Genomic DNA, 55,881 nt, shown 5'->3' with positions numbered 1-55,881 from the left:
CGGCCCCCGGCTCCCGCCGCCTTCCGCGCCGCTGCCGCCTCGAAGGCGTGGGGATCGAATTTTGGTATTCCGAACGCCGAAGGGTCGAGCTTCGACGGATCGAATTTGGGGAAACGGAACATGGGGCGGATCCTTGTGCGATGGCGTCCGGGCGCGGGGGTCGCGCCGGGGGGTCAGGTCGTGCGGTCGGCGAGCGCCGCCTTGACGGCGGCGCTGGCCTGGAAGGCGCCCAGCACCTCCACGGAGGCGATGGCGGCCCGGGCCAGTTCGGGCGTGACGTCGGCGGCGATCGTGGCGAGGCCCAGGACCTGGATGTGCAGCGGCGCACCGGCATCCCGGGCCGCCTCCAGCTCGGCGCGCGAATAGTGCGAGAGGCCCAGGCGGAGCTGGCGCCGCGCCACCGAATGCCGGACCGCCTCCTCCTGGCGGTCGAGCTGGTTGCGCACGGCGGTGCGGATGAAGTCGGCCCGGTTGGCGTAGAAGCCGTCGCGGACCATCAGGTCGATGCGCCCCAGATCGACGAAGCCGAGATTGACCGTGATCTTCTCGCTGTCGGGCAGCTTCGGCCGGGGCTCGCGTCCAGTGTCGTTCATCGCGTCGCCATCTCTAGACCATCCGGTTGGATGGTCTAGAGATGGCGATGGGGCGGCGAGGCGCAAGGGCAACCCAGTCCGAAAAGGCGGGGTTTCGAAAGGGCGAGCCCTTTCGCGGGTGCAGGGCGGAGCCCTGCTGGGTTCGGGCGAAGCCCAATATCAGGGCTCCGCCCCGACACCACGCCAAAGGGCTCGGCCCTTTGGGATCCCTAATTCTTGCCGATGCCGCGGTCCTTCAGGCTCTCGCCGATCTCGTCGAGGGCGGTGGCGTCGTCGATCGTGGCGGGCATCGTCCAGGGCTCGTGGTCGGCGATGCGCTTCATGGTGGCGCGCAGGATCTTGCCGGACCGGGTTTTCGGCAGCCGCGGCACGGTGAGCGCCAGCTTGAACGCCGCCACCGGGCCGATCTCGTCGCGCACCTTGGCGACGAATTCTCGCTCGATCTCGGCGGTCGGCCGGTCGACGCCGGCCTTCAGCACCACGAAGCCGCAGGGGACCTCCCCCTTCAGGGCATCGCGGATGCCGATCACCGCGCATTCGGCGACGTCCGGATGGCCGGCCAGCACCGCCTCCATGCCGCCGGTCGAGAGCCGATGGCCCGCCACGTTGATGATGTCGTCGGTCCGCCCCAGGACCGTGATGTAGCCGTCCGCGTCGATCACCCCGGCATCCGAGGTGTCGTAGTAGCCCGGGAAGGTGGCGAGGTAGCTCGACCGCATGCGGTCGTCCGAGCCCCAGAGGGTCGGCAGGCAGCCGGGGGGCAGCGGCAGTCGGATCGCGATCGTGCCCATCGTGCCGGCGGGGACGGGCTTGCCGCCCTCGTCCAGAACCTCGACCCGGTAGCCCGGCATCGGCACGCAGGTGCTGCCGTGCTTCACCGGCAGCAGGCCGAGCCCCAGCGGGTTGCCGGCGATCGGCCAGCCGGTCTCGGTCTGCCACCAATGGTCAATCACCGGCCGGTCCAGCACACGCTCGGCCCAGGCGACCGAATCCGGATCCGCCCGCTCGCCGGCCAGGAACAGGCTGCGGAAGGCCGAGAGGTCGTAGTCGGCGATCCGGGCGCCTTTGGAATCCTCTTTCTTGATGGCGCGCAGCGCCGTCGGGGCCGTGAACAGGCACGCGACGCCGTATTCGGAGACCACCCGCCAGAAGGCGCCGGCATCGGGGGTGCCGACCGGCTTGCCCTCGTACAGCACCGTGGTGCAGCCGTGCAGCAGCGGCGCGTAGACGATGTAGGAATGCCCGACGACCCAGCCGATGTCGGAGGCGCAGAAATAGGTCTCGCCAGGCTGGACCCCGTAAAGGTTGGGCATCGACCACGCGAGCGCCACGAGGTAGCCGCCGGTGTCGCGGACCACGCCCTTGGGCTTTCCGGTCGTTCCGGAGGTGTAGAGGATGTAGAGCGGGTCGGTGGCGGCGACCGGCACGCACGGCGTGCGCTCTCCGGCCGCCGCGGCGTCCGCCACGGCCTCGGCCCAGTCGCGGTCCCGCCCGGGCACGAGCGTCGCCGGGCCTTGCGGGCGCTGGAGGATCAGGCAGGCCTCGGGCTTGTGGCGCGCGGTGTCGAGCGCCGCATCGAGGAGCGGCTTGTAGGCGACCACCCGGTTCGGCTCGATCCCGCAGGAGGCGGCCAGCACCACCTTGGGCGCCGCGTCCTCGATCCGCACCGCCAGTTCGTTCGCCGCGAAGCCGCCGAACACCACGGAATGGACCGCGCCGAGCCGCGCGCAGGCCAGCATGCCGAACAAGGCCTCGGGCACCATCGGCATGTAGAGGATCACCCGGTCGCCCTTGCCGACCCCGAGCCCGGCGAGCACGGCGGCCAGCGTCGAGACTTCCTCGCGCAAGTCCCGGTAGGTGATGCTGCGCTTCGTGCCGGTGACGGGGGAATCGTAGCGGATCGCCACCTGATCCGCGCGCTTCCCGTCGGCGTGGCGGTCCACCGTGTTGTGGCAGGCGTTGAGCGACCCGTCCGGGAACCAGCGGCCGTAGGGACCGGATTCCGCCGCGAAGGCCCGGTTCGGCGCCTGCGCCCAGTCGATCGCCCGGGCCGCGTCGAGCCAGAACGCCTCCGGATCGCGGCGGGCCGAGTCGTAGATCTGCGGATAGCGGCCCGGAAGGCTGGTGGTCGTCATCGGTCGGCGTTCCCCGTGCCGCTCTCCGGCGGCGGGGGCAGATTAGCGCATTCTCGTGCGGGAGCGAGGCGGGTGCGCGCCCGTAACGGGGACCGGGACAATGGTGCCGCTGTCGCGGCGCTTTATGTGCTGGATCTCGGGTCGCATTCCGCTGGCGCTGCATGCGCCCGGGAAAGGGCCGCGCACTTCATTGTCCATCTCACCCTTTCCTGGACAGGTGGAGCGTTAGCGGAACCTGATCCGGGAACCAGCACAGGAACACGCCGCGAAGCGGCCCCGCATAAATCAAAACAACCGCCGCACCGGGGCTCCCGACGCGGCGGCCTTCAGTCGTGCTAGGTCTGTTACCGGGAGAGTTCGATCAGCGGGTCAGTGCAGGGTGTCGCCGTTCCCCCGGAGCCGGTTCATCTCGTCCTTGAGGAGGAGTTTCCGTCGCTTCAGTTCGGCGATGTGGAGGTCGTTCGCCGAAGGCCTGTGGATCGCTTCCTGAATCTCGCGCTCGAGGGCTTCGTGCTTCCGGGCGAGTTGGCTCAGATGCGTCTGCAGCGACATGAGTCGAATCTCCTGTCATCGTTTCGACATGCCGAGACTGACACAGGATGCCGCACCTGTTGAAGCGTTTTCTCCGGCTAAGCTTGGTGAAGGCTTGCCGGGCCGGCTTGTCCCGTGGATGGGCGTGACGCATGCTCTTGGGCGATGAGCGAATTTTTGGCCCGCAGGTGACGATGGCGGACGAGTCGGGTGAGAGCGCGCAGTCGGAACTCCAGGCCGAGCTGGCCCGGTTGCGCGAGGAGCACCGGGATCTCGACGGCGCCATCGAGGCGCTGGAGCGCAGCGTCGCCGGCGATCAACTGCAGATCCAGCGCCTGAAGAAGCGCAAGCTTACCCTGCGCGACCGCATCTTCCACATCGAGGACGCGCTGACGCCGGACATCATCGCCTGATACCGGTGGACGCCCCCGGACCCCGCCTTGCCGCAGGGCCGCCGCGCCTGTAAGCGCCCTCTTTTGCCGGGATCAACGATGGCGTCGCCTCCGGTCGCGATCATCATGGGCAGCCAGTCCGACTGGGCAACCATGCGGCACGCCGCCGAGACGCTCGACGCGCTGGCCGTGCCCTACGATGCCCGGATCGTCTCGGCCCACCGCACCCCCGACCGTCTCGTGGCCTTCGCCAAGGGGGCGGTCGCGTCCGGCCTCAAGGTCGTGATCGCGGGGGCGGGCGGCGCCGCGCATTTGCCCGGCATGGCGGCTTCCATGACCCGCCTGCCGGTCTTCGGCGTTCCGGTGGAGTCGAAGGCGCTCTCGGGCCAGGACAGCCTGCTCTCCATCGTGCAGATGCCGGCCGGGATCCCCGTGGGCACCCTGGCGATCGGCCGGGCCGGGGCGGTCAACGCGGCGCTGCTGGCCGCATCGGTGCTGGCGCTCTCCGACCCCGGCTTGGCGGAGCGTCTCGAATCGTGGCGCGCGGCTCAGACCGCGTCGGTGGCCGAGCGGCCGGAGACGGAAGCGTCATCGTGACGGACAGGAATCTCGGCCCCGGCTCCACCCTCGGCATCGTCGGCGGCGGGCAGCTCGGGCGCATGATCGCACTCGCGGCGGCGAATTACGGCCTCAAGGTGCACGTCTACGCCCCCGACCGCGACAGCCCCGCCTTCGACGTCGCGGCCCGCACCACCTGCGCGGCCTACGACGATGCGGAGGCGCTGGCGGACTTCGCGCGCAGCGTCGACGTCGTCACCTACGAGTTCGAGAACATCCCCCACGCCACCGCCGACATCCTGGCGGCGCACGCCCCGCTGCACCCGAACGCGCGGGCGCTCTCGACCACCCAGGACCGCCTGACCGAGAAGGCATTCGTCAACGGGCTGGGTATCCCCACCGCGCTGTTCCAGGCGGTCGATACGCCGGACGATCTCGACCGGGCCGTCGCCGCGATCGGCCTGCCGGCGGTGCTCAAGACCCGCCGGTTCGGCTATGACGGCAAGGGCCAGCGCATCCTGCGCGAGCGGGCCGAGGGCGACCGCAACGCCCTGTTCGCCGAGTTCGGCGGCGCGCCGCTGATCCTGGAGGGTTTCGTGCCGTTCGAGCGCGAGGTCTCGGTGGTGGGCGCCCGAGCCCGGGACGGCAGCTTCGCGGCCTTCGACCTGTGCGAGAATGAGCACCAAGACCATATCCTGGCGCTGACCCGGGTGCCTGCCCCCGGGCTTACGGCCGAGACGGGCCGCGCCGCCCTCGACATCGCCAAGCGCATCGCCGACGCGCTCGATTATGTCGGCGTGCTCGCCGTGGAGATGTTCCTGGTGCGGGAGGACGGGGCGGAGCGGCTCGTGGTCAACGAGATCGCGCCGCGGGTCCACAATTCCGGCCACTGGACCATCGAGGGCGCGCTGACCTCGCAATTCGCCCAGCACGTCCGGGCGGTCTGCGGCTGGCCGCTCGGCGATCCGGCCCGGGTCGGCGGACTGCCGGTGGAGATGCGCAACCTGATCGGCGCCCAGGCCGACGACTGGCACGCGCTGCTGGCCGAGCCCGGCGCGCAACTCCACCTCTACGGTAAGGGCGCGGCCCGGGCCGGCCGGAAGATGGGGCACGTCACCCGGTTGGGCTCCCGGCCAGCCGGTTTCTGAGGCTTCGGGGGCACACCCGAGCGGTCGCGTATCGGCTTGAGCCCTCGAAGCGCCGCCGTACCGCGCGCGGGCCATACCTTCGCCACATCCCGCCGCTTCCACCACGGCGTGGTCGGTGCCGAATGCCGCCGGTCGATTCTCCAGCGCCGTCCTGCCGGACGAGCGGCGGGTCGGATCGCGCAGGGGCGCTTCTTAAGCCGGCCTTCACCGTGCTGCGCGACGGTGCCCCGGATCGGGTGTGCCCGGCGCGCGGCGCGGGCTCTGGAACGGCGAGGGGCGGGGCGGGCGCGCAGGATGCGGGCCGGTCCCCGGGGAGAGTGGGGCGATGATCGTACGCAACGGGCTGGCACACAAGACGGCGCTGATCGGCGCGGCCCTGGTCTCGGCCGCGGCGCTCGCGGGCTGCGAGACCGTCGGCAGTGCCGCCGGACCGCGCCAATACGCGGTGCTGGAGACGGACACCACGGGCGCCACCACGGTCAACATCGCCTCGCTGACCGAGGTGATCCAGCGCAACCCGAACGACGCGGCGGCCTACACCACCCGCGGCGCCGCCTATGCCCGCGCCGGCCAGTTCAACGACGCCAGCGCGGATTTCACCAAGGCGATCCAGCTCGATCCGAACTCGGCCTCCGCCTACAACAACCGGGCGCTGGCCAGCCGCCAGATCGGGCGCGACGCGGCCGCGCTGCAGGACTTCAGCAAGGCGATCACCGTCGATCCGAATTACGGGCCGGCCTATATCGGCCGCGCCAATGTCGAGCGCGCCCAGGGCAACCTCGATGCGGCGCTGAACGACCTCAACATCGCGATCCGGCTGAGCCCCGAATCGGCCGAGGCGTACCACGCCCGCGGCCTCGTGCGGCAGAAGCAGGGTCAGGAGACCCAGGCGATCGCCGATTTCGACGCCGCCATCGACCGCAACCCCTTCGTGGCCGCCCCCTACGCGGCCCGGGGCCAGAGCCTGATCGCCACCAACCAGTACGGGAAGGCGATCGAGGACTACAACGCGGCGCTCAACGTCAACAACAAGGACGCCACCTCCTGGGCGTATCGCGGCCTGGCCTACGAGAAGCAGGGCCAGCGCAAGGAGGCGCTCGACAATTACCAGCGCGCCGCGACGATCGAGCCGAACAACGCCGTCGCGCGCGCCGGCCTCGGCCGGGTGCAGGGCGGGGTCGGCTCGCTGTTCAACTGATCGCGCGACGATCCGAAAAGGGGATCCTAAAGGACGAGTCCTTTGGCGGGTGCAGGGCAGAGCCCTGCTGTACGGATCCTGGCCCCCAGAAGGGGGTCAGGATCCGTATGCCGGGGTTTCACCCCGACACCCCACCAAAGGGCTCGCGCTTTGGAAACCCTTATTCGCCTGGATCACGCCGCCAGCAGGCCGTTCTCGTCCTGCGTGATCCGGCGCAGGTGGTGGGCGGTGTCGCCGAGCTGGTACTCAATCATGGCGAGCCGCTTGAAGTGGTGGGCGCCGATATATTCGAGCGTCATGCCGATGCCGCCGTGGAGCTGCACCGCCTCCTGGCCGACGTACCGGCAGGCCTTGTTGATCTGCACCTTCACGGCTGAGAGGGCGGCCGCCCGCGCTTTGGCGTCGGCCGTGTCCACCATCATGGCGGCGTAGAGCGCCATCGAGCGGGCCTGCTCCAACTGGATCAGCATGTCCACGGCCCGGTGCTGCAGCGCCTGGAACGAGCCGACGCTGACGCCGAACTGCTTGCGGGTCTTGAGATACTCGACGGTCAGCTTGTGGAGCGCGTCCATGGAGCCCACCGCGTCGGCGGCGAGCGCCGCGATGCCGTGCTCCACCACCCGCTCGAGGAGCGGCAGGCCGCCCTCCGGATCGCCGAGCGCCGCGTCGGCCGGGAGCGTCACGTCCGAGAAGGAGACCTCGGCGGCCCGGCCGCCATCCTGGGTCGGATAGGTCTCGATGGCCACGCCCGCGGCATCGCCGGGGAGCAGGAACAGGCCGATCCCCTGCGGGTCCCGCCGCTCCCCCGAGACCCGGGCCGAGACCACCATCAGGCCCGCGGCATCGGCGTTCGGCACGACGCTCTTGGCGCCGCTCAGGACGAAACCGTCGCCGCTGCGCCGGGCCGTGGTGGCCACGTCGGCGAGATCGTAGCGGGACTGGCGCTCGGTGTGGGCGAGGGTCAACCGCAGGTCGCCGGCCACGATGCCTGGGACGAGACGGTCCTTCTGCGCCGCGCTGCCGCCGAGCCGCAGGGCGGTCGAACCCAGAACGAGGCTCGCCAGCAGCGGCTCGACCACGAGGTTACGGCCCACCGCCTCCATGACCAGCAGGGTCTCGACCGGGCCGCCGCCGAACCCGCCCTCCTCCTCCGAGAAGGGCAGGCCGGTGACGCCGAGTTCGGAAAACGCCGCCCAGCCCTCGGCCGGGAAGCCCAGCGGCGCCTTCAGCCGCGCCTGCCGGCTCTCCAGGGACGGGTAGAGATCGGCGCAGAGCCGCTCGACGCTGTCGCGCAGCAGCGACTGGTCCTCGTTCAGGTCGAAATCCATGGTGGTGTCCCCTCGCGGAAGGTCGCGACGGCGGCGTTCATCCCACCCACACCCTCATCCTGAGGTGCCGCAGCGGAGCGGAGGCCTCGAAGGAGCCCTCCAGGGATCGCGCGGCCGGCTGGAGGCTTCCTTCGAGGCCCGCTGACGCGGGCACCTCAGGATCAGGGTGTGGATGGGATGGGCCGGCCGCTCACAACCCCAGAATGCCCTTGGCGATGACGTTGTGCTGGATCTCGTTCGAGCCGCCGTAGATCGAGACCTTGCGGTTGTTGAAGTAGCTCGGGGCCGCCGCATCGACCCAGTCGAAGCCGCCCGGCAGGTTGTTGGCCCCGGCCCCGCGCGCGGGCGCGGCCAGCGCGAACGGTCCGGCCAATTCCAACAGCAACTCGGTCGCCGCCTGCTGGAGCTGCGAGCCGCGGATCTTGAGCAGCGAGGAGGCCGGGTCGGGCTCGACCGAATCCGCCCGGCCCTGCTTGGCCGCCACCCGCATCTGGGTGATCTCCAGCGCCTTCAGCTCGACCTCGACCTCCGCGACGCGGGTGCGGAAGGCGGGATCGTCCCACATCGTCCCCGGTCCGGCCGGCATCTCGCGGGCCAGACGCTTGATCCGGGCGATCCGCTCCTTGGTCAGCCCGATCCGGGCGATGCCGGTGCGCTCGTTGGCGAGCAGGAATTTCGCGTAGTCCCAGCCCTTGTTCTCCTCGCCGACGAGGTTCTCGACGGGCACCCGGACGGCGTCGAAGAAGACCTCGTTGACCTCGTGCCGCCCCTCCAGGGTCAGGATCGGGCGCACGGTGATGCCGGGGCTCTTCATGTCGATCAGCAGGAAGGAGATGCCCCGCTGCTTCTTGGCCTCGAAGTCGGTGCGGACGAGGCAGAAGATCCAGTCGGCGTGCTGGCCGAGCGTCGTCCAGGTCTTCTGGCCGTCGACGACGTAGTGGTCGCCGTCGCGCACCGCCTTGGTCTTGAGCGAGGCGAGGTCGGAGCCGGCGCCGGGCTCGGAAAAACCCTGGCACCACCAATCGTCGAGGTTGGCCGCCCGGGGGAGGAAGCGCGCCTTCTGATCCTCCCGGCCGAAGGTCGCCAGCACCGGGCCGAACATGTAGCAGTTGAACTGCTGCGGCAGCGGCACCGCCGCCTGGAACAGTTCTTCCGTATAGATGTAGCGCTGGATCGAGGTCCAATCCCGGCCGCCCCATTCCCTGGGCCAGTGCGGCACCGCCCAGCCCTTGGCGTTGAGGATCCGCTGGCTGGTGACGTAATCGTCCTTCGAGAGGCTGCGCCCCTCCGAGACCTTTTTCCGGATTTCAGCTGGTATCTCCGTCCGGCAGAAGCTCCGGACCTCGTCGCGGAACGCGATTTCCTCTTCGGTGAAGCGCAGGTCCATCGGCTCAGCTCCGGGCGATCTCGAACAGGCCGGCGCAGCCTTGGCCGCCGGCGACGCACATGGTCACGACGGCGTAGCGCGCCCCGCGGCGGCGGCCCTCCAGCAGGGCGTGGCCGACGAGCCGCGCCCCCGACATGCCGAACGGGTGGCCGACCGCGATGGCCCCGCCGTTGACGTTGACCTTGTCGGGGTCGATCCCGAGTGTGTCGCGGCAATAGACCGACTGCGACGCGAAGGCCTCGTTCAGCTCCCACAGGTCGATGTCGGAGACCCGCAGGCCCTGCCGCTCCAGCAGCCGCGGCACCGCGAAGACCGGGCCGATGCCCATCTCGTCCGGCCCGCAGCCCGCCGAGGCGAAGCCCCGGAAGGTGCCGAGCGGCGTGAGGCCCCGCCGGGCCGCCTCGTCGGCCGACATCAGCACGCTGGCCGAGGCCCCGTCGGAGAGCTGGCTGGCATTGCCCGCCGTGATGAAGGCACCCTCCCCGCGCACGGGCTTGAGCTTCGCCAGACCCTCCAGGGTTGTGTCGGGCCGATTGCCCTCGTCCTTGGCGAGCCGCGTCTCGACCTCCCGGGTCTCGCCGGTGGCCTTGTCGGTCACCGCCATCACGGCGCTCATCGGGACGATCTCGTCGTCGAACAGGCCCCGCTCCTGGGCTGCCGCCGTGCGGCGCTGGCTCTCAAGCGCAAAAGAATCCTGCGCCTCCCGGGAGATACCGTAGCGCTCCGCCACGATATCGGCGGTCTCGATCATCGGCATGTAGATCGCCGGCAGGTGGGCCTCCAGCCACGCGTTGCGGGTCAACTCCCGCTGGACCTTCGGCTGCACGAGGCTGATCGACTCGACGCCGCCCGCCACCGCGACGGGTACGCCGTCGAGGATGATCCTGCGGGCCGCGCTTGCGATCGCCTCCAGGCCCGAGGCGCAGAAGCGCGAGATGGTGACGCCGGCCGAGTCCACCGAGATCCCCGCCACCAGGGCGGCATGCCGGGCGATGTTGCCGCCCGTGGCGTTCTCCGGATAGCCGCAGCCGAGCACCACCTCCTCGACCGCCTCCGGCTCTAGGCGCGCCCGGTCCAGGGCGCCGCGGATCGCGTGGGCGGCGAGGTCGGCGCCGCGGGTCAGGTTGAGCGCGCCGCGATGCGCCTTGCCGATGGGGGTGCGGGCGGTCGCGACGATCACCGCGTCGGTCATGCCGAAATCCTCAATGTCATCAGAATGTTGCGACCGGACCGTGCGGCCGGGTTCGCAGCCATGAGCGTGTGAGCCGGACCCCTTTCCGGGACACCTGGAACGCAGTGGAAGGTGATCCGGGATCCAGCACGCAAAGTGCCGCGCAGCGGCTCGAATCGATGCCGTTGGCCGCTTCGCGAAGTCTTGTGCTGGGTCCCGGGTCGCATTCCGCTTCCGCTCCATGCGCCCGGGAGAGGGTTGGCACACGAAGGGCTGCGTCCTGACACCTGTTCGCGCTGGTGCAGCCTCATACCTGCGCCTTCCAGTCGGCGAAGCGGCCGCCCGCGTCGGCGAGCGTCTTGAGAAGCGGCGCCGGCTCCTGGCTGTCGTCGCCGGTCTCGGCCGCGAAGCGGGACAGCGCCTCGGCGACGGTCTTCAGCCCGACCGTGTCGGCCCAGTGCATCGGGCCGCCGCGCCACGCGGGCCAGTTGTAGCCGTTGATCCAGATCGTATCGATGTCGCTCGGACGGGCCGCGATGCCCTCCGCGAGGATCCGCGCGCCCTCGTTGACCATCGGGTACATCAGCCGCGCCACGATGTCGTCCGAACTGAAGCTGCGGCGCGCGATGCCGTGCTCGGCGGCGACCCGCGCGATCAGCGCCTCCACCTCCGGATCGCGGGTGCCGGTGCGGGCGCCCTCCGGGTAGAGGTAGAAGCCGCGGCCGGTCTTCTGGCCGAAGCGGCCCATCTCGGCGAGGGAATCCGCGACCGGGGCCCGGCCACCGAAATCCTTGCGCGAGCGCCAGCCGATATCGAGCCCCGCGAGGTCGCCCATGGCGAAGGGTCCCATCCGGAAGCCGAAACCCGTCACCGCCGCATCGACCTCGTGCGGCAGCGCCCCTTCGAGCAGCAGCCGCTCGCCCGCCCGGCTGCGGCGCTCCAGCATCCGGTTGCCGACGAAGCCGAAGCAGACGCCGACCGTTACCGGCAGCTTGTTGAGGCGCTTGCCCAGCTCCAGGGCGGTGGCCAGCACGTCCGGCGCGGTCTTGCCGGCCCGGACCACCTCGACGAGGCGCATCACGTTGGCCGGGCTGAAGAAGTGCAGGCCGAGCACGTCCTGCGGGCGCTTCGTCACCGCCGCGATGGCGTTCACGTCGAGGTAGGAGGTGTTGGTGGCCAGGATCGCGCCCGGCTTGGCGATCTGATCGAGCCGCGAAAAGATCTCGCGCTTGACGCCCATATCCTCGAAGGCCGCCTCGATGACGATATCGGCCTCCCCGGCGTGCTCCAGGCCGATCGCGCCCGTGATCCGGCCGATCCGCGCGTCGCGCTGGGCCTCGGTGATCGAGCCGCGCTTGGCCGAGCCGGCATAGAGGCCCTTCACCCGGTCGAGGCCGCGGGTCAGGGCGCCCTCCTCCGTCTCGATCATCGTCACGGGAATGCCGGCATTGGCGAAGCACATGGCGATGCCACCGCCCATCGTGCCGGCGCCGATCACCGCGGCCGTTTGGATGGGGCGCCGGGGCGTGTCCTTCGCCAGGCCCGGAACCCGGGCCGCCTCCCGCTCGGCGAAGAAGGCGTAGCGCAGGGCCTTCGAGCGCGGATCCTCCACCAGGGTGCGGAACTCGGCCCGCTCGGCCGCCACGGCGGCCTCGAAATTCTCCGGGTCCAGGCCGGCGCGCACGGCCCGCACAAGGGCATGGACGTTGGTGGCGCCGGGGTCGCGCTTCACCGCTTCGGCGGCCAGAGCCTCGAACGTGTCGCGCGCCTCCGGCGTGAGCTTGTCCACCCGGTCGCGCACCCGCGGGAGCTGCCCCGAATCGGCGATCTCCAGGGCGCGCGTGCGGGCTGCCGCCACGAGGTCGCCCAGCACCACGGCATCGACGATCCCGAGCGCTGCCGCCCTTTCGGCCGGAACCGGCTCGCCGGTGAGCATCATCGGGAAGGCCGCGTCCGGCCCGATCAGGCGGGGCAGGCGCTGCGTGCCCCCCGCCCCCGGGATGATCCCGAGCTTGATCTCCGGCAGGCCGAGCTTGGCGGCGGGCGCCGCGACCCGGCCGTGGCAGGCCATCGCCAGTTCGAGGCCGCCGCCCAGAGCCGCGCCGCCGATCGCCGCCACCACGGGCTTCGGGCTCGCGTCGAGGCGATCCAGGATGTCGGACAGGCTCGGGGATTGCGGCGGCTTGCCGAACTCGGTGATGTCGGCGCCGCCCACGAACACCCGGCCCTCGGCGGCCAGCACGATGGCGCGGACCGAATCGTCCGCGATGGCCTGGTCCAGGGCCCCGGCGAGGGCCGCCCGCAGCGCCGCGCCGAGCGCGTTGACCGGCGGGTTGGCGAGCGTGAGCACGGCCACGCCGCCATCGACCTCCTGACGAACCACCCGGCACTCCCTCTTGTATTCCACCATGCAGAACTATGGTCTGCTTGTCGGCGCGATGTTGGTCCGGGGCATCCCCGCCGTCAAGATCGAGCGATGATCACAGACGTCGCTCGACAAATCGTTCTGCAATGCAGAACATGTTGCGGGTACCGGTTTGACCATGGCCCCGGCGCCATGCCATCAAACCACGTTGCAGAACCACGTTGAACAAGCCTCGGAACAAGACCCGCTTGCGTGCGCCGGCGGACGATCTGGGCCGGGCTCTCGGAATCCAGGGAGAAGCACGGTGCGCGGCATCGAACGGAGCGTGAGCGTCTGTCAGGCTCAGGCGGGGAGCGGGCGGTGAGCGACGGTCCCGAGCAGCTCCCTGAGCAGCCTGCCAGCGGGCGCCTGCCCGAAATCCTGCGCGGCCGGCTCGCCCTGCCGGTGATCTGCGCGCCGATGTTCATCGTCTCCGGGCCGGAGCTGGTGATCGCCCAGTGCCTGTCCGGCGTGGTCGGCTCCTTCCCGGCCCTGAACGCGCGGCCGGCCGAGCTGCTGGACGAGTGGCTCACGCGGATCACCCGCACCCTCGCCGAGGCCCGGGCGGCGGACCCCGCGAAGCGGATCGCGCCCTTCGCGGTCAACCAGATCGTCCACGCCTCGAACGACCGGCTGGCGCAGGATGTCGAGGCCTGCGTCCGGCACCGGGTGCCGATCATCATCACCTCGCTCCGGGCGCCGGACGCGGTGATCCGCCCGGTCCATGCCTATGGCGGCGTGGTGTTCCACGACGTCACCACCGTGCGCCACGCCGAGAAGGCGCTGGAGGCGGGGGTCGACGGGCTGATCCTGGTCTGCGCCGGGGCCGGGGGCCACGCGGGGACGCTCAGCCCCTTCGCCCTGGTGGGCGAGATCCGGCGGTTCTACGACGGGCCGCTGATCCTGTCGGGGGCGATCACCTCGGGCGCGGCGATCCTGGCGGCCCAGGCCATGGGTGCCGACCTCGCCTATATGGGCACCCGCTTCATCGCCACCCGGGAGGCGAACGCGGTCCCGGCCTACAAGGACATGATCGCCGGCAGCGCCGCGGCGGACATCCTCTACACCCCCTACTTCACGGGCGTGCCGGGCAATTACCTCACGCCGAGCATCCGCGCCTCCGGGCTGGATCCCGAGGCGCTGCCCGTGCGCGACAAGACCGCGATGAATTTCGGTAGCGGCAGCGTGAAGGCGTGGCGGGACGTCTGGGGGGCAGGCCAGGGCGTCGGCACCATCGCGGACGCGCCGGCCACGGCCGACCTGGTCGGGCGGCTGGTCCGGGACTACGCGGCGGCGCGAGCCCGGATGGCCGGGGTGTCGGCGGATTATGTGGGGGAGGCCGTCCCATGAGCGTCCGCCTCACAGATCCGGAGCCCGGGATCCGGCTGGTCACCATCGACCGGCCGGAGCGGCGCAACGCCCTCGATCGCGCCGCCTACGCGGGACTGACCGAAGCCTTCCGGGCGGTGGCCGGGGACGCGGGCGTCGCGGCCGTGGTGCTCACCGGCGCGGGCGGCTGCTTCACGGCCGGCAACGACCTCAAGGATTTTCAGGACGTCGAGACCGGGGGCGCCAGCCCCGGCCTGACCTTCCTCGGCGCCCTGCGCGCCTGCCCGAAGCCGGTCGTGGCGGCGGTGGAGGGGCACGCGGTCGGCATCGGCACGACGCTGCTGCTTCATTGCGATCTCGCCTATGCCGGGGCCGGCGCCCGGTTCCGCCTGCCGTTCACGGCGTTGGGCCTCAGCCCCGAGGGCGGATCGAGCTACCTGCTTCCCCTGATCGCGGGCTCGAAGCGCGCCGCCGAGCTGCTGCTGCTCGGTGAGCCGTTCACGGCCGCGGACGCGGCGGCGGCCGGGCTCGTCAACGCCGCCGTGCCGGAGGGGACGGCGCTGGAACAGGCCCTCGCCCGGGCACGGTCGCTCGCCGCCCTGCCCCGGGTCTCGATCGCCGCCACCAAGCGGGCCCTCCGCCGGGGCCAGGACGAGCCCGTCGCCCGCGCCCTCGCCGAGGAGGCCGAGGTGTTCCACGCGCTGCGGCGCGGTCCGGAGGCGCAGGCGGCCTTCGCGGCCTTCCTGCGCCGATGACGGCCGGAGAAGCCCTGCTGGCCGAGCCGGACGCCGCCGGGGCCGGCGCCAAGGAGGACCGTCACTTCGTCACGGCGCTGGCCCGGGGGCTTTCGGTGCTCGCCTGCTTCGGCCCGGGCCGGACGAGCCTCGCCAACCACGATATCGCCGAGGCCTGTGGCCTGCCGCGCTCCACCGTGTCGCGGCTCACCTACACGCTGACCAAGCTCGGCTACCTCCAGCACGAGATCGAGCTTGGCCGCTACCGGCTCGGCACCGCGACCATCGCGCTGAGTTCCGCGGCCCTCGGCGGGCTCGACGTGCGCGCCATCGCCCGGCCGGTGCTGCGGGCGGTGGCGGAGGCGGCCAACGCCTCAGTGGGGCTCGGCGTGCGCGACCGGCTCAGCATGCGCTACGTCGAGTGCCAGAGAGGGCCCGCGGCGATCTCGCTCAACCTCGATACCGGCTCGCGCATCTCGCTCGCCCGCAGCGCCATGGGCCGCGCCTACGTGGCGGTCTGTCCCGACCGGGAGCGTGCGAGCCTCTACGAGGATCTGGAGGCGCTTGACCCGGTGGCTTGGCCTGCCCTGCGGGCCAGCCTCGACCGGGCGGTGGACGAGCACCGGGAGATCGGCTGCTGCACGTCCTTCGGAGAGTGGCAGGAGACGGTCTGCGCCATCGCGGTCGGCTTCCATCCCGGCGGCGGGCTGCCGCCCATGTCGGTCAATTGCGGCGCCCCCACCGTCATCACCGACGCACGCTTCCTCATGGATGTGGCGCGCCCGAAGCTGATCGAGGCCGTGCGCAGCCTCGATGGCGTGATGGGCGCGTGAGCCGTGACGACGGGGATCCCAAAGGGCGAGCCCTTTGGCGGGGTGTCGGGGTGGAACCCCGACGTTGGGTTTCGCCCGACGATCGGGCCAGGCCCGACGATCGGGCCAGGCCCGACAGCAGGGTTCCACCCTGCACCCGCAAAAGGTCGCAGACCTTTTGAAACCAGAACTTTCTTGAGCCAAGACCCCCGTACCGAGGACTTCTCCGATGGATGCTGATCCGGCTCACGATCTGCCGCTCGCCGGGATCCGGGTGCTTGACCTGTCCCGGGTCCTGGCAGGGCCCTGGTGCGCGCAGGTGCTGGGCGACCTCGGCGCCGACGTGATCAAGGTCGAGCACCCGGAGCGCGGCGACGACACCCGCGACTGGGGCGTGCCGACAAGTCCGGGCAACACCTCGTATTTCGACAGCGTGAACCGCAACAAGCGCTCGATCGGCGTCGATCTCGCCACACCGGAGGGGCTGGCGATCGTGAAGGCGCTCGCCCGCGAGAGCGACGTGCTGGTCCAGAACTTCAAGACCGGCGGGGCCGAGAAGCTCGGCCTCGGCTACGCGGCGCTGTCGGCGGAGAATTCCGGGCTGATCTACTGTTCCATCGCCGGCTATGCTTCCGATGGCTCGGAGGCCGGCCGGCCCGGCTACGACCTCGTGGTGCAGGGCGAATCCGGCGTGATGGCGCTCAATGGCGAGGCCGGCGGGCCGCCCCTGAAGTTCGGCGTCGCGGCGGTGGACCTGTTCACCGGGCAGTTCGCCGCCCAGGCCGTGCTGGCAGCACTCTACCAGCGCGAGCGGACCGGGCGCGGCAAGGCGATCGACCTCGCCCTGTTCGATTGCGGCGTGGCGCTGACCTCCTATTACGGGCTGGAGGCGCTGGCCCGGGGCATCGATCCGCCCCGCTACGGCAACGCCCATCCCTCGATCGTGCCCTATGGGGTATTCGAGGCCGCGGACGGGCCCGTGGTGATCACGGTCGGCAACAACGGCCAGTACCGGCGCTTCTGCGAGCAGGTGCTGGAGCGGCCGGATCTCGTCGCGGACCCACGGTTCGCCACCAATCTCGACCGCTCGAAGAACCGCGCCGCCTTCATTCCGGTGCTGGAGGCCGCGCTGGCGCAATGGCCGCGCGGCCCGCTGATCGCCAAGCTGCGGGCGGCCGGCATTCCCTGCGGCGAGGTGATGGGCCTGGGCGAGGCGCTGACCTGCGACCGCGCCCGGGAGGCCGGGCTCGTGGTCGGCGGGTCCGACGACGCCCGGGGGAACACGCACGTGATCGCCCCGCCCTACCGGCTCGACGGGCGCAGGCTGCCGGTGCGCCGGATGCCGCCCGGGCTCGGGGATTCGAGCGCGGAGATCCTGGCGGAGGCGCTGGAGTATCCGGCGGAGGCGCAGGCGGCGCTGCGGGCGAAGGGGGTGGTGCGGTAACGGCGGCGCCGACCCCGCCTCACCCGCCGCCCGCGCCCGCGGCCGCCAGCCGCGCCCGCGCATCGTCCAGAACCCGGTTCAGGGCATCATCCCAGGCGACCCGCGGCCGCCAGCCGGTCATGGCGCGCAGCAACCCGGCATCGCCGGCCGCCATCGGGATCTCGGCGGGGCGCACCCGCCCGAGGGCGACCCGGATCTCGAACGGTACCCGCGCCCCGGCGCGCAGGCCCTCAAGCACGCTGGCGATCGTGCGCGGCGCGCCGGAACTGATGTTGAACACGCTGCCATCCGCCAGGGACTCGGACTGGCCGATCAGGTCGGCATAGGCCTGCGCCACGTCGGCCACGTCCAGGAAATCGCGGTGCGAAGAGAGGTTGCCGACCTCCAGGACAGGCGGCACCAGCCCGGCCTCGATCCGGGCGATCTGACCCGCGAAGGAGGCCACCACGAAGCGCTCGTCCTGGCCCGGGCCGATATGGTTGAACGGCCGCAGCACAACGAGCTTCACGCCGATCCGGGGCAGGAGGTCGCGCAGGAGCTGCTCGCCGACCCATTTCGACCGAGCATAGGTGTTGCGCGGCAGCGGCTCGGCCGCCTCGGTCAGCGCGTGGCCGGACAGGAAGGCGCCGCCGTACACCTCGCCGGTGCTGACGAAGAAGAACGTGCAGCCCGGCACGGCCTCCGCGGCGGCCACGAGGTTCATCAGGCCGTTGACGTTCACCCGCCAGGTCTGCCCGGGCCCGCTGGCGGAGTCGGCCACCGAGGCGAGGCCCGCCAGATGCAGGATCTCGGTCGGCCGGAAGCGGGCCACGAAGCCGCCGAGCGCGGCCTCGTCGAGGAGGTCGATGGTCTCGTAGACCACGCCCTCCGGCAGCCGGGACGCGCGCCCCCGGCCGATCCCCGCCACGCGGTCGCCCGCTGCCGTCAGGAGCGGCAGGACGTGCCCGCCGACGAAGCCGGCGGCGCCGGTGACGAGGATGCGCCTCACGCTCGGGCTCCGCTGATGGGATCCCAAAGGGCTTGAGCCCTTTGGTGGGGTGCCAGGGCGAAATCCTGGCGAATCGTGCAACGCTCGACGGCTGGGCGCCGCCCTGCACCCGCAAAAGCTCTTGGACCTTTTGAAACCCAGACGTCCAGTGGTGTGCCGTCACATCGGCACGGCATCCCGTCGAACGCCGTCGATCGCGCGTGCTAGCTCGGCTTCCGGGTGCCCCAGCGTACCCCCATGCCGCCCTGACGGCCGCCCGGGGAACTGCCGGCATCGGCGCCGATCGCCGGGCCGGAGGCGGTCTGAGGCCGGTGCTGGGAGGTGGCCGCCAGGGGCTGCGGCGCCAGCGTGTCGGGCACTTCGGACAGGTTCTCCTGGTCCCGCTCGGTGGCGAACTGACCGGCCTTCCGGTAGGTCCAGAGGTAGCCCGGCACCACCGCCTCGGCGGCGGTCGGGATGATCCCCATCCCCTCGAAGGTCCGGCCCTCGGCCTTGGCGGCCTCCGAGACGACGTTGTCGTTCTGGAGCAGGATCACCTGATCGCGGGTCAGCTTCAATGTGTCGGGGAGGAGGCCGAAGGTCAGGGTGTCGGCGATCTCGAGCAGCCGGGCCTGGAGTTTGGCCGCCGGCAGGGGCAGGTCGACCACGAGGCGGTTGCGCCGGATGGTCTTCAGCATGTAGCGCACGAAGTGCTCCAGCGTGCCCACCTCCGGGCCCCCGAGTTCGTAGACCTTGCCGCGCGTGAGCGTTCCGTCGACCGCGCGGGCGATCGCCTCCGCGACGTCGCCCACGAAGGCCGGCTGGAAGCGCGACTGGCCGCCGGCCAGCGGCAGGACCGGGAGCGCCCGGGCGAGCCCCGCGAACCGGTTGAAGAAGCCGTCGCCCGGCCCGAAGATCAGCGACGGCCGGAACACCACCGCGTCCGGGCAGGCGGCGAAGATCCGCGCCTCGCCCTCGGCCTTGGTGCGGGCGTAGAGCGACGGTGAGGCCGGATCCGCCCCGATCGCCGAGACGTGGATCACCCGGGCGCCCTGCCGGGCGGCCGCGCGGGCGATGGTCTCGGCCCCATCGACCTGCAGCCGGGCGAAGCTCTGCGAGCCGGTCTCCTGCAGGATGCCGACGAGGTTGATCAGCACGTCCGCACGCTCGGCGGCGCGGTTCACCGAGTCGGGGTAGCGGAGATTGGCCTGGACGGCCACGATCTGGTTGACCTGCCCCAGGGGTTGCAGGAACAGCGCGAGATCCGGCCGGCGCACCGCGACGCGGATCCGGTAGCCGCGCTTGGCCAATGCCCGCACCACGTGCCGGCCCAGGAAGCCGGAGCCGCCGTAGATCGTCACCAGCTGGTCCTGCGGCCGCAGGGGGCCCGGGGCGACGACGGGGGCTGGCCCGCTGTCCCGAGAGGTGTTCGCCGTGGTGTTCGCGGTCGTGGTGTCTGGGCCGGTCATCGCCGTGGTCTCGGGCTCCGCGCGCGCCCCGGGGCGCCGTAACGGGGCCTACTTAGAGCGGCGCTGGAGGGCGTGGCAATCAGGTGTATGCGCAGGTGCGGTGCGACCATCGCGGTTTGCAGCGCTTCCTGACGCCGGAAGGCCCGCTTTCGCCCGCACGCCTCCGATAGCGGCACGGAACGGCTGCCGATCCCGCGCATTTCCCGGTCTTCCGCACCGCATCGGACGGCGGGGGCGCGGTTCACCGGAGTGTGTGCGATGATTGTCGGGATGCTCGTCTCAGCGGCGATCGCCGTCTTCGGGCTGCTCGTCGCCCTCGGCCAGATCGGCCACCCGATCGATGATCAGCTCGTCAGCAACTACGGCTGGAGCATCCTGACCATCGGCATCGCCCTGTTCGTGCTGTTCGGGTTCGGCCGCTTCAACCGGGCCCGCAAGGCGCGTTCCTCGGCCCGCTCCCTGGGCCGTTCGGCCTGATCAGGCGACCCGGACCCGGCGGCGCACCTCGCGCGCCACGGTGGGACGGCCGCTCGACCGGCGGCTCACGGTCCGCGGTGCGCCGACCGTGATGCTCTGGGATTCGCGGGCGATGAAGGCGGTCGGCATCTCGGCCTGAAGATCGGCCTCCATGTCGCGCAAGGCCGTGTCGGAATGGGCCGGATGCAGGTGGATGATGGCCAGCGCCTTGACGCCCGCGACCTGCGCCAGCTCGACGCCCTTCTGCCACGTGGAATGGCCCCAGCCCCGGCAGGTCGGATACTCGCCGTCGGTGAACATGCCGTCGTAGACCATCAGGTCAACCCCGGCGACGAAGTCGGCCAGCGCCGGGTCCGGCCAGGGATCGCTGTGCTCGATGTCGCTGATCAGGCACAGCCGTCGGCCGCCATGCTCGAACCGGTAGCCCACCGAGCCCTGGGGATGGTTCAGCGCGATCGTGTCGACCCGCGTCCCGTCCGGGAAGGTCAGCGTCTGCCCCGCCTCGAAGCCGCGATGCTTGAAGGTGCAGCAGAGCTTGTCGAGCGTAACCGGGAAGAGCGGCGGCGCGAACAGCCGGTCGAGGGTGGGGCCGGCCGATTCGCCGCCGAGATTGCCGCAATAGGTGTTGATCACCCGGTCGCAGTCGAGCACCGCGGGCTTGAAGAAGGGGAGCCCCGCCGTGTGGTCGAGATGCAGGTGGCTGAACAGCAGGTCGACTTCCCGCGGCAGGTCGGTCCGGTGGCCCTGGCCGAGGTTGTAGATCCCTGAGCCCGCGTCCACGATGAACAGGCGCTGGCCGCAGCGGACCTCCAGGCAGGGCGTGTTACCGCCGAACTCGGCGTATTGCGGGCCGCTGACCGGGGTCGAGCCGCGGACGCCCCAGAAGCGGAGTACGAGGTCCTGATTGGCCGCCGGGAGGGTCGGCCTACTGGTGTTGGACATGGCGATCACGAATCTGCGGACGTCGATCCCGATCCGTTACGATCGAAACCCCGTCGCCGTTCCGGGAAGAGTGCAAGGATTACGGCAGGCCGACGGTGGGAGAGTACCGCACGTCCCCTGCCGTACCATGAATTGGTGTGCCGCACGCCGCCGTGATGTGCGTCTGCGCACACGAATGGGACCGGGCCCCGGGCGCCCTCAGACCTCACGGGGTCTCGGCCGAGGCCAGTAGGCCAGACATCGAACCGGACGGATGCGCGTGGCCGAGGGTGAGTCCACCGAGGCCCACGGTCAGCCAGGAGGGCAGTCCGTCGCCGTAGCGGGCCGGGATCGGGCCGGCGAGCGCCCCGAACGGATCCGCGGCGCGCGCGTAGACCGGCACGAAGCCGGCCATCCGCCGGAGCGACAGGGTGGAATCCGCGCTCGCCCAGGCGCTCCAGACCGATTCCGGTACCGGGCGCGCGGCGCGGTGGCCCGGCACGACCACCACCTCCTGCCCCGCGAAGGCCAGGGCTTCGGGACGGCTGATGTCGCCGACCACCCCGCCCCGGGCCGTGTAGGCCGCCCAGAAGGCGTTCTGCCCGCCGTCGGAGTAGGTGGTCCGCACGGCCGGCTCCCCCGCCTCGGCGAGTGCGGCGATCCGGGCCTCCTCGACGGCCTGGCGGGTCGCCACCGCCGCCTCGACGGTGGGGCTCCTGGATGGCGCGAAGGCGTAGCGGCCGGCGACCACCGAGACCTGAAGCTCCTCGCGGCTCGCCTCGAACCGGTCGGAGCCGGCCTTGAGCTCGCGCCAGAAGGCGATGTTCGGGTCGGTCCGGTGGCGCGCCATGGCCTCGGCGGTCATCCGGAACGGGTAGGATTGAAATTGGAACGCCGCCTGCCCGCCCTTCAGGGCCTCCCGGGCGATGGCGTAGATCTCGCCGACCGTGCCGTTGGTCATGGCGAAGCAGCCCATCGACGAGCAGATGCCGTGGACCATCACGGCCGAGCCGGTGCCGCCATGCGCCCGGTCGTAGGCATTGGGATAGCCGACATCGAACGACAGGTAGTAGTGCGAGTTCGGGTTCATCTGGCGCCGGGGCACCGTGTAGAACCCCTCCGGGGTCTGCCGGTCGCCGTTCCTGCGCTTGGGGCCGAGCTGGCCGGACCAGCGGCAGATCGGGAAGGCTTTTATGAACACGTAGCCGGTCGGGCCCTTCTTCCAGACCTCGATCTCCGATTCCTTCTTGTAGGCCCGGAACAGCACCGGGGCGGCGGCCGTGACGCCCTTCTGGGCCATCAGCGCGAGGGTCGCGGCCGGGATTGGCGCCTCGGCCTTGCCGGCCTGCGCGGCGGCGGGGCCGGACATTGCCAGCAGGGCGGCGCCCGACACGACCAGGAGGGCGAGGCCGGCGGCGAGGGGGATCGAGGGCGTTCGAGGCATGAACCGTCCGCACTGGATCGGCCGGGATGGCGCCGGACGGGCACGGCGATCCGACGTGACGGGTTATTGCGGCGGTGATGAGGCTGTGTGTCGGGGCCGGCCGAATGGTGCCCCGTCGATGTACGCTGGCCGAGCCGGGCCCGAAATGCTCGACCGTGGATTCCGATCGATGCCCGGGGAATGGGTCGCATCCGCCGCGCCGAAGCCCGCCCTAGCTCACCGGCATGGATCGCGCCTTTCCCATGACCCGCGACGCCGGGCTCGACCGGCTGTCCGCTTTCCTCGGACGGGCGGGCCTCGCGTATGCCGGCTCCCGCAACACCGACCGGGGACCGGACGCGGAGCCGACGACATCGGCGCTGTCGCCCTACCTACGCCGAAGGCTGATCACCGAGGCCGAGGTGGCGACCGCGGCCGACAGGGCGTTCGGCGACGGGGGCAGCGAAACGTTCGTCTCCGAGGTGTTCTGGCGGACCTACTTCAAGGGTCACCTCGAGACCCACCCGGACGCCTGGACCCAGTTCCTGGCGCTGGCCGCGACGGACCGTGCGCGGCTGGATGCCGAGCCGGGGCTGCGCCGCACATACGAGGCCGCCGTCGAGGGCCGTGCCGGCATCGACGGGTTCGACGATTGGGCCCGCGAGCTCGTCGAGACGGGGTGGCTGCACAACCACGCCCGGATGTGGTTCGCCTCGATCTGGATCTTCACCCTGCGCCTGCCCTGGGCGCTCGGGGCCGAATTCTTCATGCGTCACCTGATCGACGGCGATCCAGCGAGCAACACCCTGTCGTGGCGCTGGGTGGCCGGCCTGCACACGCGCGGCAAACATCATGTCGCCCGGGCCGAGAACATCCGGCGATACACCGACGGTCGCTTCGATCCGGTCGGCCTCGATGCGTTTCCGGACCCGCTGGACGAGGCCATGCCGCCGCGGGAGGTCCCGGTGCCGCGGGCCGACGCGGCACCGGGAGGCGACATCGCGCTGCTCCTGCATCTCGATGACCTGAACCCGGAGAGCCTTCCGCTCGGCGAAGCCAGAATCGTCCGGGTCGGCGGCCTCGTCGTCCATGCGCCGGGGGCCTCCGACCGGGTACGGGAGGCCGATCGGGCTGCGATGGCCGATGCGCTGACGCGGGCCGCGGCGCATTTCGACTGTCAGGCGGCGCTGGTCCCGGCGGGCTGGGACGCGGGTTGCCCGATGGTGACGGCCTGGGCGCCTGTCGGGCCCTCCGCCGATGCGTTGCCGGCCGGCTGCCTGCGGGTTCGCCGGGACTGGGATGAGGCTGCCTGGCCGTTGGCCACACGCGGCTACGGACGCCTGCGGAAGGCCATCCCGCGGCTCATGCCGTGCTGACCCTCGAACGGCCAGCCGCGTATGGGCCCGCATTCGCCCTGGCCCGGCGCCGTGACGGCGGAGCGCATCGTCGCGGCCGCCCTTCGATCGCGTCGGATCCCTATCCGCACGCCTGGGTGATCGTCCCGTAGAGATCCTTCAGGCCGGACAGATCGAGATCTTCGGTGATGGCTTCGTGCCACCTGTCGAGGATGCGGATCTGGAAGCGGTGGCCGTTCAGGATGTCCTTCAGCGCGTCGCCGTCGAGGGCGATGATGCCTTCGTCCTGCATGTCGCGCGACGGGATCGCCGGCGTCGACGCGGATTTGTCGTCGATCCTGTATTGAAAATTGAAGATCGAGTTTTTCGGCAGTCCCGTGACCACGAGCCTGTCCTTGAACACCTGGATGCGTGATGGGGTCTTCGGCGCCAGGAGGCAGGGCCCCTCCTGCGTCGAGCCGCTCGCCGATCTTCGGAGCTCCCAATTTCCCGCGTTGGACAGGATCGCGCCGCCCGTCTGAGCAACGGCGGCCGACGTGGTCAACGCGGCCAGGACGGTGAGCAACAACACGCGCATTCGGATCCCCTCACCCGCTCGACCGCAGGTGCGGAGGGCGGACAGACCTAACGCACAGCCGCCCCATGCGCGCCATCGAGCCTTCGCAGGGAAGTATCGTCGCTCAGAAAGCCTCCGGATGGCCTTCGTCATAGGATCAAGTTCTGCATGCTGGGTCTCGGCCTGGGGGCGGACGATCGCTCGACCTGCCCGGCTCGGGCGGTGATCCTTCACGCCACCGGGGCCAGCTCCGCCTCCGCGCGCACCGGCTCGGGTGCCACCACCGCGCTGTTCTCCACCGCGATCACCGCATCGAACGGTGCGGCCCCGTCCAGCGCGCCGGCGCCGGGCAGACAGACGATCAACCCGCGCCCGGCCCGCATCTGCCGTAAGCCGGCGAGGCGGTCGCGCAGGCCCGTCTTGCGCTCGTCGGCGGCGATCGCGACGACCAGGATATCCGGATCCCGGGCGAGGCAGCGCACCAGCTCGATCGCCATCCGCTCCCGGGCGTTGATCGCGCCGTCCGCCAGCGCGCCCGTGCTCGGCTGGATCTCAACCTTGCTGTCGAGGCCGAGTTCGTAGACCGCGGCCTCCAGGCCCTCGTCGGCGAGCACGCGCCGCACCAGCGCCCGCACCCGCGGCTCGGCATTGGCCTCGCCCAGGCTGATCCGGCCGAACAGCAGGTTCTCCTCCAGGCTGGCGGCCGGGTTCACGCGGCCGGGATCGTGGAACTCGACGGCGCCGCCGAGATGGGGCGGCAGCATCCGCGCGAAGGAGCGCCGAGCCTGGACCAGCCGGTCCTCGAAGGCGGCGTCGATCAGGCCGAAGCGGTGGCGCGATTCGCTGTAGCGGAGGGCCAATCCGATCAGCCGCATCCGGTCGCGCTGGCCCGCCGGCCCCCGGCGCAGCCCCCCGGCATCGGGCAGCCGCACCACGAGGTCCTCGAAATAGCCCCGCTCCGCCGCCTGGAACAGCGAGTAGGCGTCGAACAGGGGGTGGTCGTTGGGCAGGTCGGCGAAGATCTCCACGGTGCTGCGGGCGACCGACAGGCCGATCTCGGTCAGCGGCCGCACCAGCCCCTCGGCCTCCAGCACCGCCCGCAGGTAGGGATGGCGGGCGAAGCGCAGCGGCGCGAAGGCGCCCCCCACCGGCTCGCCGAACAGGATGTTTTCGCCGATGCTGGCCTGATGGTTGTAGCGGTCGGGGTCGAACGGCTCGACGAGGCGCTCGGCCCCCTCGGCGGCGAGCGCCTGCCGCATGGTCCGGCGGGCCGCGACGATCGCTGCCGCGAGCCGCGGCCGGGCCGCGGGATCGAGCCGCCCGGTTAGGCCGCGGGCGTACACGAAGCCGTCGAGACCGGTCAGCCGGCAGAACCCGACGAGGGCGATGTCGTCGGGGCTGCTGCCCGGGTCGGTGCCGTAGAGCAGGTTCTGGCGGAGCGAGCCCGCCATCAGGATCGCCTCGCCGGCCGCGAAGGCGATGCGGCGGGCGCGCTCGGCGGGGTCGAAGCCGCGCAGGTCCGTGCCCGCGTAGGTGACGGTGCCGGCGGTCGGCTCGACCTGCCCGGCGAGCACCGCCGCCAGCGCCCGGGCGCCGCTGCCGCGGCTGCCGGTGATCGCCACGTGGCCCGGCATGGACACCGCGACGTCTACGCCGGTCAGCCGCTCGCCGGTGACCGGGTCGAAGGCGCCGACGCCCCGGGTCGCCAGCCGGCCCGAGCGGGGCAGTGGCACCGGGGCGCCGGTCCGCGCCCGGCGGCCTTCGAGGGACGCGACGATGCGGGCGAGGTCGCGCAGGCGCGGGCGCACGGTCCGGCGGACCGTCCAGAGCCGCGCGCAGATGGCGGCGAGCCAGCCCGCGAGGCCGAAGGCCCCCACCGCCGCCACCAGGGCCGCGGGATCCACCGGCGGCGCCGGAGGCGTCCCCGGACGCGTCGTGCGCCACAGGGCCGTGCCGATCGCGATCGCCGGCAGGATCACCGCCAGGGCCAGCGCCGGCGCCCGGGCATAGGCCAGCCGCGCCTCGGCGCGCGCCACGGTTCCGCGCATCGCGACCACCCGGGCCGCGATACGCCGCCGCTCCAGGGCGGCCGCCCCGTGGTTGCGCACGGCCGGCAGGCGGCGCACGAGGTCGTTCAGATTCTCCTCGGCCCGCGCGCTCGAGCGCAGGCGCAGATCCTGCCGGTCGCGGGCGCGCTCCAGCACCAGCCCGTAGGCGAGGCCGACCGCCCCGAGGCCCACCACCGCGGCCGGGATCAGCCGGGGCGCCGCCAGGGCGGCGAAACCCAAGGCCAGGATCAGCGCGGCCAGCGTCATCGCCGGCAGCACGATGCCGGCGGCGAGCAGCCGGTCGGCCCGCGCCAGCACCTCGCCGACGAGGCGGGCGAGGCCGCGCGCCTCGTCGCGGGCGCCCGCCGGGGCGTCGAGGATCGCCCGCAGGACGCCCTCCCGGACCGTATCGGCGGCGCGGGCCTGGGCCTTGAAGCACAGGCGCGCCACGAACCAGCCGAGCCCGGCCAGGATCAGCGCGCAGGCGGCGATGCACAGGAACGCCGCGAGTTCGAGCCCGGCGGCCCGCATCGGCAGGCCGGGTGCCAGGACGAGTTCGCGGCCCTGCAAGGGCACGGCGAGGCGCAGGAAGGTGAGCACCGGCGCCTCGTCGCGGGGCAGGACCGCGACGAGGTCGCGCAGGCACAGGATGGCGAGCGCACAGAGCGGGGCGCCGATCCCGACCGCGAGGATAACGGCGGCGACGTGCAGGCGCCGCGCGGCACGCCAGGTCAGCAGGAGGGGATCGGAGTCCATGCGTTTCCGTACTGGGTTCGGGCGGTTCCGATGCGGCCCGGGGGCATAGGCCAGCACGTTCAGGGTGTCGAGCCGCGTCCGCCAGAGGGGTTCGTTCCTGTGCAGCCGCTTTCCCGGGCGCATGGAGCGTCAGCGGAATGCGACCCGGGGATCCAGCGCGAGACTACGCGAAGCGTCGACCGGACTCAGATTGTGCCGCTGGCGCGGCGCTTCTCGTGCGGATTCCGGATCACCGTCCACGGCGGTCCAGGCGTCCGGGACAGGGTGCTTCATGAGCCCGTGCGACATGTCGGCCCGCCTGATCCAAGTTCTAGCCCCGATCTGGAAGCGCTCTAGGTTATAGGATGTGGTGCAGTGCGGCGCGCGACCCGATTGCGACCGGAAGACGAGGGTGGGGCGAGGCGTGCGGCGACGGCTTGAGCAGTGCGAGCGCGAGATCCAGGCCGCCCTCCGGCGCGAGCGCGCCTGATGGCGCAGCTCTTCACGCCCGGCGCGGACGCGCTCTACCGCCTTGCCCTGATGACCGGCGTCGCCTGCCTCGTCGGGCTGCCGGTGCTGGCCGCCGGGATCGTGCGCTCGAACTACGTCACGGGCGTCGGCGTGGCCCCGGCCCAGCCCCTGCCGTTCAGCCACAAGCACCATGCCGGCGAACTCGGCGTCGATTGCCGCTACTGCCACACCACGGTCGAGAAGGAGGCCACCGCCGGCATCCCGCCGACCCACACCTGCATGACCTGCCATTCGCAGATCTGGACCGGCTCGGACATGCTCAAGCCGGTGCGCGACAGCTACGCGCAGGACAAGCCGCTCGAATGGAAGCGGCTGAACAAGCTGCCGCAATACGTCTACTACAACCACTCCGTCCACGTGACGAAGGGGATCGGCTGCTCGACCTGCCACGGCGACGTGACGTCGATGCAGATGACCTACCGGGCGAACGCGTTCGAGATGCAGTTCTGCCTCGATTGCCACCGGGCGCCTGAGAAGTACGTGCGCACCCCCGATCAGGTCTGGAACATGACCTGGAAACCGCCGGCCGATCAGGCGAGCCTGGGGCCGAAGCTCGTCGAGCAGTATCATATCCGCGGCGGCGCGCGGCTCACCGAGTGCGGGATCTGCCACCGATGACCGGCATCCCCGATATCGCGGCCCTCCGCGCAAAGCTCAGCCAGGGCGACGGCCCGCGCTTCTGGCGCAGCCTCGACGCCGTGGCCGACAGCCCGGAATTCCGCGATTTTCTCGCGGCCGAGTTCCCTTCCGCCGCCCGCCTCGCCGCGGCCCCGGAGCGGCGCGGCTTCCTGAAGCTGATGGCGGCCTCCTTCGCGCTCGGCGGGCTCACCGCCTGTGGTGCGGGCGGGGGCCGCGATCACGAGGTGCCCTACGTCAACCAGCCCGAGCGGATCGTGCCGGGGACGGATCTGTCCTACGCCTCCTCGGCCCTGTTCGACGGGTTCGGCAACGGCGTGCTGGTCACCACCCGCAACGGCCGGCCGCTGAAGATCGAGGGCAATCCCGATCATCCCTGGAGCCGCGGCGGCACCGACGTGCTGGCCCAGGCCTCCGTGCTCGGGCTCTACGATCCGTTCCGCTCCCAGGCGGTGCAGCAGCTCGGCCGGCCGAGTTCCTGGGCGGCGTTCCGGTCGGCCCTGCAGGCGCAGATGCCGGCCTGGCGCGCGGGCGGCGGCGAGGGCCTCGCTCTGCTGACCGGCCCGGTGACCTCGCCCACGCTTGCCGCGCAGATCGCCCGGTTGCGCGCCGCCTATCCGGCTCTCCGCTGGCATGTCGGCGCGGGCGCGACGCGCGACGGTCTCTATGAGGGCGCCCGCCGGGCCTATGGAAGGCCGCTGGAGACGATCCCCGCGTTCGACCGGGCGCGCACCATCGTGTCGCTCGACGGCGATTTCTTGGATCTCGGCCCCGGTCAGGTCGGCCTGTCGCGGCGCTGGATCGACGCGCGGCGGGCCGCCTACGCGGAAGGCCGCCTCCTCACGCTCCACGCCGCCGCGCCGACCCCGACGCTCACCAGCGCCAAGGCCGATTACGGCGTCGTGGTCCCGGCCGGCCGCCTGGAGGACCTCGCCCGCGATCTCCTCGGCATGGCCGGCGGCGGTGCGGCGCCGGCTGGCGACGATCCGGTCGCCCGCTGGGCGCGGGATGCCGGCACGGCGCTCGCCGCGGCGCGGGGGGCCGGGATCGTCACGGCGGGCCTGACCGCGAGCCCGGACCTGCACGCGCTGGTCCATCGCCTCAACGGCGCGTTCGGAAATACCGGCGCGACCCTCAAGCACGTGGAGCCCGCCGCCGAGCAGGGGGCCAGCACGCTGGCCGCCCTCGCGGAGGCGATGGAGCGCGGCACGGTCAAGGCGCTGATCGTGCTCGGCGCCAACCCGGTCTACGAGGCGCCCGGCGCCCTCGACTTCGCCGCCCGGATGCAGCGGGTGCCGCTCAAGATCCACGCCGGGCTCTACGACGACGAGACCGGCGCCCACGCCGACTGGCACCTGCCGATCGCGCATCCGCTGGAATCCTGGGGCGACGTCCGCTCCCTCGACGGCACCGTCGGGCTGATCCAGCCGACCATCGCGCCGCTCTACAACGGCCGGACGCTGCCGCAGATGCTGGCCTTCCTGGCGGGTGGCGGCGATGCCGAGGACGCGGGGGCCCTCGTCAAGGCGCGCTGGCAAGGCGACGGAGACGACGAGGCGGCCTTCGAGGCCCGGTTCTCGGAGGCCCTGCGCCGGGGCTTCTGGGCGGATAGCGCGCGGCCGTTCGAGACCGTGGCGTTGACGCAGGACGCCGCCCCCTCCCCCGTCATTACTGCGCCTGCCGGCGGGATCGAGGTGCTGTTCCGCCCCGACCCCACGGTCTGGGACGGCACCCATGCCGACCTCGCGTGGCTCCAGGAGCTGCCGAAGCCGCTGACCAAGGTGGTCTGGGAGAACGTGGTCGCGGTGAGCCCCCGGCTCGCCGAGCGCGAGGGGATCGCCACGGGCGACGTTTTACGGATCGAGGCGGAAGGCCGCGCGGTCGAGGGGCCCGCCTGGATCCTGCCGGGGCAGGCCGACGACGCGGTGACCCTGACGCTGGGCTACGGCCGGGACGTGCCGGATCACCTGTCCCGCGGCCTCGGCTACGATGCCGGCCCCCTGCGGCCGGCCGGCCCGTCGTGGCAGCTCTCCGGGGCGCGACTGATGAAGACCGGGCGGCGCAGCGTGCCGGTCACCACCCAGCACCTCGGCACGATGGAGGGTCAGGATCTCATCCGCGTGCAGGCGCTCGCCGCCGCGCCGGTGGGCGACCCGAAGGGCGGCCCAAGCCCGGCCTCGTTCTATCCGCCCCCGGGGAGCCAGGACCGGTGGGTCGCCGCGCAGTGGGGCATGGCGATCGACCTCGATGCCTGCACGGGCTGCAACGCCTGCGTCACCGCCTGCCAGGCGGAGAACAACATCCCGGTCGTGGGCCGCGAGGAGGTCCGCCTCGGCCGCTGGATGGGCTGGCTGCGGGTCGACCGCTACTACGCGGGCGGGCTCGATGCACCGAGCACCCATTTCCAGCCGGTGCCCTGCATGCATTGCGAGCAGGCGCCCTGCGAGCTCGGCTGCCCGGTGGAGGCGACGCTGCACGACAGCGAGGGGCTGAACCTGCAGGTCTACAACCGCTGCGTCGGCACCCGGACCTGCCAGAGCTACTGCCCCTACAAGGTCCGGCGGTTCAACTACCTCGACTATACCGGCGGCATGACCCCGGTGGAGCAGCAGCAGCGCAACCCCGAGGTCACGGTCCGCGCCCGCGGCGTGATGGAGAAGTGCACCTACTGCATCCAGCGGATCACCGCGGCGCGGATCACCTCCGCCAAGGACGCCCACGCGCCGATCCCGGACGGCGCCGTCGAGACCGCCTGCCAGGGCGCCTGCCCGACCCGGGCGATCACCTTCGGCAACGTCGCCGATCCGGAAAGCCGGGTCTCGGCCGCCCGCCGGGACCCCCGGGAATACGCGCTGCTCGGCCACCTGAACACGCGTCCGCGCACCACCTACCTCGCCGGGCTCGCGCCGCCCGCGGAACCCGGCGGACGGGAGGGCTGAGCATGGTCGGCGCTGTCTCGGGCGGCCCCCTGATCCGGCCCGACGAGACCCTCCAGGGCATCGGCGGCACGGTCACGGCGATCCCGCTGACCCATCCTGGCAACCGGCGCTGGTGGATCGCCTTCGCGGGGGCGGCTTCGCTGCTGGGCCTGTTCCTCCTGACCCTCGGCTACCTGCTGGTCACCGGCCCCGGCATCTGGGGCAACAACAACGCCGTCGTCTGGGCGCTCGACATCGCGAGCTACGATTGGTGGATCGGCGTGGCCTCGGGGAGCCTGCTGGTCTCCGGGATCCTGCTCCTCGTCGGGGCGGAGTGGCGCGGGGCGGTCAACCGGGTCGCCGAGACCCTGGCGCTGCTGGCCACCGCGGCGGCCGGGCTCTACCCGATCATCCATCTCGGGCGGCCGTGGTTCTTCTTCTGGAACCTGCCCTACCCCAACACCTACGACCTCTGGCCGCAATTCCGCTCGCCGCTCCTGTGGGACGCGATCGACATCGTGTCGTTCCTCGTAATCTGCGTGAGCCTCTGGTTCATCGGCCTGCTGCCGGACCTCGCCACCCTGCGCGACCGTGCCCAGGTCGAGGCGATGCGCCAGGCCGACATCAAGGCGCCGACCCGCAAGCTCGCGCTGCTGCGCGCCCAGGTCTACGGCATCGTCGCCTCGGGCTGGCGCGGCTCGGCGGCCCATTGGCAGATCTGGGTCCAGGCCTACCGGACGGTGGCGCTGCTCGGCGTGCTGCTGGTGGTCTCGGTCCAGACCGGCGCCTCGGTGATGCTGGCGGGCTCGCTGATGCCGGGCTGGCACAGCACGCTCGTTCCGGTGAGCTTCCTGGTCAACGCGGTCTATTCCGGGGTCGGGGTCACGGCGGTGATCGTGATGCTGATCCGCCTCGTCTACGGCCTCGACGCCCTGGTGACCGCGCGCCACCTCGACGTGCTCGGCCGCCTGCTCCTCTGCCTGGGCTGCGCCAGCGCCTATTGTTACGCTGCCGAATACTTCGACACCTTCCTCAACGGCGACGCGCAGGCGCGGGGCGTGCTGGCGCGGCGCATGACCGGCGAGTACGCCCTGGTCTCGTGGACGGCGATCCTCGGCCTCGTCCTGCCGGCGCAGATCCTGTGGTCGAGGCGCGCCCGGACGGCGCCGCTGGCGCTGGCGGCGGTCGGGCTGCTCGTCGCCATCGGCGCCTATGCCGACCACGTCATGGTCCTCGTGGTGACCCTGACCCAGGATTTTTTGCCCTCCTCGCGGCTGCCCTACGGGGTCGACATCTGGGGCATCGCCACCTTCGCGGGGTCGATCGGCCTGTTCCTGACCCTGCTGCTCCTGTTCCTGCGCTACCTGCCGGCGGTCTCGATCGTCGAGAGCCGGCGCCTCGCCCTGACCGAGTCCCCGGCCGTTCGGGACGCCACCCACGCCGCCGCGTCCCGGGCCGCCGCGGCACGACCCGAGGACAACGCGGCCTCCGCGCCGCTCTGGGGCGTGTCGGCGAGCTTCGCCAGCCAGGGTGACCTCGCGGCCGCCCTCCAGGCGGTTTCGGGAATCCGCCCGGACCACGTCCATCTTGATGGGCATGGGCCCGTGCCGATGCCCCGGACGCTCCGGGCGCTCGGCCTGGAGGGCCGCTCGATCCTGCCCTACGCGCTGGCCGGGGCGCTCCTCGGCGGCGCCGGGTTCTTCGGGATGTGCCTCTACGCGACGGCCTACGATTACGTGTTCCTGATCGGCGGTCGCCCGCGCCTGTCCTGGCCCTCCTTCGTGGTGCCGAGCATCTCCTTCGCGATGATGGCGGGGTGCGTGGCGATCCACCTCGCGCTGCTCGTGCTCAACCGCCTGCCGCGGCTGAACCATCCGGCCTTCAACATCCCGGGCTTCCTGCGCGCCTCGGACGACCGCTTCTTCCTGACCGCGGAGGCGCGGGACGAAAGCTTCGACGCGGAGCGCATCGAGCGGCGGCTCGCGGGCCTGCCGGCCGAGGCCGGGCGGCCCCTCGAGATCCGGCGGATCCCGCGATGAGGCGCGCCCTCCCCCTCGCGTTCGTCCTGCTGGCGCCGCTCGCCGCCTGCGGCGAGGCCGACATGGCCGATCAGGCCCGGGCCAAGACTTGGGACAAGAACCCGTTCTTCCCCCGCGAGATCACCATGCGCCAGCCCGTGGCCGGCACGGTGCCGCGCCGCGATCCCGCCGCGCCCGCCCCCCAGCCGCAGACGATCAGCCAGGCCCTGCTCGACCGGGGCCGGGAGCGCTACGGGGTGTTCTGCACCCCCTGCCACGGCCAGGACGGGCGCGGCCAGGGCATGATCGTGGTGCGCGGCTTCCCGCAGGCCGGCAATCTGACCGGTGAGGCCCTGCGCAAGGCCTCCGCGGCCGAACTCTACGACGCGATCTCGAACGGCCGGAAGGCGATGTTCGGCATGGCGCAGATGATCCCGTCCGCCGACCGCTGGGCGATCGTCGCGTATGTCCGTGCCCTCCAGCTCAGCCAGGATGCCCCGGTGGCGAGCCTGCCGGAGCCGGACCGCGCCCGTCTGGAGGCGTCGCGATGAGTCGCCCCATCCTCCTCGGCCTCGCCGGCCTCGTCCTCCTGGCCCTCTGCCTGCTCGCGGGCGGCTGGCGCGGGGCGATGGCCTCGTACCTCGCCGCGTGGCTCGTGCTCCTCGCCCTGCCGGTCGGCGCCCTGCCGGTGGTGATCGTGGCCGAGCGCTTCGGCGGGCGCGTGAAGGCCCGCGGCGGCGTCGAGATGCTGGCCGGCCTGCGGCGGCTGACGGCGCTGATGCCGGTGGCGGCCGTGCTGGCGCTGCCGGTGCTCGCCGCCGCGGGGCTGCTCTACCCGTGGGTGAGAGATCCGGCGCACACGCCGCTGGCGGCGCTCTGGTTCACGGTGCCGTTCTTCGTGGCCCGGGTGATCGTCTACCTCGCCGCCTGGACCTGGCTGTCGCTCCGCTTCGCACAGCCCTTCGACGCGCCCGGCGAGGTCCGGACCGTGCCGGCGGTCGGGCTCCACGCGGTGATCGGCACCCTGTTCGTCACCGACGTGATCGCCTCGCTCGACCCGCGGCTCGACTCGACCCTGCTGGGTCTCCTGGTCATGACCGCCTGGAGTGGGCTGGCCTTCGCGGCGGCGATCCTGCTCGCCTGGGAGGAGCCCGAGCCCGTCGGCCGCGGCCGCACTGCGCCGGGGCGCGGCCGGCTCGTGCCCCTCGTGGTGCTGCTCGGCCTCTGGGCCTACCTGCACTTCGTGCAGTTCCTGATCGTCTGGTCGGCGAACCTTCCGCCGGAGGTGTCGTGGTACTTCGCCCGCGGCGGCTGGCTCGGGCGGGCGCTCTCGATCGTGGCGGGCGCCGTGGTGGTGCTCGCCGGCCTCGCGACCCTGCGGCCGGGCCGTCCGACCACGCGGATCCTGGCCGGCGCGGCGCTTGCCGTGCATGCCCTGGAGATGTTCTGGCTGGTCACCCCGGCGATCCGCGACCGGTTCGTGCTCCGCCCGAGCGATGCGCTCGCCGCCGGCGCCGTGGCCTGCCTCGCCGCCGCGCTCCGACCCGCGCTGCGCTCCGGTGCCGACCGGGCGGCCTCCGCGTCCCGCCGTTCCAGGAAGCCGGCATGAGCAGGGGCGGACCCTCGGGGTTGATCCCCGCGATCCTGGCTGGGCTGACCCTGCGCGGCAGCGGCATCCTGAACGGGCGCCCGCCGCGCCCGCCCGCCAACACGCAGCGCGATCCGAACGATCCCGGACACGAGACGCGCGACGTCAACGTCCGCAACACCGCCCTGGTGATGGGCGGCCTCGCCCTCAGCGCGCTGGCGGTGATCGGCACCATGATCTGGCTGATGCACACCGTCGCGACGAGCCAGCGCCGGGCCCTGCCGGCCCTGACGCCCCAGCAGACGGCCCGCCTCGCGCCGCCGCCCCCGAACCTTCAGGCCAATCCCTATGCCGATATCGACCGCGAGCAGGCCGCCAACGCGGCGCGGCTCGCCGGCTACAGCTACCGGGACGAGGCCCATACCCGCGCCCGGATCCCGATCGGCCGCGCCATGGACCTGACCGTCGGCCGCTCCCTCGAACCGGCGGAGCCCGCCGCGCGATGACGCCGACCCACGAATCCCTCCAGCTCTGGCCCGCCGCGGTCTCCGCCACCGCGAGCGAGACCGACCTGCTGATCCTGGCCTTCACGGTGCTGACGCTGCTGCTCACCGTGCCGGTCTTCGTGGCGATCACCTATTTCGCCGTGCGCTACCGTGAGGGGTCCGAGGCGGATCGCAGCCCGTCGGGGATCCGCTCCAACCTCATCGAGATCAGCTGGATGCTGATCCCGTTCCTACTGACGCTGATCTTCTTCGTCTGGGGCGCGAAGCTGTTCATCCAGTCGCGGAACCCGCCCCCCGACGCCATGGTGGTCGAAGCGATCGGCCGGCAGTGGATGTGGAAGTTCCAGCATCCCACCGGCCAGTCCGAGATCAACAACCTGCACCTGCCGATCGGCCAGCCGATCCGGATGCGGATCATCAGCCAGGACGTGATCCACGCCCTCTACCTGCCGGCGGTGCGCCTGCAGGTCGCCGCCCTGCCCGACCGCTACACCGACCTGTGGTTCAAGGCCGACAAGGTGGGCACCTATCACCTCTACTGCTCGGAATATTGCGGCACCGACCATTCCGTGATGGGCGGCGAGGTCACGTTCATGAACCCCGGCGACTACCAGGACTGGCTGACCCATGCGGGCGCGCAGCAGGGCAAGGTCGCGGCGGGCCGCGCCCTCTACGAGGCCTATGGCTGCGCCGGCTGCCACGATCCCGGCTCCGCCGTGAAGGCGCCGAGCCTCGCGGGCCTGTACGGTTCCCAGGTGAAGCTCGCGGACGGCCGCACCGTCACGGCGGATGATGGCTGGCTGCGCGAGAAGATCCTGAACCCGAACGGCGACCGGCTCGCCGCGGGCTACAAGCAGGTGATGCCGAGCTTCGCCGGCCGGATCCCGGCGGACGAGCTCGGCACGCTGATCGATTTTTTGAGAGCCTATCCGACTGCGAAAGCCGCGGACGCGACACCGGCGGGGGCGACACGATGAGCGCATCGGGCAGCATCGGCGGGACCGCCCGCCGCGAACCCCACACCCCGGACTCGACGATCGGCCGCAAGCCCGATTACCTGCACGCGGAATCCACCCTGCGCTCGTGGTTCCTCGCCACCGACCACAAGCGCATCGCGATCCTCTACCTCGCCTCGATCACCGGCTTCTTCGTGATCGGCGCCCTGGCGGCGGGCGTGGTGCGGCTCGCGCTGATCGTGCCGGACGGCGCGATCATGACCAACGACACCTACAACAAGGCCTTCACCATCCATGGCGTGGTGATGGTCTGGTTCTTCCTGATCCCGTCGATCCCCGCGACCTTCGGCAACTTCCTGATCCCCCTCATGATCGGGGCCAGGGACCTCGCCTTCCCGAAGCTCAATCTGACGAGCTGGTACATCTTCATGACCGGCGCCCTGTTCACCCTGGTGGCGGTGGTGCTGGGCGGGGTCGATACCGGCTGGACCTTCTACGCGCCGCTCTCCACCGCCTTCTCGAACACCTGGGTGCTGCCGGCGCTGATCGGGGTGACCATCGTGGGCTTCTCGTCGATCCTGACGGGCCTGAACTTCGTGGTCACGATCCACACCATGCGGGCGCCCGGCATGACGTGGTTCAAGCTGCCGATCTTCGTCTGGACGCACTACGCCACCAGCCTGATCTTCCTGCTGGCGACGCCCGTCATCACCACGGCGCTGATCCTGCTGATCGCCGAGCGCGGCTTCCATATCGGCGTGTTCGACCCGGCCTATGGCGGCGACCCGGTGCTGTTCCAGCACCTGTTCTGGTTCTACTCGCACCCGGCCGTGTACATCATGGTCCTGCCCGGCATGGGGGTGATCTCCGAGATCGTCCCGGCCTTCGCGCAGAAGAAGCTGTTCGGCTACCGCTTCGTCGCCTACGCGTCGATCGGGCTCGCCTCGGTGACCTTCTTCGTCTGGGGCCACCACATGTTCATCAACGGCCAGAGCGACCTGGCCTCGCTGGTGTTCTCGGCCCTGTCCTTCGCGGTGGCGGTGCCCTCGGCCGTGAAGGTCTACAACTGGACCGCCACGATCCATAAGGGCTCGCTCCGGCTCGACACGCCGATGCTCTACGCGATGGGCTATATCGGCCTGTTCGTGCTCGGCGGGCTGACCGGCCTCTACCTCGCGACGCTCGCTATCAACCAGCACATCCACGCGACCTACTTCGTGGTCGCCCACTTCCACTACATCATGGTCGGCGGCACGGTGCTGGCGTTCCTGGGCGGCCTGCACTTCTGGTGGCCGAAATTCACCGGCCGGATGTACAGCGAGCCCTGGGGCCGGGTCTCGGCGCTGCTGATCTTCATCGGCTTCAACGTGACGTTCTTCCCGCAATTCATCCTTGGCTATCTCGGGATGCCGCGGCGCTACGCGACCTATCCGCCGGAATTCCAGCTCCTCAACGTGCTGTCCTCGGCGGGCGCCACGATCCTGGCGGCGGGCTACCTCTTCCCGATGCTCTACCTCGTCTATTCCCTGTGGTTCGGCCGCAAGGCGCCAGCGAATCCATGGAACGCCAAGGGGCTCGAGTGGGAGACCTCGTCCCCGCCGCCGACGCACAACTTCCTCTCGCCGCCCGAGGTGCCGCGCATCCCCTACGACTATCCGATCCAGGCCCAGGAAGCCCGGGATCAGCACGGATGAGCGAGCCTCTGGCGGATGGTGTCGGGGTCGCCCGCGCCCACCATTTCGAGAGCGTGGCCCAGCAGCGCGAGGCGGCGACGCTCGGCATCTGGGCGTGGCTGATCACCGAACTGCTGCTGTTCTCGGCCCTGTTCCTGGTGGCGCTGATCACCCGGATCCAGCACCCCGAGGCGACGGTCGCTGCGGCCAAGCACCTGAAGTTCTGGATCGGCGCCACCAACACCGTGGTGCTGATCTGCTCCTCGCTCACCATGTCGATGGCGATCGAATTCTCCCGGATCGGCTGGCAGCGCGCCATGGTGCGGGCCATGCTGGCGACTGCGGCGCTGGGCGGCCTGTTCCTTGTGCTCAAGGGCTACGAGTACTACGCCGACTGGACCGAGCACATGATGCCGTTCCTCAGCAACCGCCCCTTCGCGCTCGCCGAGACGCCGGCCGCGCGCCTGTTCGTGAACGTGTATTACGTGGCGACGCTGCTCCACGCGCTGCACCTGTTCACCGGCATCGGACTCCTGCTCGGCATGACCTGGATGGCCGCCAAGGTCGGGTTCCTGGCGCGCCACCAGAACTGGATCGAGGTCTACGGCCTCTACTGGCATTTCATTGATCTGGTCTGGATGCTCGCCTTCCCGATCCTCTACGTGGTGAACCGGTAGGATGCGGAGCCCCCTCTCGAGCTTGAGCGCCGACGACCGCGCCCTGCTCCGCAAGCGCCTGCGCACGCCGGTGCTGACCTTCCTGGCCCTACTGGCTCTGCTCGCCGTCAACGTGACGCTCGGCGCCACGCTGCCCTTCGCGCAGGTCTGGATCGTCGAACTCGCCGTCGTGGCGGCGATGGTGGCGTTGATCCTCCTGGTCTCCATGGAGGTGATCCACGAGCCACCACTGATCCGGCTTTTTTCGGCGCTGGGCTTTTTCTGGGTCGCCATCATGGTGGGGATGACGCTGACCGACTATCTGGCGCGGTGACGAGAGCGCGTCGGCCCTTGCCTCTGGCTGGCCGGACGTACCGTCAAACTCATGCCTACTGTCGTCCTGACGCCGAAGTTTGAGATGACCGCATTCGGAGAAGGATTGGTCGAGGCGGCACAGCAGGCACTTGCCATCGCGCGCGGCGAAGCCGATCCGCAGACGTATCGCGTGCACGGCCCGCAGACGAACGCCGTGAAGGCCGTGCGGGAGGAACTCGGCCTCACCCAGACGGAGTTCGCGGACCGCTTCGGCTTCGCGGTCCGGAAGCTTCGCGATCTCGAGCAGGACCGCGCCCAGCCGGATGCCACGGCGCAAGCCTACCGCACCGTGATCCGGCATGAGTCCGGCCGGTGCTGCGCGCCCTCGAACGCGCCCGGGCGGGTCGGTCGGAGATCGACCCGGCGACTGGCCATCTGCATCGGGACAGCGGTCGCACCCGATCGGAGATCAAGAGCAGACCGCGGATCGATTTGCGGGGCTTGGCTCCGAAACATCGGTTGTTGCGCGCGTCGAACGTCTCTAAATCCGCTGTCCCGCGAACGCGGTTGGGGGGTGGACGTCAGGACATGTGCGAACTGCTCGGCATGAGCGCCAACGTGCCGACCGACATCCGCTTCTCCTTCGCGGGCCTCGCCCGGCGCGGCGGCGACACCGGGCCCCATGCCGACGGCTGGGGCATCAGCTTCTACGACGGCCGCACCTGCCGCAGCTTCCACGAGCCGGAGCCGAGCGCCCGCTCGCAGCTGGCCCGCCTGCTGCGGGACATGCCGATCAAGAGCCGGATCGTCGTCGCCCATGTCCGCAAGGCCAACCGCGGGCGGGTCAGCTTGGAGAACACGCATCCGTTCGCGCGGGAATTGTGGGGCCGCCGCTGGACCTTCGCGCATAACGGCCAGCTCAAGGGCGTGAAGCGGCTGCCGCTCGGCGGATTCATGCCGATCGGCAGCACCGACAGCGAGCACGCCTTCTGCTGGATGCTCGGACGCCTGCAGGAGCGATACAAGGCCCTGCCCCGGCCCGAGACCCTGGACCGGGCGGTCGCCGATCTCGCGGGCGAACTGCACGGGCTCGGCGTGTTCAACATGCTGCTGACCGACAGCCGCACGCTCTACGCCCATTGCGGCAAGCGCCTCTGCTATCTCACGCGTCGTGCGCCGTTCGGCAAGGCCACGCTGATCGACGAGGATTGGCAGGTCGATTTCGCCCGGGAGACCACCGAGCACGACATCGTCACCGTCATCGCCACGAAGGCGCTGACCCGGGACGAGCGCTGGACCGACCTCGCCGTCGGCGACGTCCTGACCCTGCGGGACGGGGCGATCCGTCTGTTGCGGGCGGCAGCCTTATCATAAGTCATTTGGCCGAGGGTGCACGCCCGGCCCCGATGCGCTAGAACGCCTTTAACAGGAGAGCACCAGCCCGACGTCGTCCTGATTTCGGGCCGGCAAGCGATCCGACTCGACCCTTACGGGACCACGGTCGAGCCACGATGAGCTGACGAGCGCGAACCGCATGACCCGCGACGACACCGATACCGTCCTGTCCCAGGAGGGCGCGACTCGGGATGGCCGCCCGAACCTTCCCGCCGGCATCCGCACGCATCTCGGCGAGCACCTGCGCACCGTCTACGAGCGGATCGGCGAGGAGACGCTCCCGTCCCGCTTCGCCGAGCTGATCGAGAAGCTGGAGGCGGCGCTCCGCGCCCGGGGCGAGGCGATCGAGCCGGAATTCCGCAACGGGCTGCTGGCCGCGGTGCCGTCCTTGCGCGCCTTCGCGCTGTCGCTGACCTCGAACCCCGCCCGGTCCGACGACCTCGTGCAGGACACCCTGCTGAAGGGCTGGCAGCACCGCGCCCGGTTCCAGCCGGGCACCAACCTGAACGCGTGGCTGTTCACGATCCTGCGCAACATCTTCTACTCGGATCACCGCAAGCGGGTCCGCGAGGTCGAGGATCAGGACGGCTCCTACGCGGCCCGGCTCGCCACCGCCCCGCATCAGGGTGACCGGCTCGACGTCGAGGATCTGCAATCGGCGCTGGCGAAGCTCCCGCCGGACCAGCGCGAGGCCCTGGTCCTGGTCGGCGCGGAGGGCGTGTCCTACGAGGAGGCCGCCACGATCATGGGCTGCAAGGTCGGCACCGTGAAGAGCCGCGTCAGCCGCGCCCGGGGCCGGCTAGCGGAACTCCTGGGCTACGACGAGGAGGATCTCGGCTCCGACCGGTTCATCCAGTCGGCCATGCCCAAGGAGGCGTGAGGCAAAACGGTAAGCGGGCGTTAGCCCTCAGCGGTCGACCGCAAAAAGGGATGCATCCGATTCCCGGTATCGCACGTTACCGGCCCGAGCTTCGCCGCGTGTCCGCGGCGGAACGCCACGGAACGGAGATGTCCCGTATGACCTTCAAGACCCTCATCGCCGCCTCGGCCCTCGTCCTGTCGCTGCCGCTGGCCGCCCAGGCCCAGGGCACCATCCCGGGCGCCGAGCGCGGCGCGGCCGCGGGCGACGCGGCGGCCGGCCCGATCGGCGGGATCGTCGGCGGCGCCGTCGGTGCGGCCACCGGCACGGTGGGCGGCATCCTCGGTGTCGACATGGCCCCGCGCTTCCGCAGCTACGTCCGCGAGCGCAATGTCCGCTCGTACGATTACGACGGCCGCGTCGCCGTGGGCAGCACCCTGCCGTCCTCGGGCGTGACCTACTACGACGTGCCGAGCGAGTACCGCGTTCAGCCGGGCTACCGCTACACCGTGGTGAACGACCGCCCGGTTCTGGTCGACCGCGGCCACCGCATCGTCGAGGTCATCGACTGATCGCGCGGGCCGGTCCCGCGCCGGCCCATGGACCCCGGAGCCTCGCTCCGGGGTCTTTCTCTTTTGGTGCGGCCGTCGGCGCAACGCTTCCTCCGACCGGCCGTTGAAGAAGCGGCTCGACCTGCGAGGCGACCATGAGCGACGATCTCCAAGAACCCGGTGCCGTGCTCCCCGAGCCGGTGCGCGACCACCTCGGCCAGCAATTGCGCGGCGTCCTACCGGTCGAGGCCGACAAGCCGCGCTTCCTCGGCGACGATCCCATACCCGAGGTGTTCGAGCCGCAGATCCGCCGTCTCGAGACCCGGCTGAAGACCCACGAGGAAGGGACCGGGGCCGTCGGCCAGGCCCTTGACCAGATCCTCGACGCCTTCGGCGTCAAGCCCGAGGAGCCGGGGCGGCGCGGGGCCTGAGGCGTCAAACCCGCGGTTTCTCCGCCAGGAGGTCACGGATCTCCGACAGCAGCTTCACGTCGGCTGGCACGGCCTCCGGCTCCTTGGGCTGGGCGGTCTGCAGGCGGTTCATCGCCCGGATCACGAGGAACAGCACGAAGGCGACGATCAGGAAGTTCAGCGTCAGCGTCAGGAACTGGCCGTAGCCGATGACCGCGCCCTGCTTCTTGGCGTCCGCGTAGGGCAGCCCGGCCTGCACCTTCGACGAGAGCGGAATGTAGTAGTTCGAGAAATCGAGCCCGCCGGTGACCGCGCCGATCGCCGGCATGAAGACGTCCTGCACGGCCGAGTTGACGATCGCCCCGAAGGCGGCGCCGATGATCACGCCGACCGCGAGATCGACCACGTTCCCGCGCAGGGCGAATTTCTTGAATTCTTCGAGCATTCCCGAAAGCCTCCGCCGAATGCTGCGAAAGTAGGAGCCGCTGCCGCGAAGACCAGCGCAGAAGAGCGTGTCGGACCCCCATCCATCGCGCTGCCCACCCCGACAGTCATCCCAACCCGACCCTCATCCTCAGGTGCCGGAACGCAGCGGAGGCTTCGAAGGCGGCCTCCAGAGGCCCTTGCGATCCTTAGGGGCCCGCCTTCGCGGCCCGCTTCGCGGTCACCGCAGGACGAGGGCGCGGGTGGGATCGGCCAGGACGAACAGGATCCCGAGAGCCGTACCCGGTCGCGTTGCCATCGCGCGCGGCTCCAGGCTTCTGTCGGGACACGCTCTCTTGCGCCGAACCGATATCCGCTTCGGCGGAGGGTGCTCTAGTCCGGACCGGCCGGCAGGCCGGCAGCCGTCCGCTCCTCGGGGGCCCCGGCCAGCTCCGCCTTGAGCCGGCGGCGATACTGCGCGGCGACGACCGGAATGGTCAGAAGGTAGCCTCCGCTCACCGCCACCAGGGCCTCGAACGGGTAGCTGATCAGGATGCCGAAGGCCGCCACGCCGAACAGGAAGATCGGCAGCACGAGGCTGCGCGGCACCCGCTTGCCCATGGTCTTGCCCGAGTAGGTCGGCACCGTGGAGACCACCAGCAGGGCGATCACCAGTACGTAGATCAGGATCGCGGGCGCCGCCCAGCGCTCCAGGCCGAAGCCGAGGAAGTGCAGGTAGAGCGGCAGCATCGCGGTCAGCGCGCCGGCCGGCGCCGGCATGCCGACGAAGAAGTCCTTCTTCCAGTCCGGCCGGTTCGGATCGTCCAGCATCGCGTTGAAGCGGGCGAGCCGCAGGGCCATCGCGATGGCGAAGATCAGCGCCACGATCCAGCCTGCCGATTTCAGGTGGAACAGCGCGAAGCCGTAGAGGATCAGCGCCGGGGCGCAGCCGAAATTCACGAAGTCGGCGAGCGAATCGAGCTCGGCCCCGAAGCGCGAGGTGCCCTTGAGCAGCCGCGCCACCCGCCCGTCGATGCCGTCGAGCACGCCCGCCGCCACCACGGCGATGACGGCGGGCTCGAACTTGCCCTCGAAGGCGAGCCGGATCGCGGTCAGCCCGAGGCAGAGCGCCATCAGGGTGATCATGTTGGGCGCGATCATCCGGAACGGCACCGGCTTGAACCGGCGCGGGCGCGGCTCGTTCGGATCGGGCGCGAAGGGTGGGAACAGATCGTCCATGGCCGAGCTCTAGATCCGCTTGAACACCCGGTCCGGGCCGCCGCCGAGATCGGCCAGCACCGTCTCGCCGGCCACCGCCTTCTGGCCGAGCCCGACCAGCACGGTCGCGCCCGCCGGCAGGTAGACGTCGACCCGCGAGCCGAAGCGGATCAACCCGAACCGCTCGCCGACGCCGAGCCCATCGCCCGCCGACACGAACCCGACGATGCGCCGGGCCACGAGGCCGGCGATCTGCACCACGCCGACCCGCTTCGGGCTCCCGCCATGGGTCGTCTCGATGACCATGCCGTTGCGCTCGTTGTCGTCGCTGGCCTTGTCGAGTTCGGCGTTGAGGAACAGGCCGGGCGTGTAGTGGATCTGGCCGATCCGCCCCGAGACCGGCGCCCGGTTCACGTGGCAGTCGAACACGTTCATGAACACCGAGACCCGCAAGGTGGGCACCTGCGGCAGGTCGAGTTCCGGCGGCGGCAGGACGGTGGCGATCAGGTTCACGCGCCCGTCCGCCGGCGAGACCACGAGCCCGTCGGCCACCGGGGTGACGCGCTCGGGGTCGCGGAAGAAGTAGCAGACCCAGAGGGTGAGGATCAGGAAGATCCAGCCGAAGAACTGGGAGAAATAGCCGGCCAGCACCGTGAGCACGATGCCGATCAGGATGAAGGGATAGCCCTCCTTGTGGATCGGCACGAGCGTCCGGCGGATCGTCTCGATGAGGTCGGTCATGCTGTGGGGGCTCGAGGATCAGGGCTGTGCCGGGCGGATGGCAGCCCGCCGGGCCCGCGTCAACTTTCACCGGGAGGCCATTCCGACCCGGCGCCGTGCATCGAATGCGGATCGCGGGCGGCATGGCGCAGGGTGATGATGACGATCGCACCTTCGGCGATCTGATAGAAGAGCCAATAGGGATAGGGTGTCACGCGGATTCGGCGCAGCCCCGGTAAATGCGTCCGGTTCCGCTGTGCGGTTGGTCCGGACGCCGGTCGCGCACGGCATCGCGTCGATTCCGCACGCTGACCGCGCCAGATGGCGACGTATCCGCGATGCCGCTCAAGACGGAGTCGATGTCCGCGAGGGCGTCCGGCGTGAAGCGAGGCTTCCGCGCTGACCCTCGGTGTCCGCACCGGGTCCTCGGGATCCCCGATGGCGGATGGATCGTTGAGCGCGGCCTTCAAGGCCGGCCCCAACTGGGACACGGCGTCGGCCAGGGTCGGTGCCATTCTGCGGGCCTTGGGGGTGCGGACAGCGAGATTTCTGGTGACGACATGCCGGGGCCCGGTTGTCGAGCCTTCCCCGACACCGGCGGCACGACCATGCTGTCGGCATGTCGCAGCCCGGGATGTTCTCCGCGCCGCTCCACGGTGCCGACGGCCGAGTCCGTCCGGTCCCGGCTGGAGGCCGTCCTCGACCAGCTCAGGTCCGGCCGGGTCTCGGAATGGTCCGAGGCCGAGTGCCGGCGCGTTGTGGTCCCGCAGATGCGCGCGTCGCTGCCCGAGGACGAGCGCCAGACCAAGCGGGCGGAGTTCCAGCCGTTGACCGGGGCGAACTGACGTCCGATCCGGCGCGGACCGATCGCCGGGGGGAGTTCTCATGACCACCCGCATCGCCCTCCTCGGCCTCGGCGCGATGGGCCATCCCATCGCCCGGAACCTCGCGGCCAAGCGCGCGTCCGAGGCCGAGACGCTCGTCGCGGTGGATGCCGATCCGGCGCGCCTCGCCGGGCTCGCCGGGCCGGGCCTCGTCGCCACGGCGGATCCCGGGCAGGCCACCGGCGCGGAGGTGCTGTTCCTGTGCCTGCCGAACGGCGATGGGGTCGAGGCGGCCCTGCTCGGCGCGGACCGGCTCCTCAAGCGCCTCGCGCCGGGGGCGGTGGTGGTCGATCTGAGCACCATCGCGCACGCCAAGGCGCTCGCGATCGGCCGCGCCGTGGCGGCGGCCGGGCGGCGCTTCGTCGACGCGCCGGTCTCCGGGGCGCCGGCCGGCGCCGAGGCCGGCACGCTCACCGTGATGTGCGGCGGCGCGGCCGAGGCGGTGGCAGCCGTGCGCCCGCTCCTGGAGCGGATCGGCACCACCATCCTGCACATGGGGCCGACCGGTTCCGGCCAGCTCACCAAGACGATCAACAACGTGCTCTACGACATCAACATCGCCGCGCTCGCCGAGGTGCTGCCCATGGCGGTGGCGATGGGTCTCGATCCGGAGCAGATCGCGGAGGTGGTCACCACCGGGACCAGCCGGAGCTACGCGTCGCAGTTCTTCGTGCCGCGCATCCTCCAGGGCCGCTTCGACGAGGGCTACCCGATGGGCGCGGCCTACAAGGACCTCGTCGCGGCGTCGGCGATCGCGGCGGAGAACGGGTTTCCGATGCCCGTCACGGCGGCGGCCACCGCCACCTACCAGACGGCACTCCGCCAGGGCCATGCCGACAAGGACAAGGGCGCGATGGTGCTGCCGTTCGAGAACCTGCTGGGGGTGAAGGTCCGGGGGCGGACGGCCTGAGCACATTGCGCCCCCGATTGTCGAATTGGAGCGACCCTGCGATCGTGCGTCCGCACGGTACACGACAGTGCCCTGTGGTCGCGTCATCGGGTGGATCCCATCCACCTCCCTCATCCTGAGGTGACCGCGTCAGCGGGCCTCGAAGGAGGGCTCCAGGGATCGCACCGGCCGGCTGGAGGGCTCCTTCGAGGCCTGCGCTGCGCTCCGGCACCTCAGGATGAGGGGGGTTGGGTAGGATGGCCGATCGGAGACTTCCCAGTCTCGTGCCGTACACCGTGGCCCAGCCGCACGCGTCGGAGCTATGACGATGCCCACCGAGACCGTTCCATACGACACCGCCGAGCACCTGCGGACGCCCGAGGACATCGCGCTCTACATCGAGGCCGTGCTGGAGGATGGCGACCCTGCCCTCGTGGCCGATGCCATCGGGGTTGTCGCCCGGGCGCGGGGAATGGCTCAGATCGCCCAGGAGATCGGCCGTTCCCGCGAGCAGCTCTATCGGACCCTCTCGGAGAAGGGGAACCCGCAGCTCGACACGCTGATGGGCGTGCTCAAGGCCATCGGCCTGCGGCTGAGCGTGAAGCCGATCGAGACCGAGGCCTGAGTCGGGCGCCTACTCCGCCGGTTCCGGCACCGCCCCGCGCTCCATCCGGATCGGCACCACCGGCGCGTCGGCCCGCTTGAGTACCTCCAGCGCCGCGTCGGCCTCCCGCTGGCGGTCCCAGAGCGCCGCGTAGACGCCGCCGGCCTCCAGCAACTCGGCATGTGTGCCACGCTCGACGATGCGGCCGTGGTCGAGCACCAGGATCTGATCGGCATTCACCACCGTGGACAGCCGGTGGGCGATCACCAGGGTGGTGCGGCCGCGGCTGACCCGGTCGAGCGCCGCCTGGATCTCGGCCTCCGTGAAGCTGTCGAGCGCCGAGGTCGCCTCGTCGAGCACGAGGATCGGCGGCGCCTTCAGGATCGTGCGGGCGATGGCGACCCGCTGCTTCTCGCCGCCCGAGAGCTTCAGGCCGCGCTCGCCCACCGGCGTGTCGTAGCCCTCCGGCAGGCCGGACACGAACCGGTCGATCTGGGCGAGCCGGGCCGCCTCGCGCAGCTCCGCGTCGGTGGCGTCGGCCCGGCCGTAGCGGATGTTGTAGCCGATCGTGTCGTTGAACAGCACCGTGTCCTGCGGGACCATGCCGATCGCCGCCCGCAACGATTCCTGCGTCACCGCCGCGATGTCCTGCCCGTCGACGCTGATCCGGCCGGCCTGCGGCTCGTAGAACCGGAACAGCAGGCGCGAGAGCGTCGACTTGCCGGCCCCCGAGGGCCCCACCACCGCCACCGTCTGCCCGGCCGGGATCTCGAAGGAGACGCCGCGCAGGATCGGCCGCTCGGGACTGTAGGCGAAGCGGACATCGGCGAACCGCACCGTGCCACCCGCCACCGTGAGCGGCGCGGCGCCCGGCCGGTCGGCGATCTCGGGGTTCTGCCCAAGGATGCGGAACATGTCGTCGATGTCGATCAGCGCCTGTTTGATCTCCCGGTAGATCATGCCCATGAAGTTCAATGGCATCGAGAGCTGCACCAGCATGGTGTTGGCCAGCACGAAGCCGCCGATCGTGGTGCGCCCGGCCAGGATGTCGCGCGCGGCGAGCCACATCACCACGGTCATGCCGAGCGTGAAGATCGCCGCCTGCCCGGCATTGAGCACCGCCAGCGACACGTAGGTCTGTGTCGAGGCCTTTTCGTACTTCGCCATCGAGACGTCGTAGCGGGCCGCCTCGCGGGCCTCCGCGCCGAAATATTTGACGGTCTCGTAGTTGAGCAGCGAATCGACCGCCTTGGTGTTGGCGTCGGTGTCGGAGGCATTCATCCGGCGGCGGATGGCGATCCGCCACTCGGTCGCCTTGTAGGTGAAGGCCAGATAGGCCGCGACCGTCGCGAAGGCGGTCGCCGCGTAGGTCCAGCTGAACTCGTAGGCGAGCACGCCCAGCACCAGCACGAACTCGACGATGGTCGGCACCAGGGTCAGCACCATCAGGCGCGACAATTCCTCGATGCCGGCGCGGCCGCGCTCCAGCACCCGGGTCAGGCCGCCGGTCTTGCGCTCCAGGTGGAACCGCAGGGACAGGCGGTGCATGTGCTCGAAGGTCTGGAGCGCCAGCCGCCGCACCGCGTGCATCGCCACCTTGGCGAACAGCCCGTCGCGCATCTGGGTCAGCGCCGACATGGCGATCCGCGAGACGCCGTAGAGGGCGATCAGCAGCATCGGCGCGGCGAGCAGCCCCGTGGGCGGCACGGCATCCTTGCCGCCCCCTTGGCCGCCGATCGCCGCGACCAGCGCGTCGGTGATCCACTTGAAGGTGAACGGCGTCACCATGGTCACCAGCTTGGCGGCGAGCAGCAGGCCGAACGCCAGGAAGACCCGGCGCTGCAGGTCCGGCCGCCCGTGCGGCCAGAGATGGGGCCAGAGCCGGCGGTAGGTGGCGATCAGCCCGGGGCGCTCGTCAAGACGCTCGGCCGGGAGCGTCGGCCCGGCCGAGGGCGCGGTGTCGTCGGTCATGAAGGCTTCTGCGGGGCGGGTATGATGGACCCCGCATATAGGCGCATGGCGGCGCGGGAGCACCCGCGCTGCGTGCAGGGCCCGGTCTCACGCCCGCCAGAACGGCTTCCGGATCTCGGCGCGCAGGCGCCACGGTTCGAGGCCGGCATCGCGGATCTGGTCGGGATGCAGGGCGGCGAGCGCCCGGCGGTCGCGGATGCGCGCCAGCCAGAGGCGCGGCAGGGACGGGCCCGGAGCGGGACGCTCGGCGGCGGGGGAGCGGGACAGGGTGAGAGCGGGCATCGGGACAGGATCCGGTGGCGGGTGAGCAGTCCGGCCGGGATTGCGGGCACAGCATTGATCCGATACGGATCTCGGATCAATCGAAACATTGACCTCGGAGCAATGATGCGAGCCGCGGATTTCCGCTCCGTCGCTGACGCGATCGCCGCCGACATCGCGGCCGGCCGGCTCCCGCCCGGGGCGAAGCTGCCGCCGCAGCGCGATTTCGCCTACGACCGGGGCATCGCGGTCTCGACGGCGAGCCGGGTCTATTCCGAACTGGCCCGCCGGGGGTTGGTCACCGGCGAGGTCGGGCGCGGCACCTATGTCCGGTCCGGTCCGGGCCGCGCCGGCATCCTCCAGCCGGAGCCGCCGCCCGCGGCGCTGGATCTGCAACGGACCCATTCGCGGCTGCCCGAGCAGGAGGCCGTGCTGGCCGAGACGCTCGCTGGGCTCGCTGGCGCGGGCGGCGCGATGGCGTTCGGCCAGTACGGGCCCGCCGGCACGCCCCAGGCGCAGGAGATCGCGGCGGCGTTCCTCGCGCAGGACGGCCACAGGGCCGATCCGGCCGACATCCTGTTCACCGGCAACGGACGGCAGGCGCTCGCCGCGGCGCTCGCCGCCCTGGCGGCGCCGGGCGAGCGGATCGCCTGCGAGCCCCTCACCTACCCGATGGTGAAGGCGATCGCGGCCCGGCTCGGCATCACGCTGGTGCCGGTTGCCATGGACGAAGAGGGGCTGTGCCCCGACGCGCTGCTCCAGGCCCACCGGGCGAACCCGCTGAGTGGCGTCTACCTCCAGCCGACCCTGCACAATCCGCTCGGCGCCACCATGGGGCCAGCGCGGCGCGCGGCGCTCGCCGACCTGCTCGACCGGACCGGGCTCACGGCGATCGAGGATGCGGTCTACAGCTTCCTCGCCGATGCCCGGCCGCTGGCCTGCCTGGCGCCCGACCGGGTGATCCTGGTGGACAGCCTCTCGAAGCGGGTGATGCCCTCGCTGACGCTCGGCCTCGTGGCGGCGCCCCCGCCCCTGACCGACCGGCTCGCGGCCTCGATCCGCCAGGGCGCCTGGACGGCGCTCGGCCTGTCGCTCGCGGCCGGCATGCGCTGGATGGCGGGGGGCTCGGCCGCCGCGCTGGCCGCGGTCAAGCGCCGGGACGCGGCGTCCCGGCAGGTCATCGCCCGCGAGGCCCTGGCCGATCTGCGGGTGGTCGGCGACGGCCGGGCCTATCACCTGTGGCTGGAACTGCCCGAGACGTGGCGGGCGGAGGCCTTCGCGGCGGCGGCCCTGCGCCAGGGCATCGCGCTGATCCCGGCCCCGGCCTTCGCGGTCGCGCCCGGCCACGCGCCGAACGCGGTCCGCCTCGCCCTGGCGGTGCCGTCGCCCGCGGACCTCGACCAGGCGCTGCGCCGGCTGCGGCGGCTGGCCTTCGCGGGAGACGATCAGGTGGTGGAGTGATGGCCGGTCACCCCCGCTTGTCCGACGGCAGCACGAAGATCTGGCCCGGATAGATCAGGTCGGGATTGCGGATCTGTGCCTGATTGGCGTCGTAGATCACGGTGTAGCGCTCGCCGCGGCCGTAGGTGCGCTGGCTGATCCGCCACAGGTTGTCGCCGCGGGTGATCTTGGCCGTGTTGATCTCCGGCACGAAGACCGAGCCGACCGTCGCGTCTGCTCCGGCCTCCGCCGCCATGTTCCGTGGATCGGGGCCTCCAGGCGCCGTCGCCCCGGCGCGATCGGACGCCGCGCGCGTGCTGCCTGTCGCGCTGCCAAGTCCTCCGGCTTGTCCTCCGGCGTGTCCTCCGGCTTGTACGCCCCCTGGCCCGCCCGCTCGATCTCCCCCCTGGGCGTGCTTCCGGCCGCCGTCATGCGCCTGGGGGCTGCCCTGGACGGTCGGCAGTTGCGGTTCGGCGCGCTCGCGGGCGGCCATCAGAGTCGGCTCGGGCACCGAGAGCGGGACCTCGGCGCGGGTCTCCACCTTGCCGGTGGCCGGGTCGATCTGGTCGATCCGCACCTGATACTGGCCGGGCTTCATGCCGCGCCCGATGGTGAAGCGCGCCTGCCCGTCCGGGCCGATGCGGCCGGGGGCGATCAGCGTGTCGTTGAGGTAGAGCCGCAGCGCCGCGCCGGGCGCGCCGGTCGCTGTGACGAACAGCCGCCCGTTCTCCTGCACGTCCACGCTCGCGATCCGGGCCGATGGCCCCGCCGCGGGGGCGCCGGGCTGCGCCGCCGCAACCTTGGCATCCGGCCCGGCCGCGCCCGGCTGCGACAGCACCACGGTGGCCGCATCCGGGGCGGTCAGGGCGACCAGCGGCTGACGGTCGCGCCCGGGGGCGACCTCCACCGCCACGCTCTGCTCCGACTCGGCCGCCCGCCCGTCCTGGCCGGTCATGCGCAGCCGGATCTGGCTCGATCCCGCGGGCAGGGCCGGCGGCACGACGGCGAACTGGCCGTCCGCGTCGGCGGTCGCCCGGGCGACCGGCTTGCCGTTGACCAGCATCTCGACGACGGCGTGCGGGGCGCCCTGCCCGGCCACCACGGCGTCGCCGTTCGGCTCGACCCGGACGATGTCGAAGCGCGGCACCGCCGCGGTCCCGGCCGTCGTGGTGTTCGGCTTGCCGGACCCGGCCGCGCGGGCATCGTTGGCAGGTCCGGATGGAACGGCCGCCCGGGGGAGCGCCCCGGCCTGACCCGGCTTATCGTCGCGGCGGTCGACGGCCGGATCCTGACGCGACGCCAACGTGCCGGGATCGGCCAGCGCCCGCGCCTCGCCCTTCGGCGTGGCGGGCTGCTCCGCCACGGTGCCGCCGGTCGGCTCCCGCATGGCCTCCCCGCCGAACAGGGCCACCACGAGCCCGAGGCCGGCGAGGAGGCCGACGAGCGCCAGGGCGAGACTGCGCCGCACCTGTCTCGACATCGCCACCACAGCCTCCCTCGATCCCGCCCCGGCGCGGGAAAAACCGTCGACGGGGCACGGCATAATACCGTACATGGTCCCGACACCAAGCCGTCCCGCCGCTCCGGCGGGTGAATCCCCCGCGTCGTCAGCAGTTTGGCCCGTGGAGCCATGGGCGCGGGGTACGTCCAGGACGGCTCGCAACGGACGCGCGATGGAGGGCGCCGGATGGCTCCGGTGAGGACAGTCTGTGTCTATTGCGGCTCCGGCTTCGGGCGGGACCCCGCCTTCCGCGCGGCCGCGGAGGTGGTCGGGACGGCGATCGCGCAGGCCGGGATGCGCCTCGTCTACGGCGGCGGCGATGTCGGCCTGATGGGCACCGTGGCCCGCGCCGCGCTCGAAGCCGGCGGCCACGTCACCGGCATCATCCCGGACTTCCTCCAGGCGCGCGAGCACATGCTGGCGGAGGTGCAGGAGACCGTGGTGGTGCCCGACATGCACACCCGCAAGCGCCTGATGTTCGAGCGCTCGGACGCCTTCGTGACCCTTCCGGGCGGCATCGGCACCCTGGAGGAGCTGGTCGAGCAGCTCACCTGGGCGCAGCTCGGGCGGCACCGCAAGCCCGTGGTGCTGGTCTCGGTGGCCGGGTTCTGGGCGCCGCTGCTCGCCCTGTTCGAGCACATGCGCGGCCACGGCTTCATCCGCGAGGGGCTCGACCTGAGCTACCTCGTCGCCCGCGAGGCGGCCGAGGTGGTGCCCCTCCTGCGCGAGGCCGGCCATCAGCCCGACCCGCAGGCCGAGGGCATCGTCAAAGAGCGGATGTGACCCGGGCCGGACGCTTGGCCGCGGTGGCGATCCGGTCAGCCGGTGTATGAGGCCGGCGCCGCTGTGCCGGGTGGCGGGTGGAGTCCGAGCATGCGCGTCCCGACGATCCTGGCGGTCCTGACCCTCTCCGGACTCACAGGCGCGGCGTCCGCGCAGCAACCGCCGGTCCTCCAGACCCTCGATTACGCCAACACCCGCTACTCCGACCTCGACCGGATCGACGCCGGCAATGTCTCCCGCCTGAAGGTCGCCTGGACCTTCTCCACGGGCGTGCTGCGCGGGCACGAGGGCGCGCCGATCGTGATCGGGCACGTCATGGTGGTCCACACACCCTTCCCCAACACGGTCTACGCCCTCGACCTCGACCAGGGCGGAAAGATCCTGTGGCGCTACGCCCCCCGGCAGGAGGCGGGCGTGATCGCCGTGATGTGCTGCGACACGGTCTCCCGCGGCCTCGCCTACGCGGACGGGCGCCTGTTCCTGCAGCAGGCCGACACCACCGTGGTCGCCCTCGACCCGGAGACCGGCCGGGTGCTGTGGTCGGTGAAGAACGGCGATCCGTCGCGCGGTGAGACCAACACCGCCACGGTCCTGCCGGTCCACGGCAAGCTGATCGTCGGGCTCGCCGGGGGCGAGTACGGGGCGCGCTGCCACGTCACCGCGTACGATCAGGCCAGCGGGAAACGCCTCTGGCGCGCCTACGCCACCGGGCCGGATGCCGACATGCTGGTCGATCCCGACAGGACCACCGAGCTCGGCCGCCCGATCGGCCGGGATTCATCCCTGAAGAGCTGGGAGGGCGACCAGTGGCGGACCGGCGGCGCCTGCAGCTGGGGCTGGTTCTCCTACGACCCAGACCTGAACCTCGTCTATTACGGCACCGGCAATCCCTCGACCTGGAACCCGGCCCAGCGCCCCGGCGACAACCGGTGGTCGATGTCGCTCATCGCCCGCGACGCCGACACCGGGATGGCCCGCTGGGTCTACCAGATGACGCCCCACGACCAGTGGGACTATGACGGCGTCAACGAGGCGATCCTCACCGAGCAGGTGATCGGCGGGCGGCCCCGCAGGGTGCTCACGCATTTCGACCGGAACGGTTTTGGCTACACGCTCGACCGGGCCACGGGCGAATTGCTGGTGGCGGAAAAGTTCGACCCCACGGTGAACTGGGCCAGCCGGGTGGAGATGAACCCGGCCGCCCCCGATTACGGCCGGCCGGTGGTCGACACGCGCTACGCCCCCGGCGAGGCCGACGAGGACGAGACGACCAAGAACATCTGCCCGGGGGCGCTCGGCGCCAAGAACCAGCAGCCGGCGGCCTACTCGCCGAAGACGCGGCTGTTCTACGTGCCGACCAACCACATGTGCATGGATTACGAGGCGTTCCGGGTCACCTACACGCCGGGCCAGCCCTATGTCGGCGCGACCCTGACCCTGCACCCGCCGGAGGGCACCGACCGGACCGGCGCCTTCATCGCCTGGGACGGGGCGAGGGGGACGATCGCGTGGTCGATCCCGGAGCCGTTCTCGGTCTGGTCCGGCGCGCTCGCCACCGCGGGGAACGTGGTCTTCTACGGCACGCTCGAGGGCTACCTGAAGGCGGTCGATGCCCGGGACGGGCACGAGCTCTACCGGTTCAAGACGCCGTCGGGGATCGTGGGCAACGTCACCACCTACCTGCACGCGGGCAGGCAATACGTGGCGGTGCTCTCCGGGATCGGCGGCTGGGCCGGGATCGGGCTCGCGGCCGGGCTGACCGATCCGGCCGACGGCTCGGGGGCGGTCGGCGGCTACGCGGCCCTGTCGCAGTACACGGCGCCGGGCGGGCAGCTCACGGTGTTCGCCCTACCGGAGTAGAGGGTGCGGCCGGTTCGAGCCGCCCATCGTCGGGCGTGATGGGGCGTCGGCGAATCGGCAGGATCAGCGTATCGGATCCGAATAGGGATGCCGATTTAGAACTTTGCCAGATAAAAAAATCGATCAACCAGCATCGTGACAGTAATAAGTCTTGGTGTTGTTTCGATAATACAGCGACGCGCATCGAGAAACATGACGTGATTATGACGGCATCACGCGCCTAAATCTCGTTATCTCGCTTGCCCCGAAGGCCGAACGGCCGTTCGATTCGGGGGCGAGCTATGAAGTTTCGATACGGCGTCTCAACCGCCGCCTTGATGGTTGCGGTATTCGGGTCAGGCGCGCAGGCGCAGACGACCGGCGGCAGCAACGGCGTCGACATCCTGTCGGGCTTCAGCCGGCTCTGGATCCCGGGCAAGACCTACGACACCGGTTCGCCCACGGCCCTCGGGGCGCCCCTTCTCCTGCGCAACATCCAGATCGTCGCCGACCGCGCTCGGGAGCGGACCCGCGATCAGGAGATCGCCGCCTATTACGACGACCGCCGGAACCAGAGCTACAGCGTCATCGACGGCCTCGGACCGCTGACGCAGGCCTACCGGGCGGGGTCGGGGGCGACCACCACGATCCCGGCCTTCGACGCGACCACGGCGCAGGTGCAGTATGTCGATCAGGGCACCGGAGCGGGCGTGACGACCTCGCCCCTCGGGAAGGTCGTGCAGCTGGTCAACGCGTTCCGCAACAACGCCTCCACCACGCCCGCCAAGGACGCTTATTCCTATTTCCGGCCCTGGCGGCAGAGCCTGAACGGTCAGAGCCTGAACTTCGTCGTGCCGGCCTCCCTCGTGCCGGAGAAGGGCGCGAACGCGGCGACCGATGGCGGCTTCCCGAGCGGCCACACCAACGCCGCCTCCCTCTCCGCCCTCGCCCTGGCCTACGCGGTGCCGCAGCGGTTCCAGGAGCTGCTCACCCGCGCGAGCGAACTCGGCGACAACCGGATCGAGGCGGGCATGCACTCGCCCACCGACGTGATGGGCGGCCGCGTGCTGGCGACCTACTTGTTTGATCCCAGGGTTTGATGGTGCGATCTTCACGCCCGAGTGGAGGGACGCGCTATGGGCCAGGTTCTTCACGGCAGCGCCACAACGACGGAGGCGATCCGTCGAGCGATCCAGCATAGTCAAGCGAGCCTGAGGGCGC

Annotated in this window: 52 protein-coding genes (1 of these 52 only partly in view); 31 read left to right on the top strand and 21 right to left on the bottom strand. The window is 71.1% G+C overall.

The genetic code is table 11. The features are described from left to right. From MKK75_RS07980 to MKK75_RS07965, 4 genes are all read right to left on the bottom strand, one after another. Window positions 1–122, bottom strand: the beginning of a protein-coding gene (locus MKK75_RS07980; RefSeq protein WP_244042061.1) for an alpha/beta hydrolase family esterase. The gene continues 1,183 nt to the left of window position 1, outside the view; only the first 122 of its 1,305 coding nucleotides appear in the window; its start codon is at window positions 120–122; its stop codon lies off the left edge, out of view. 51 nt (window positions 123–173) lie between these two features. Beyond that, entirely contained in the window at window positions 174–593 is a 420-nt protein-coding gene (locus tag MKK75_RS07975; protein WP_244042060.1) for a CopG family transcriptional regulator, read from the bottom strand. A 209-nt stretch (window positions 594–802) separates the two neighbouring features. Continuing rightward, window positions 803–2,728, bottom strand: coding sequence for a propionyl-CoA synthetase (locus MKK75_RS07970; RefSeq protein ID WP_244042059.1), 1,926 nt, complete (start codon window positions 2,726–2,728; stop codon window positions 803–805). A 369-nt stretch (window positions 2,729–3,097) separates the two neighbouring features. Beyond that, window positions 3,098–3,280: a YdcH family protein gene (locus MKK75_RS07965; protein WP_244042058.1), complete on the bottom strand. Its 183-nt coding sequence runs from the start codon at window positions 3,278–3,280 to the stop codon at window positions 3,098–3,100. 131 nt (window positions 3,281–3,411) lie between these two features. Between MKK75_RS07965 and MKK75_RS07960 the strand changes: the two genes are divergently transcribed. From MKK75_RS07960 to MKK75_RS07945, 4 genes are all read left to right on the top strand, one after another. Further along, window positions 3,412–3,672: a YdcH family protein gene (locus tag MKK75_RS07960; RefSeq protein ID WP_409567537.1), complete on the top strand. Its 261-nt coding sequence runs from the start codon at window positions 3,412–3,414 to the stop codon at window positions 3,670–3,672. Window positions 3,673–3,750: 78 nt separating this feature from the next. Next, window positions 3,751–4,248, top strand: a complete 498-nt coding sequence (gene purE / locus MKK75_RS07955; protein ID WP_244042057.1) for a 5-(carboxyamino)imidazole ribonucleotide mutase — start codon at window positions 3,751–3,753, stop codon at window positions 4,246–4,248. Continuing rightward, on the top strand, window positions 4,245–5,357 hold the full coding sequence (locus MKK75_RS07950) for a 5-(carboxyamino)imidazole ribonucleotide synthase (RefSeq protein ID WP_244042056.1): 1,113 nt from the start codon (window positions 4,245–4,247) through the stop codon (window positions 5,355–5,357). The genes purE and MKK75_RS07950 overlap by 4 nt, the downstream gene beginning before the upstream one ends. A gap of 325 nt (window positions 5,358–5,682) precedes the next feature. Beyond that, window positions 5,683–6,555 carry a tetratricopeptide repeat protein gene (locus MKK75_RS07945; RefSeq protein WP_244042055.1) on the top strand — a complete coding sequence of 291 codons (873 nt, stop codon included), beginning with the start codon at window positions 5,683–5,685 and terminating at the stop codon, window positions 6,553–6,555. Between the two features lie 173 nt (window positions 6,556–6,728). Here the strand turns inward: MKK75_RS07945 and MKK75_RS07940 are convergent, their stop codons facing one another. From MKK75_RS07940 to MKK75_RS07925, 4 genes are all read right to left on the bottom strand, one after another. Continuing rightward, window positions 6,729–7,883 carry an acyl-CoA dehydrogenase family protein gene (locus MKK75_RS07940; protein ID WP_244042054.1) on the bottom strand — a complete coding sequence of 385 codons (1,155 nt, stop codon included), beginning with the start codon at window positions 7,881–7,883 and terminating at the stop codon, window positions 6,729–6,731. Window positions 7,884–8,073: 190 nt separating this feature from the next. Then, window positions 8,074–9,270, bottom strand: coding sequence for an acyl-CoA dehydrogenase family protein (locus MKK75_RS07935; protein ID WP_244042053.1), 1,197 nt, complete (start codon window positions 9,268–9,270; stop codon window positions 8,074–8,076). Between the two features lie 4 nt (window positions 9,271–9,274). Further along, window positions 9,275–10,462 (bottom strand): acetyl-CoA C-acyltransferase, encoded by a 1,188-nt coding sequence (locus MKK75_RS07930; protein ID WP_244042052.1) that lies wholly within the window; start codon window positions 10,460–10,462, stop codon window positions 9,275–9,277. A 286-nt stretch (window positions 10,463–10,748) separates the two neighbouring features. Further along, window positions 10,749–12,851 carry a 3-hydroxyacyl-CoA dehydrogenase NAD-binding domain-containing protein gene (locus tag MKK75_RS07925; protein ID WP_409567536.1) on the bottom strand — a complete coding sequence of 701 codons (2,103 nt, stop codon included), beginning with the start codon at window positions 12,849–12,851 and terminating at the stop codon, window positions 10,749–10,751. A gap of 315 nt (window positions 12,852–13,166) precedes the next feature. Between MKK75_RS07925 and MKK75_RS07920 the strand changes: the two genes are divergently transcribed. The 4 genes from MKK75_RS07920 to MKK75_RS07905 all read left to right on the top strand — a co-directional run bounded on the left by MKK75_RS07920 (window position 13,167) and on the right by MKK75_RS07905 (window position 17,164). Next, on the top strand, window positions 13,167–14,195 hold the full coding sequence (locus MKK75_RS07920) for an NAD(P)H-dependent flavin oxidoreductase (protein WP_244042050.1): 1,029 nt from the start codon (window positions 13,167–13,169) through the stop codon (window positions 14,193–14,195). After that, the gene (locus MKK75_RS07915; RefSeq protein ID WP_244042049.1) at window positions 14,192–14,929 is read left to right on the top strand and encodes an enoyl-CoA hydratase-related protein; all 738 of its coding nucleotides are present in this window, start codon (window positions 14,192–14,194) and stop codon (window positions 14,927–14,929) included. Before MKK75_RS07920 ends, MKK75_RS07915 begins: the two co-directional genes overlap by 4 nt. After that, the gene (locus MKK75_RS07910) at window positions 14,926–15,741 is read left to right on the top strand and encodes an IclR family transcriptional regulator (RefSeq protein ID WP_244042048.1); all 816 of its coding nucleotides are present in this window, start codon (window positions 14,926–14,928) and stop codon (window positions 15,739–15,741) included. Before MKK75_RS07915 ends, MKK75_RS07910 begins: the two co-directional genes overlap by 4 nt. 208 nt (window positions 15,742–15,949) lie before the next feature. Then, window positions 15,950–17,164 carry a CaiB/BaiF CoA transferase family protein gene (locus MKK75_RS07905; protein ID WP_244042047.1) on the top strand — a complete coding sequence of 405 codons (1,215 nt, stop codon included), beginning with the start codon at window positions 15,950–15,952 and terminating at the stop codon, window positions 17,162–17,164. Window positions 17,165–17,183: 19 nt separating this feature from the next. Here MKK75_RS07905 and MKK75_RS07900 read toward each other — a convergent pair whose 3' ends face one another. Next, window positions 17,184–18,152, bottom strand: a complete 969-nt coding sequence (locus tag MKK75_RS07900; RefSeq protein WP_244042046.1) for an NAD-dependent epimerase/dehydratase family protein — start codon at window positions 18,150–18,152, stop codon at window positions 17,184–17,186. Window positions 18,153–18,355: 203 nt separating this feature from the next. Then, complete coding sequence (locus MKK75_RS07895) at window positions 18,356–19,600, bottom strand: complex I NDUFA9 subunit family protein (RefSeq protein WP_244042045.1); 1,245 nt, start codon at window positions 19,598–19,600, stop codon at window positions 18,356–18,358. A gap of 258 nt (window positions 19,601–19,858) precedes the next feature. On the opposite strand from MKK75_RS07895, the gene MKK75_RS07890 reads away from it, so the two are divergent. Further along, window positions 19,859–20,077 carry a hypothetical protein gene (locus tag MKK75_RS07890; protein ID WP_244042044.1) on the top strand — a complete coding sequence of 73 codons (219 nt, stop codon included), beginning with the start codon at window positions 19,859–19,861 and terminating at the stop codon, window positions 20,075–20,077. Here MKK75_RS07890 and MKK75_RS07885 read toward each other — a convergent pair whose 3' ends face one another. After that, on the bottom strand, window positions 20,078–21,019 hold the full coding sequence (locus tag MKK75_RS07885) for an MBL fold metallo-hydrolase (protein ID WP_244042043.1): 942 nt from the start codon (window positions 21,017–21,019) through the stop codon (window positions 20,078–20,080). 205 nt (window positions 21,020–21,224) lie between these two features. Continuing rightward, window positions 21,225–22,442: a murein L,D-transpeptidase family protein gene (locus MKK75_RS07880; RefSeq protein ID WP_244042042.1), complete on the bottom strand. Its 1,218-nt coding sequence runs from the start codon at window positions 22,440–22,442 to the stop codon at window positions 21,225–21,227. A 242-nt stretch (window positions 22,443–22,684) separates the two neighbouring features. Here MKK75_RS07880 and MKK75_RS07875 point away from each other — a divergent pair, with 242 nt between their 5' ends. Beyond that, window positions 22,685–23,797, top strand: a complete 1,113-nt coding sequence (locus tag MKK75_RS07875) for an FAD-binding domain-containing protein (RefSeq protein ID WP_244042041.1) — start codon at window positions 22,685–22,687, stop codon at window positions 23,795–23,797. A 100-nt stretch (window positions 23,798–23,897) separates the two neighbouring features. On the opposite strand, the gene MKK75_RS07870 is transcribed toward MKK75_RS07875, so the two are convergent. Both MKK75_RS07870 and MKK75_RS07865 read right to left on the bottom strand, forming a co-directional pair. Continuing rightward, entirely contained in the window at window positions 23,898–24,485 is a 588-nt protein-coding gene (locus MKK75_RS07870; RefSeq protein ID WP_244042040.1) for a hypothetical protein, read from the bottom strand. Between the two features lie 77 nt (window positions 24,486–24,562). Further along, on the bottom strand, window positions 24,563–27,136 hold the full coding sequence (locus MKK75_RS07865) for an ABC transporter ATP-binding protein (protein WP_244042039.1): 2,574 nt from the start codon (window positions 27,134–27,136) through the stop codon (window positions 24,563–24,565). Window positions 27,137–27,604: 468 nt separating this feature from the next. Here MKK75_RS07865 and MKK75_RS07860 point away from each other — a divergent pair, with 468 nt between their 5' ends. The 14 genes from MKK75_RS07860 to MKK75_RS07795 all read left to right on the top strand — a co-directional run bounded on the left by MKK75_RS07860 (window position 27,605) and on the right by MKK75_RS07795 (window position 42,148). Beyond that, window positions 27,605–28,264: a cytochrome c3 family protein gene (locus MKK75_RS07860; protein WP_244042038.1), complete on the top strand. Its 660-nt coding sequence runs from the start codon at window positions 27,605–27,607 to the stop codon at window positions 28,262–28,264. Then, window positions 28,261–31,221, top strand: a complete 2,961-nt coding sequence (locus MKK75_RS07855; protein WP_244042037.1) for a TAT-variant-translocated molybdopterin oxidoreductase — start codon at window positions 28,261–28,263, stop codon at window positions 31,219–31,221. The genes MKK75_RS07860 and MKK75_RS07855 overlap by 4 nt, the downstream gene beginning before the upstream one ends. A 2-nt stretch (window positions 31,222–31,223) precedes the next feature. Continuing rightward, window positions 31,224–33,239, top strand: a complete 2,016-nt coding sequence (locus MKK75_RS07850) for a quinol:electron acceptor oxidoreductase subunit ActD (protein WP_244042036.1) — start codon at window positions 31,224–31,226, stop codon at window positions 33,237–33,239. Further along, complete coding sequence (locus MKK75_RS07845) at window positions 33,236–33,769, top strand: c-type cytochrome (RefSeq protein ID WP_244042035.1); 534 nt, start codon at window positions 33,236–33,238, stop codon at window positions 33,767–33,769. Before MKK75_RS07850 ends, MKK75_RS07845 begins: the two co-directional genes overlap by 4 nt. Next, complete coding sequence (locus tag MKK75_RS07840; RefSeq protein ID WP_244042034.1) at window positions 33,766–34,827, top strand: hypothetical protein; 1,062 nt, start codon at window positions 33,766–33,768, stop codon at window positions 34,825–34,827. The genes MKK75_RS07845 and MKK75_RS07840 overlap by 4 nt, the downstream gene beginning before the upstream one ends. Next, entirely contained in the window at window positions 34,824–35,312 is a 489-nt protein-coding gene (locus tag MKK75_RS07835; RefSeq protein WP_244042033.1) for a hypothetical protein, read from the top strand. Before MKK75_RS07840 ends, MKK75_RS07835 begins: the two co-directional genes overlap by 4 nt. Next, complete coding sequence (gene coxB / locus MKK75_RS07830) at window positions 35,309–36,289, top strand: cytochrome c oxidase subunit II (RefSeq protein WP_244042032.1); 981 nt, start codon at window positions 35,309–35,311, stop codon at window positions 36,287–36,289. Before MKK75_RS07835 ends, coxB begins: the two co-directional genes overlap by 4 nt. Next, a complete protein-coding gene (locus MKK75_RS07825) occupies window positions 36,286–37,962 on the top strand; it encodes a cbb3-type cytochrome c oxidase subunit I (RefSeq protein ID WP_244042031.1) in 1,677 nt (558 codons plus the stop codon). Before coxB ends, MKK75_RS07825 begins: the two co-directional genes overlap by 4 nt. Beyond that, window positions 37,959–38,618, top strand: a complete 660-nt coding sequence (locus MKK75_RS07820; protein WP_244042030.1) for a cytochrome c oxidase subunit 3 — start codon at window positions 37,959–37,961, stop codon at window positions 38,616–38,618. Before MKK75_RS07825 ends, MKK75_RS07820 begins: the two co-directional genes overlap by 4 nt. 1 nt (window position 38,619) lies before the next feature. Then, window positions 38,620–38,931, top strand: coding sequence for an oxidase (locus tag MKK75_RS07815; RefSeq protein WP_244042029.1), 312 nt, complete (start codon window positions 38,620–38,622; stop codon window positions 38,929–38,931). A gap of 569 nt (window positions 38,932–39,500) precedes the next feature. Next, window positions 39,501–40,286, top strand: coding sequence for a class II glutamine amidotransferase (locus tag MKK75_RS07810; RefSeq protein WP_244042028.1), 786 nt, complete (start codon window positions 39,501–39,503; stop codon window positions 40,284–40,286). 160 nt (window positions 40,287–40,446) lie between these two features. After that, window positions 40,447–41,187 carry a NepR family anti-sigma factor gene (locus tag MKK75_RS07805; protein WP_244042027.1) on the top strand — a complete coding sequence of 247 codons (741 nt, stop codon included), beginning with the start codon at window positions 40,447–40,449 and terminating at the stop codon, window positions 41,185–41,187. Between the two features lie 137 nt (window positions 41,188–41,324). Further along, window positions 41,325–41,738, top strand: coding sequence for a DUF1236 domain-containing protein (locus tag MKK75_RS07800; RefSeq protein ID WP_244042026.1), 414 nt, complete (start codon window positions 41,325–41,327; stop codon window positions 41,736–41,738). 134 nt (window positions 41,739–41,872) lie between these two features. Next, a complete protein-coding gene (locus tag MKK75_RS07795; protein WP_244042025.1) occupies window positions 41,873–42,148 on the top strand; it encodes a hypothetical protein in 276 nt (91 codons plus the stop codon). A 4-nt stretch (window positions 42,149–42,152) separates the two neighbouring features. Here MKK75_RS07795 and mscL read toward each other — a convergent pair whose 3' ends face one another. The 4 genes from mscL to MKK75_RS36330 all read right to left on the bottom strand — a co-directional run bounded on the left by mscL (window position 42,153) and on the right by MKK75_RS36330 (window position 45,003). Continuing rightward, complete coding sequence (gene mscL, locus MKK75_RS07790; RefSeq protein ID WP_244042024.1) at window positions 42,153–42,572, bottom strand: large conductance mechanosensitive channel protein MscL; 420 nt, start codon at window positions 42,570–42,572, stop codon at window positions 42,153–42,155. A gap of 371 nt (window positions 42,573–42,943) precedes the next feature. After that, on the bottom strand, window positions 42,944–43,789 hold the full coding sequence (locus tag MKK75_RS07785; RefSeq protein WP_244042023.1) for a CDP-alcohol phosphatidyltransferase family protein: 846 nt from the start codon (window positions 43,787–43,789) through the stop codon (window positions 42,944–42,946). 9 nt (window positions 43,790–43,798) lie between these two features. After that, window positions 43,799–44,509 (bottom strand): phosphatidylserine decarboxylase, encoded by a 711-nt coding sequence (locus tag MKK75_RS07780; protein ID WP_244042022.1) that lies wholly within the window; start codon window positions 44,507–44,509, stop codon window positions 43,799–43,801. A gap of 59 nt (window positions 44,510–44,568) precedes the next feature. After that, complete coding sequence (locus tag MKK75_RS36330) at window positions 44,569–45,003, bottom strand: type II toxin-antitoxin system RelE/ParE family toxin (protein WP_244042021.1); 435 nt, start codon at window positions 45,001–45,003, stop codon at window positions 44,569–44,571. A 141-nt stretch (window positions 45,004–45,144) separates the two neighbouring features. Between MKK75_RS36330 and MKK75_RS07770 the strand changes: the two genes are divergently transcribed. From MKK75_RS07770 to MKK75_RS07760, 3 genes are all read left to right on the top strand, one after another. Next, window positions 45,145–45,333: a hypothetical protein gene (locus tag MKK75_RS07770; RefSeq protein ID WP_244042020.1), complete on the top strand. Its 189-nt coding sequence runs from the start codon at window positions 45,145–45,147 to the stop codon at window positions 45,331–45,333. Between the two features lie 40 nt (window positions 45,334–45,373). Beyond that, on the top strand, window positions 45,374–46,282 hold the full coding sequence (locus MKK75_RS07765) for an NAD(P)-dependent oxidoreductase (RefSeq protein WP_244042019.1): 909 nt from the start codon (window positions 45,374–45,376) through the stop codon (window positions 46,280–46,282). 307 nt (window positions 46,283–46,589) lie between these two features. Further along, on the top strand, window positions 46,590–46,886 hold the full coding sequence (locus MKK75_RS07760) for an addiction module antidote protein (protein WP_244042018.1): 297 nt from the start codon (window positions 46,590–46,592) through the stop codon (window positions 46,884–46,886). A gap of 9 nt (window positions 46,887–46,895) precedes the next feature. On the opposite strand, the gene MKK75_RS07755 is transcribed toward MKK75_RS07760, so the two are convergent. Further along, entirely contained in the window at window positions 46,896–48,836 is a 1,941-nt protein-coding gene (locus MKK75_RS07755) for an ABCB family ABC transporter ATP-binding protein/permease (protein WP_244042017.1), read from the bottom strand. Between the two features lie 87 nt (window positions 48,837–48,923). After that, complete coding sequence (locus MKK75_RS07750) at window positions 48,924–49,118, bottom strand: translation initiation factor IF-2 (protein ID WP_244042016.1); 195 nt, start codon at window positions 49,116–49,118, stop codon at window positions 48,924–48,926. A gap of 105 nt (window positions 49,119–49,223) precedes the next feature. Here MKK75_RS07750 and MKK75_RS07745 point away from each other — a divergent pair, with 105 nt between their 5' ends. After that, window positions 49,224–50,558 (top strand): PLP-dependent aminotransferase family protein, encoded by a 1,335-nt coding sequence (locus MKK75_RS07745; RefSeq protein WP_409567538.1) that lies wholly within the window; start codon window positions 49,224–49,226, stop codon window positions 50,556–50,558. A gap of 7 nt (window positions 50,559–50,565) precedes the next feature. On the opposite strand, the gene MKK75_RS07740 is transcribed toward MKK75_RS07745, so the two are convergent. Next, window positions 50,566–52,017: a LysM peptidoglycan-binding domain-containing protein gene (locus tag MKK75_RS07740; protein ID WP_244042079.1), complete on the bottom strand. Its 1,452-nt coding sequence runs from the start codon at window positions 52,015–52,017 to the stop codon at window positions 50,566–50,568. Between the two features lie 207 nt (window positions 52,018–52,224). Between MKK75_RS07740 and MKK75_RS07735 the strand changes: the two genes are divergently transcribed. The 3 genes from MKK75_RS07735 to MKK75_RS07725 all read left to right on the top strand — a co-directional run bounded on the left by MKK75_RS07735 (window position 52,225) and on the right by MKK75_RS07725 (window position 55,760). After that, window positions 52,225–52,821, top strand: coding sequence for a TIGR00730 family Rossman fold protein (locus tag MKK75_RS07735; protein ID WP_244042014.1), 597 nt, complete (start codon window positions 52,225–52,227; stop codon window positions 52,819–52,821). Window positions 52,822–52,911: 90 nt separating this feature from the next. Continuing rightward, a complete protein-coding gene (locus tag MKK75_RS07730) occupies window positions 52,912–54,681 on the top strand; it encodes a methanol/ethanol family PQQ-dependent dehydrogenase (protein ID WP_244042013.1) in 1,770 nt (589 codons plus the stop codon). 317 nt (window positions 54,682–54,998) lie between these two features. After that, on the top strand, window positions 54,999–55,760 hold the full coding sequence (locus tag MKK75_RS07725) for a phosphatase PAP2 family protein (protein WP_244042012.1): 762 nt from the start codon (window positions 54,999–55,001) through the stop codon (window positions 55,758–55,760). The last annotated feature ends 121 nt before the right edge of the window (window positions 55,761–55,881 follow it).

Origin of the sequence: Methylobacterium sp. J-030 (assembly GCF_022829545.1) — a bacterium.
Taxonomy (GTDB): Bacteria; Pseudomonadota; Alphaproteobacteria; order Rhizobiales; family Beijerinckiaceae; genus Methylobacterium.
This window is presented reverse-complemented; position numbering and strand designations above follow the sequence as displayed.

Bases quoted from the DNA above. Each gene is read 5' to 3' on its own strand.
- MKK75_RS07975 (WP_244042060.1), bottom strand. From the start codon at position 593: ATGAACGACACTGGACGCGAGCCCCGGCCGAAGCTGCCCGACAGCGAG.
- MKK75_RS07970 (WP_244042059.1), bottom strand. From the start codon at position 2,728: ATGACGACCACCAGCCTTCCGGGCCGCTATCCGCAGATCTACGACTCG.
- MKK75_RS07965 (WP_244042058.1), bottom strand. From the start codon at position 3,280: ATGTCGCTGCAGACGCATCTGAGCCAACTCGCCCGGAAGCACGAAGCC.
- MKK75_RS07960 (WP_409567537.1), top strand. From the start codon at position 3,412: ATGCTCTTGGGCGATGAGCGAATTTTTGGCCCGCAGGTGACGATGGCG.
- purE (WP_244042057.1), top strand. From the start codon at position 3,751: ATGGCGTCGCCTCCGGTCGCGATCATCATGGGCAGCCAGTCCGACTGG.
- MKK75_RS07945 (WP_244042055.1), top strand. From the start codon at position 5,683: ATGATCGTACGCAACGGGCTGGCACACAAGACGGCGCTGATCGGCGCG.
- MKK75_RS07940 (WP_244042054.1), bottom strand. From the start codon at position 7,883: ATGGATTTCGACCTGAACGAGGACCAGTCGCTGCTGCGCGACAGCGTC.
- MKK75_RS07935 (WP_244042053.1), bottom strand. From the start codon at position 9,270: ATGGACCTGCGCTTCACCGAAGAGGAAATCGCGTTCCGCGACGAGGTC.
- MKK75_RS07930 (WP_244042052.1), bottom strand. From the start codon at position 10,462: ATGACCGACGCGGTGATCGTCGCGACCGCCCGCACCCCCATCGGCAAG.
- MKK75_RS07925 (WP_409567536.1), bottom strand. From the start codon at position 12,851: ATGGTGGAATACAAGAGGGAGTGCCGGGTGGTTCGTCAGGAGGTCGAT.
- MKK75_RS07915 (WP_244042049.1), top strand. From the start codon at position 14,192: ATGAGCGTCCGCCTCACAGATCCGGAGCCCGGGATCCGGCTGGTCACC.
- MKK75_RS07910 (WP_244042048.1), top strand. From the start codon at position 14,926: ATGACGGCCGGAGAAGCCCTGCTGGCCGAGCCGGACGCCGCCGGGGCC.
- MKK75_RS07905 (WP_244042047.1), top strand. From the start codon at position 15,950: ATGGATGCTGATCCGGCTCACGATCTGCCGCTCGCCGGGATCCGGGTG.
- MKK75_RS07895 (WP_244042045.1), bottom strand. From the start codon at position 19,600: ATGACCGGCCCAGACACCACGACCGCGAACACCACGGCGAACACCTCT.
- MKK75_RS07890 (WP_244042044.1), top strand. From the start codon at position 19,859: ATGATTGTCGGGATGCTCGTCTCAGCGGCGATCGCCGTCTTCGGGCTG.
- MKK75_RS07885 (WP_244042043.1), bottom strand. From the start codon at position 21,019: ATGTCCAACACCAGTAGGCCGACCCTCCCGGCGGCCAATCAGGACCTC.
- MKK75_RS07880 (WP_244042042.1), bottom strand. From the start codon at position 22,442: ATGCCTCGAACGCCCTCGATCCCCCTCGCCGCCGGCCTCGCCCTCCTG.
- MKK75_RS07875 (WP_244042041.1), top strand. From the start codon at position 22,685: ATGACCCGCGACGCCGGGCTCGACCGGCTGTCCGCTTTCCTCGGACGG.
- MKK75_RS07870 (WP_244042040.1), bottom strand. From the start codon at position 24,485: ATGACGAAGGCCATCCGGAGGCTTTCTGAGCGACGATACTTCCCTGCG.
- MKK75_RS07865 (WP_244042039.1), bottom strand. From the start codon at position 27,136: ATGGACTCCGATCCCCTCCTGCTGACCTGGCGTGCCGCGCGGCGCCTG.
- MKK75_RS07860 (WP_244042038.1), top strand. From the start codon at position 27,605: ATGGCGCAGCTCTTCACGCCCGGCGCGGACGCGCTCTACCGCCTTGCC.
- MKK75_RS07855 (WP_244042037.1), top strand. From the start codon at position 28,261: ATGACCGGCATCCCCGATATCGCGGCCCTCCGCGCAAAGCTCAGCCAG.
- MKK75_RS07850 (WP_244042036.1), top strand. From the start codon at position 31,224: ATGGTCGGCGCTGTCTCGGGCGGCCCCCTGATCCGGCCCGACGAGACC.
- MKK75_RS07845 (WP_244042035.1), top strand. From the start codon at position 33,236: ATGAGGCGCGCCCTCCCCCTCGCGTTCGTCCTGCTGGCGCCGCTCGCC.
- MKK75_RS07840 (WP_244042034.1), top strand. From the start codon at position 33,766: ATGAGTCGCCCCATCCTCCTCGGCCTCGCCGGCCTCGTCCTCCTGGCC.
- MKK75_RS07835 (WP_244042033.1), top strand. From the start codon at position 34,824: ATGAGCAGGGGCGGACCCTCGGGGTTGATCCCCGCGATCCTGGCTGGG.
- coxB (WP_244042032.1), top strand. From the start codon at position 35,309: ATGACGCCGACCCACGAATCCCTCCAGCTCTGGCCCGCCGCGGTCTCC.
- MKK75_RS07825 (WP_244042031.1), top strand. From the start codon at position 36,286: ATGAGCGCATCGGGCAGCATCGGCGGGACCGCCCGCCGCGAACCCCAC.
- MKK75_RS07820 (WP_244042030.1), top strand. From the start codon at position 37,959: ATGAGCGAGCCTCTGGCGGATGGTGTCGGGGTCGCCCGCGCCCACCAT.
- MKK75_RS07815 (WP_244042029.1), top strand. From the start codon at position 38,620: ATGCGGAGCCCCCTCTCGAGCTTGAGCGCCGACGACCGCGCCCTGCTC.
- MKK75_RS07810 (WP_244042028.1), top strand. From the start codon at position 39,501: ATGTGCGAACTGCTCGGCATGAGCGCCAACGTGCCGACCGACATCCGC.
- MKK75_RS07805 (WP_244042027.1), top strand. From the start codon at position 40,447: ATGACCCGCGACGACACCGATACCGTCCTGTCCCAGGAGGGCGCGACT.
- MKK75_RS07800 (WP_244042026.1), top strand. From the start codon at position 41,325: ATGACCTTCAAGACCCTCATCGCCGCCTCGGCCCTCGTCCTGTCGCTG.
- MKK75_RS07795 (WP_244042025.1), top strand. From the start codon at position 41,873: ATGAGCGACGATCTCCAAGAACCCGGTGCCGTGCTCCCCGAGCCGGTG.
- mscL (WP_244042024.1), bottom strand. From the start codon at position 42,572: ATGCTCGAAGAATTCAAGAAATTCGCCCTGCGCGGGAACGTGGTCGAT.
- MKK75_RS07785 (WP_244042023.1), bottom strand. From the start codon at position 43,789: ATGGACGATCTGTTCCCACCCTTCGCGCCCGATCCGAACGAGCCGCGC.
- MKK75_RS07780 (WP_244042022.1), bottom strand. From the start codon at position 44,509: ATGACCGACCTCATCGAGACGATCCGCCGGACGCTCGTGCCGATCCAC.
- MKK75_RS36330 (WP_244042021.1), bottom strand. From the start codon at position 45,003: ATGGCACCGACCCTGGCCGACGCCGTGTCCCAGTTGGGGCCGGCCTTG.
- MKK75_RS07765 (WP_244042019.1), top strand. From the start codon at position 45,374: ATGACCACCCGCATCGCCCTCCTCGGCCTCGGCGCGATGGGCCATCCC.
- MKK75_RS07760 (WP_244042018.1), top strand. From the start codon at position 46,590: ATGCCCACCGAGACCGTTCCATACGACACCGCCGAGCACCTGCGGACG.
- MKK75_RS07755 (WP_244042017.1), bottom strand. From the start codon at position 48,836: ATGACCGACGACACCGCGCCCTCGGCCGGGCCGACGCTCCCGGCCGAG.
- MKK75_RS07750 (WP_244042016.1), bottom strand. From the start codon at position 49,118: ATGCCCGCTCTCACCCTGTCCCGCTCCCCCGCCGCCGAGCGTCCCGCT.
- MKK75_RS07745 (WP_409567538.1), top strand. From the start codon at position 49,224: ATGCGAGCCGCGGATTTCCGCTCCGTCGCTGACGCGATCGCCGCCGAC.
- MKK75_RS07740 (WP_244042079.1), bottom strand. From the start codon at position 52,017: ATGTCGAGACAGGTGCGGCGCAGTCTCGCCCTGGCGCTCGTCGGCCTC.
- MKK75_RS07735 (WP_244042014.1), top strand. From the start codon at position 52,225: ATGGCTCCGGTGAGGACAGTCTGTGTCTATTGCGGCTCCGGCTTCGGG.
- MKK75_RS07730 (WP_244042013.1), top strand. From the start codon at position 52,912: ATGCGCGTCCCGACGATCCTGGCGGTCCTGACCCTCTCCGGACTCACA.
- MKK75_RS07725 (WP_244042012.1), top strand. From the start codon at position 54,999: ATGGTTGCGGTATTCGGGTCAGGCGCGCAGGCGCAGACGACCGGCGGC.